General features: G+C 71.7%; 50 protein-coding genes and 2 pseudogenes (2 of these 52 cut by a window edge). 28 read left to right on the top strand and 24 right to left on the bottom strand.

Annotated features, from left to right (window positions below; all coding sequences use genetic code 11):
- The 9 genes from AB0I66_RS04380 to AB0I66_RS04340 form a co-directional block, all read left to right on the top strand.
- Positions 1–50, top strand: the 3' portion of a protein-coding gene (locus AB0I66_RS04380; protein WP_363206159.1) for a substrate-binding domain-containing protein. It extends 1045 nt beyond the left edge of the window; only the last 50 of its 1095 coding nucleotides appear in the window; its start codon lies off the left edge, out of view; it ends in the stop codon at positions 48–50.
- Between the two features lie 91 nt (positions 51–141).
- A complete protein-coding gene (locus AB0I66_RS04375; protein WP_363206158.1) occupies positions 142–1473 on the top strand; it encodes an extracellular solute-binding protein in 1332 nt (443 codons plus the stop codon).
- A gap of 82 nt (positions 1474–1555) precedes the next feature.
- Positions 1556–2527 carry a sugar ABC transporter permease gene (locus AB0I66_RS04370; protein WP_363206157.1) on the top strand — a complete coding sequence of 324 codons (972 nt, stop codon included), beginning with the start codon at positions 1556–1558 and terminating at the stop codon, positions 2525–2527.
- Positions 2524–3387 carry a carbohydrate ABC transporter permease gene (locus AB0I66_RS04365; RefSeq protein WP_363206156.1) on the top strand — a complete coding sequence of 288 codons (864 nt, stop codon included), beginning with the start codon at positions 2524–2526 and terminating at the stop codon, positions 3385–3387. Before AB0I66_RS04370 ends, AB0I66_RS04365 begins: the two co-directional genes overlap by 4 nt.
- A 77-nt stretch (positions 3388–3464) precedes the next feature.
- A complete protein-coding gene (locus AB0I66_RS04360) occupies positions 3465–4445 on the top strand; it encodes a hydroxyacid dehydrogenase (protein ID WP_363206679.1) in 981 nt (326 codons plus the stop codon).
- Positions 4442–6325: a DUF2264 domain-containing protein gene (locus AB0I66_RS04355; RefSeq protein WP_363206155.1), complete on the top strand. Its 1884-nt coding sequence runs from the start codon at positions 4442–4444 to the stop codon at positions 6323–6325. Before AB0I66_RS04360 ends, AB0I66_RS04355 begins: the two co-directional genes overlap by 4 nt.
- 55 nt (positions 6326–6380) lie before the next feature.
- Positions 6381–7169 carry a MerR family transcriptional regulator gene (locus AB0I66_RS04350; protein ID WP_363206154.1) on the top strand — a complete coding sequence of 263 codons (789 nt, stop codon included), beginning with the start codon at positions 6381–6383 and terminating at the stop codon, positions 7167–7169.
- Positions 7166–8368: a glycosyltransferase gene (locus AB0I66_RS04345; protein WP_363206153.1), complete on the top strand. Its 1203-nt coding sequence runs from the start codon at positions 7166–7168 to the stop codon at positions 8366–8368. The genes AB0I66_RS04350 and AB0I66_RS04345 overlap by 4 nt, the downstream gene beginning before the upstream one ends.
- Before the next feature lie 65 nt (positions 8369–8433).
- Positions 8434–8712, top strand: a complete 279-nt coding sequence (locus tag AB0I66_RS04340) for a hypothetical protein (RefSeq protein WP_363206152.1) — start codon at positions 8434–8436, stop codon at positions 8710–8712.
- A 15-nt stretch (positions 8713–8727) separates the two neighbouring features.
- Here AB0I66_RS04340 and AB0I66_RS04335 read toward each other — a convergent pair whose 3' ends face one another.
- Both AB0I66_RS04335 and AB0I66_RS04330 read right to left on the bottom strand, forming a co-directional pair.
- On the bottom strand, positions 8728–8997 hold the full coding sequence (locus AB0I66_RS04335; protein WP_363206151.1) for a hypothetical protein: 270 nt from the start codon (positions 8995–8997) through the stop codon (positions 8728–8730).
- Between the two features lie 89 nt (positions 8998–9086).
- Positions 9087–10562: a cytochrome P450 gene (locus tag AB0I66_RS04330; RefSeq protein WP_363206150.1), complete on the bottom strand. Its 1476-nt coding sequence runs from the start codon at positions 10560–10562 to the stop codon at positions 9087–9089.
- A 109-nt stretch (positions 10563–10671) separates the two neighbouring features.
- Between AB0I66_RS04330 and AB0I66_RS04325 the strand changes: the two genes are divergently transcribed.
- Positions 10672–11283 carry a helix-turn-helix domain-containing protein gene (locus tag AB0I66_RS04325; RefSeq protein ID WP_363206149.1) on the top strand — a complete coding sequence of 204 codons (612 nt, stop codon included), beginning with the start codon at positions 10672–10674 and terminating at the stop codon, positions 11281–11283.
- A 12-nt stretch (positions 11284–11295) separates the two neighbouring features.
- Here the strand turns inward: AB0I66_RS04325 and AB0I66_RS04320 are convergent, their stop codons facing one another.
- The 5 genes from AB0I66_RS04320 to AB0I66_RS04300 form a co-directional block, all read right to left on the bottom strand.
- Positions 11296–11487: a DUF5999 family protein gene (locus AB0I66_RS04320; protein ID WP_363206148.1), complete on the bottom strand. Its 192-nt coding sequence runs from the start codon at positions 11485–11487 to the stop codon at positions 11296–11298.
- A 123-nt stretch (positions 11488–11610) separates the two neighbouring features.
- Positions 11611–12063, bottom strand: coding sequence for a hypothetical protein (locus AB0I66_RS04315; RefSeq protein ID WP_363206147.1), 453 nt, complete (start codon positions 12061–12063; stop codon positions 11611–11613).
- Between the two features lie 13 nt (positions 12064–12076).
- Positions 12077–12715, bottom strand: coding sequence for a hypothetical protein (locus tag AB0I66_RS04310; protein WP_363206146.1), 639 nt, complete (start codon positions 12713–12715; stop codon positions 12077–12079).
- A gap of 134 nt (positions 12716–12849) precedes the next feature.
- On the bottom strand, positions 12850–14127 hold the full coding sequence (locus tag AB0I66_RS04305) for a helix-turn-helix domain-containing protein (RefSeq protein WP_363206145.1): 1278 nt from the start codon (positions 14125–14127) through the stop codon (positions 12850–12852).
- Positions 14128–14266: 139 nt separating this feature from the next.
- Positions 14267–15580 carry a lipase family protein gene (locus tag AB0I66_RS04300; protein WP_363206144.1) on the bottom strand — a complete coding sequence of 438 codons (1314 nt, stop codon included), beginning with the start codon at positions 15578–15580 and terminating at the stop codon, positions 14267–14269.
- 176 nt (positions 15581–15756) lie between these two features.
- On the opposite strand from AB0I66_RS04300, the gene AB0I66_RS04295 reads away from it, so the two are divergent.
- A complete protein-coding gene (locus AB0I66_RS04295) occupies positions 15757–17082 on the top strand; it encodes an AMP-binding protein (protein ID WP_363206143.1) in 1326 nt (441 codons plus the stop codon).
- Here the strand turns inward: AB0I66_RS04295 and AB0I66_RS04290 are convergent.
- Together AB0I66_RS04290 and AB0I66_RS04285 are read right to left on the bottom strand one after the other, a co-directional pair.
- Positions 17053–17301, bottom strand: a pseudogene (locus AB0I66_RS04290) (excinuclease ABC subunit UvrA); the annotation flags it as partial. The gene AB0I66_RS04295 and the pseudogene AB0I66_RS04290 sit on opposite strands and share 30 nt — an antisense overlap.
- Before the next feature lie 110 nt (positions 17302–17411).
- The gene (locus AB0I66_RS04285) at positions 17412–18860 is read right to left on the bottom strand and encodes an MFS transporter (protein WP_363206142.1); all 1449 of its coding nucleotides are present in this window, start codon (positions 18858–18860) and stop codon (positions 17412–17414) included.
- Between the two features lie 268 nt (positions 18861–19128).
- On the opposite strand from AB0I66_RS04285, the gene AB0I66_RS04280 reads away from it, so the two are divergent.
- From AB0I66_RS04280 to AB0I66_RS04270, 3 genes are read left to right on the top strand one after another with little or no spacing between them, the layout of a single operon-like run.
- Entirely contained in the window at positions 19129–20931 is a 1803-nt protein-coding gene (locus AB0I66_RS04280; RefSeq protein WP_363206141.1) for a fatty acyl-AMP ligase, read from the top strand.
- Entirely contained in the window at positions 20928–25010 is a 4083-nt protein-coding gene (locus tag AB0I66_RS04275) for a beta-ketoacyl synthase N-terminal-like domain-containing protein (RefSeq protein WP_363206140.1), read from the top strand. The genes AB0I66_RS04280 and AB0I66_RS04275 overlap by 4 nt, the downstream gene beginning before the upstream one ends.
- Before the next feature lie 56 nt (positions 25011–25066).
- Positions 25067–26089 (top strand): alpha/beta hydrolase family protein, encoded by a 1023-nt coding sequence (locus AB0I66_RS04270; RefSeq protein WP_363206139.1) that lies wholly within the window; start codon positions 25067–25069, stop codon positions 26087–26089.
- Here the strand turns inward: AB0I66_RS04270 and AB0I66_RS04265 are convergent.
- Positions 26031–27014 (bottom strand): fatty acid desaturase, encoded by a 984-nt coding sequence (locus AB0I66_RS04265; protein ID WP_363206138.1) that lies wholly within the window; start codon positions 27012–27014, stop codon positions 26031–26033. The two genes, AB0I66_RS04270 and AB0I66_RS04265, sit on opposite strands and share 59 nt — an antisense overlap.
- A 208-nt stretch (positions 27015–27222) precedes the next feature.
- Here AB0I66_RS04265 and ccrA point away from each other — a divergent pair, with 208 nt between their 5' ends.
- Positions 27223–28503, top strand: a complete 1281-nt coding sequence (ccrA, locus tag AB0I66_RS04260; RefSeq protein WP_363206137.1) for a crotonyl-CoA carboxylase/reductase — start codon at positions 27223–27225, stop codon at positions 28501–28503.
- A 54-nt stretch (positions 28504–28557) separates the two neighbouring features.
- Here ccrA and AB0I66_RS04255 read toward each other — a convergent pair whose 3' ends face one another.
- The gene (locus tag AB0I66_RS04255; protein WP_363206136.1) at positions 28558–28992 is read right to left on the bottom strand and encodes a hypothetical protein; all 435 of its coding nucleotides are present in this window, start codon (positions 28990–28992) and stop codon (positions 28558–28560) included.
- 143 nt (positions 28993–29135) lie between these two features.
- Positions 29136–31520 carry a hypothetical protein gene (locus tag AB0I66_RS04250; RefSeq protein ID WP_363206135.1) on the bottom strand — a complete coding sequence of 795 codons (2385 nt, stop codon included), beginning with the start codon at positions 31518–31520 and terminating at the stop codon, positions 29136–29138.
- Between the two features lie 251 nt (positions 31521–31771).
- On the opposite strand from AB0I66_RS04250, the gene AB0I66_RS04245 reads away from it, so the two are divergent.
- The 3 genes from AB0I66_RS04245 (at position 31772) to AB0I66_RS04235 (ending at position 34863) form a co-directional block, all read left to right on the top strand.
- A complete protein-coding gene (locus AB0I66_RS04245) occupies positions 31772–33532 on the top strand; it encodes an ABC transporter ATP-binding protein (protein ID WP_363206134.1) in 1761 nt (586 codons plus the stop codon).
- 102 nt (positions 33533–33634) lie between these two features.
- Positions 33635–34186 carry a DinB family protein gene (locus AB0I66_RS04240; protein ID WP_363206133.1) on the top strand — a complete coding sequence of 184 codons (552 nt, stop codon included), beginning with the start codon at positions 33635–33637 and terminating at the stop codon, positions 34184–34186.
- Between the two features lie 20 nt (positions 34187–34206).
- Positions 34207–34863, top strand: coding sequence for a M15 family metallopeptidase (locus AB0I66_RS04235; protein ID WP_363206678.1), 657 nt, complete (start codon positions 34207–34209; stop codon positions 34861–34863).
- On the opposite strand, the gene AB0I66_RS04230 is transcribed toward AB0I66_RS04235, so the two are convergent.
- The gene (locus tag AB0I66_RS04230; RefSeq protein WP_363206132.1) at positions 34852–35517 is read right to left on the bottom strand and encodes a TetR/AcrR family transcriptional regulator; all 666 of its coding nucleotides are present in this window, start codon (positions 35515–35517) and stop codon (positions 34852–34854) included. The genes AB0I66_RS04235 and AB0I66_RS04230 overlap by 12 nt on opposite strands.
- A gap of 134 nt (positions 35518–35651) precedes the next feature.
- On the opposite strand from AB0I66_RS04230, the gene AB0I66_RS04225 reads away from it, so the two are divergent.
- On the top strand, positions 35652–36212 hold the full coding sequence (locus tag AB0I66_RS04225) for an NAD(P)H-dependent oxidoreductase (protein ID WP_363206131.1): 561 nt from the start codon (positions 35652–35654) through the stop codon (positions 36210–36212).
- A 52-nt stretch (positions 36213–36264) separates the two neighbouring features.
- Here AB0I66_RS04225 and AB0I66_RS04220 read toward each other — a convergent pair whose 3' ends face one another.
- Positions 36265–37089 (bottom strand): DUF1963 domain-containing protein, encoded by an 825-nt coding sequence (locus tag AB0I66_RS04220; RefSeq protein WP_363206130.1) that lies wholly within the window; start codon positions 37087–37089, stop codon positions 36265–36267.
- Positions 37090–37297: 208 nt separating this feature from the next.
- Between AB0I66_RS04220 and AB0I66_RS04215 the strand changes: the two genes are divergently transcribed.
- Together AB0I66_RS04215 and AB0I66_RS04210 are read left to right on the top strand one after the other, a co-directional pair.
- Positions 37298–38620 carry an MFS transporter gene (locus tag AB0I66_RS04215; RefSeq protein ID WP_363206129.1) on the top strand — a complete coding sequence of 441 codons (1323 nt, stop codon included), beginning with the start codon at positions 37298–37300 and terminating at the stop codon, positions 38618–38620.
- Between the two features lie 10 nt (positions 38621–38630).
- Positions 38631–39095, top strand: a complete 465-nt coding sequence (locus AB0I66_RS04210) for an SRPBCC domain-containing protein (RefSeq protein ID WP_363206128.1) — start codon at positions 38631–38633, stop codon at positions 39093–39095.
- A 4-nt stretch (positions 39096–39099) separates the two neighbouring features.
- On the opposite strand, the gene AB0I66_RS04205 is transcribed toward AB0I66_RS04210, so the two are convergent.
- From AB0I66_RS04205 to AB0I66_RS04195, 3 genes and pseudogenes are all read right to left on the bottom strand, one after another.
- A complete protein-coding gene (locus tag AB0I66_RS04205; RefSeq protein ID WP_363206127.1) occupies positions 39100–39789 on the bottom strand; it encodes a YoaK family protein in 690 nt (229 codons plus the stop codon).
- Positions 39790–39841: 52 nt separating this feature from the next.
- Positions 39842–40267 (bottom strand): annotated as a pseudogene (locus AB0I66_RS04200) (carboxylesterase family protein); the annotation flags it as partial.
- A 93-nt stretch (positions 40268–40360) separates the two neighbouring features.
- The gene (locus tag AB0I66_RS04195; protein ID WP_363206126.1) at positions 40361–41665 is read right to left on the bottom strand and encodes an ROK family transcriptional regulator; all 1305 of its coding nucleotides are present in this window, start codon (positions 41663–41665) and stop codon (positions 40361–40363) included.
- Positions 41666–41853: 188 nt separating this feature from the next.
- Here AB0I66_RS04195 and AB0I66_RS04190 point away from each other — a divergent pair, with 188 nt between their 5' ends.
- From AB0I66_RS04190 to AB0I66_RS04175, 4 genes are read left to right on the top strand one after another with little or no spacing between them, the layout of a single operon-like run.
- Positions 41854–43176 carry a sugar ABC transporter substrate-binding protein gene (locus AB0I66_RS04190; protein ID WP_363206125.1) on the top strand — a complete coding sequence of 441 codons (1323 nt, stop codon included), beginning with the start codon at positions 41854–41856 and terminating at the stop codon, positions 43174–43176.
- A 32-nt stretch (positions 43177–43208) separates the two neighbouring features.
- On the top strand, positions 43209–44189 hold the full coding sequence (locus tag AB0I66_RS04185; protein WP_363206677.1) for a sugar ABC transporter permease: 981 nt from the start codon (positions 43209–43211) through the stop codon (positions 44187–44189).
- Positions 44182–45081 carry a carbohydrate ABC transporter permease gene (locus AB0I66_RS04180; protein ID WP_363206123.1) on the top strand — a complete coding sequence of 300 codons (900 nt, stop codon included), beginning with the start codon at positions 44182–44184 and terminating at the stop codon, positions 45079–45081. The genes AB0I66_RS04185 and AB0I66_RS04180 overlap by 8 nt, the downstream gene beginning before the upstream one ends.
- Positions 45082–45125: 44 nt before the next feature.
- Entirely contained in the window at positions 45126–46490 is a 1365-nt protein-coding gene (locus AB0I66_RS04175) for a GH1 family beta-glucosidase (protein WP_363206122.1), read from the top strand.
- Between the two features lie 79 nt (positions 46491–46569).
- On the opposite strand, the gene AB0I66_RS04170 is transcribed toward AB0I66_RS04175, so the two are convergent.
- Positions 46570–47016 carry an SPW repeat protein gene (locus AB0I66_RS04170; RefSeq protein WP_363206121.1) on the bottom strand — a complete coding sequence of 149 codons (447 nt, stop codon included), beginning with the start codon at positions 47014–47016 and terminating at the stop codon, positions 46570–46572.
- Positions 47017–47197: 181 nt separating this feature from the next.
- Here AB0I66_RS04170 and AB0I66_RS04165 point away from each other — a divergent pair, with 181 nt between their 5' ends.
- From AB0I66_RS04165 to AB0I66_RS04155, 3 genes are read left to right on the top strand one after another with little or no spacing between them, the layout of a single operon-like run.
- Positions 47198–47878: an ABC transporter permease gene (locus tag AB0I66_RS04165; RefSeq protein ID WP_363206120.1), complete on the top strand. Its 681-nt coding sequence runs from the start codon at positions 47198–47200 to the stop codon at positions 47876–47878.
- Positions 47875–48555, top strand: a complete 681-nt coding sequence (locus AB0I66_RS04160; protein WP_363206119.1) for an ABC transporter permease — start codon at positions 47875–47877, stop codon at positions 48553–48555. The genes AB0I66_RS04165 and AB0I66_RS04160 overlap by 4 nt, the downstream gene beginning before the upstream one ends.
- A complete protein-coding gene (locus tag AB0I66_RS04155; protein ID WP_363206118.1) occupies positions 48552–49499 on the top strand; it encodes an ABC transporter substrate-binding protein in 948 nt (315 codons plus the stop codon). Before AB0I66_RS04160 ends, AB0I66_RS04155 begins: the two co-directional genes overlap by 4 nt.
- A 37-nt stretch (positions 49500–49536) precedes the next feature.
- On the opposite strand, the gene AB0I66_RS04150 is transcribed toward AB0I66_RS04155, so the two are convergent.
- The 6 genes from AB0I66_RS04150 to AB0I66_RS04125 form a co-directional block, all read right to left on the bottom strand.
- Positions 49537–50700 carry a betaine/proline/choline family ABC transporter ATP-binding protein gene (locus tag AB0I66_RS04150; protein WP_363206117.1) on the bottom strand — a complete coding sequence of 388 codons (1164 nt, stop codon included), beginning with the start codon at positions 50698–50700 and terminating at the stop codon, positions 49537–49539.
- A 4-nt stretch (positions 50701–50704) separates the two neighbouring features.
- Positions 50705–51361 carry a lactate utilization protein C gene (locus tag AB0I66_RS04145; protein ID WP_363206116.1) on the bottom strand — a complete coding sequence of 219 codons (657 nt, stop codon included), beginning with the start codon at positions 51359–51361 and terminating at the stop codon, positions 50705–50707.
- Positions 51358–52854: a LutB/LldF family L-lactate oxidation iron-sulfur protein gene (locus tag AB0I66_RS04140; protein WP_363206115.1), complete on the bottom strand. Its 1497-nt coding sequence runs from the start codon at positions 52852–52854 to the stop codon at positions 51358–51360. The genes AB0I66_RS04145 and AB0I66_RS04140 overlap by 4 nt, the downstream gene beginning before the upstream one ends.
- The gene (locus AB0I66_RS04135) at positions 52851–53612 is read right to left on the bottom strand and encodes a (Fe-S)-binding protein (protein WP_363206114.1); all 762 of its coding nucleotides are present in this window, start codon (positions 53610–53612) and stop codon (positions 52851–52853) included. Before AB0I66_RS04135 ends, AB0I66_RS04140 begins: the two co-directional genes overlap by 4 nt.
- Positions 53613–53695: 83 nt before the next feature.
- Positions 53696–55222 carry a rhamnulokinase family protein gene (locus AB0I66_RS04130; RefSeq protein ID WP_363206113.1) on the bottom strand — a complete coding sequence of 509 codons (1527 nt, stop codon included), beginning with the start codon at positions 55220–55222 and terminating at the stop codon, positions 53696–53698.
- Positions 55223–55444: 222 nt separating this feature from the next.
- Positions 55445–56393: the end of a bifunctional aldolase/short-chain dehydrogenase gene (locus AB0I66_RS04125; RefSeq protein ID WP_363206676.1), read on the bottom strand. The gene runs 1091 nt beyond the window's last position; 949 of the gene's 2040 nt are visible here — the last part of the coding sequence; the start codon falls outside the window, past its right edge; its stop codon occupies positions 55445–55447.

The raw sequence follows: 56393 nt of genomic DNA, 5'->3' as shown, positions 1-56393 counted from the left end.
TGCCGGAGCTCAAGGTCCGCGGTTCCACCACCGACATCTGGATCGTTTGACCGCTTCAGTTTCTTTTGATCGGTCTATTGACCGGCACCGTTCACGCGATCAGGATTCCCGTGTCCCGAACAAGAGCCGCGGGAGGCACCCATGCCTGGTCGACCGAGCCGCCGGTCCCTGCTCGCCGTGACAGCCTCAGTTCCCATGGCAGGTGCGCTCAGCGCCTGTTCGGGCAGCACCGGCAGTTCACCGAACAGCAAGGGCGGCACCACACGCATCACGTTCTGGTCCGCACTGCGCGGAAGCCAGGAAGTGGTCGACGCGTACAACAAGACCCACGACCGCATCCAGGTCGAGTTCCAGCAGATCCCGTCCGGCGCCATGGGCGGATACGCCAAGCTCAGCAACGCCGCCCGGGCCGGCAACGCCCCGGACGTCGCCACCCTCGAATACCCCCAGGTCCCCGGCTTCGCCATCGACGGCGTAGCCCGGGACATCACCTCACTCGTCAGCGACCGGCTGCGCGCCAAACTGCTGCCACAGGCCCTCGGCCTCACCACCTTCGAGAAGCGGATCTTCTCCGTGCCGCTCGACGTGGAACCGATGGTGCTGCACTACCGCTCCGACCTGTTCGACCGGTACGGCATCGAAGTCCCGCGCACCTGGGACGAGTTCACCGAGGCCGCCCGCGCCGTACGGGACAAGGCGCGCGACCGGCGCATCGCGCTCTTCCCAACCGACGGCGGCACCCAGTTCGCCGCGTGGGCCTGGCAGGCGGGCGCCCAGTGGTTCGACACCCGTGAGGGCGCCTGGAACGTCTCCCTGACGGACCGCCCCACCCGGAAGGTCGCGGCGTACTGGCAGCGGCTCATCGACGAGGAGCTGCTCTTCGTCAACGCCAGCGAAAGCAGGCACTACGACTCCCAGCTCGGTGAGGGCCTGGTCCTCGCGAGGCTCAGCGGCGCCTGGGACGCGGGCTCGCAGATGAACGCGAGGCCCGGCCAGAAGGGTCAGTGGGCTGTCGCGCCGCTCCCGCAGTGGGACCCCGGCCAGCCCGTCGTCGGCACCCACGGCGGCTCCACCTTCGCCGTCACCAAGGACTGCCGGCACCCCGAGGCCGCCATGGAGTTCATCGAATGGCAGGTCTCGCACCCCGATGCCCTGCGCGCCCGGCTCTCCAGCGGCACCAGCAGCCAGTACCCGGCCGTCCCCGATCTGGTCCCCGTGGGCCGCAAGGCCTTCGACCGCTCCTACTACTCGGGCCAGGACATCTACCGCCTCTTCGAGGAGCAGGCGGAGACGATCCGCGACGGCTGGGTCTGGGGGCCGCGGATGACCGCCACCCAGAAGGTGATGCAGGACGGCTTCGCCCGCGCGGGCGGCGGCAAGGGCTCCCTGCTCGACGCGGTGCGCGCGGCGCACGACGGCACCATGCCGGACCTCAGGGCCCTCGGCCTCGCCACCACCGAGCACAGCACATGACCGGCCCGGACGCCCCGGCGGCCCACGTATTTCGTCGAGCGCCAGAGCACCAGAGCACCAGCAGAAAGGCAGGTGACCCCCGATGACCACGACCGCGCCCCCGGCCCGCGCCCCCCGCACCGCCGACACCCCCGTCGCCGACCGCCGCGCCCCCGGGCGTGCGCGACGCCGCGAACACATGGCGGCCGGCGTCCTGATGACCCCCTTCCTGATCCTGCTCCTGACGGTCTTCCTGATACCGGTCGGCACCGCGGTCTGGCTGAGCTTCTTCAGCGACGACCAGCCGGGCCTCGGCTTCGGCCCGGAACGCACGGTCTTCGTGGGCCTGCGCAGCTACACGGCCGTCCTGACCGACCCGACCTTCCTCGGCAGCCTCGGCCTGGTCGCGCTCTACTGCCTGATCTACATCCCGCTGATGGTGGCCGGCGCCCTCGGTCTGGCCCTGCTGCTCGACTCGGGCGTCGTACGACTGCGCGCCTGGGCCCAGTTGGGGCTCTTCCTGCCGCACGCGGTACCGGGCATCATCGCGGCGCTCATCTGGCTCTACCTCTACACGCCCGGTCTCAGCCCGGTCGTCGACGTGCTCGCCCAGGGCGACATCCACATCGACTTCCTCGGCGTGAACACCGTGCTCCCGTCGATCGTGAACATCGCCCTGTGGAGCAACCTCGGCTACAACATGGTCATCTTCTACGCCGCCCTGCAGGCCGTGCCCCGGGAAGTGATCGAGGCGGCCGTGGTCGACGGCGCGGGACCGGTGCGCACCGCACTGCAGGTCAAGGCGCCCCTGGTGCGCTCCTCGATCGTCATGGTCGCCATGTTCACCCTGATCTGGGCGATGCAGCTGTTCACCGAACCGATGCTGCTCAGCCAGTCGTCCCCGATGGTCAACTCGCGCTTCTCGCCCAGCATGTACATCTACGACGCGGCCTTCACCCGCAACAACTACGGTCTTGCGGCCGCCGCCTCGGTGATCCTGCTCCTGTGCACGGTCGCCCTCTCCTACGGCGTCACCCGCTGGACCAACCGCTCCCAGAAGGAGGCCGCACGATGAGCGCCGACACCCTCAGCGCGCACCGCCCCCGCCTCCTGGGCCGCACCGTCGTGAACACCGTGGTCGGCATCGCGGTGCTCTACACGCTGCTGCCCGTCCTGTGGCTGGTGCTCGCCGCGTCCAAGAACCGCGACGCGCTGTTCAGCAGCAACTTCTTCTCGCTGACGGACTTCTCCTTCGTGCAGAACCTGCGTGACCTCTTCGCCATGGACGGCGGGCTCTACGGCCGCTGGTACACCAACAGCCTCCTCTACGCCGTCCTGGGCGCCGCGATCAGCGCCCTGGTGAGCGTCGCCTGCGGGTACGCCTTCGACAAGTACCGCTTCGCGCACAAGGAGAAGGTCTTCGGTCTGGTGCTCGCCGCGGTGATGGTGCCGCAGACGGTGCTCGCGCTGCCGCTCTACCTGATGGCCTCGGCCACGGGCGTCGTCGACACCTTCTGGGCGGTGTTCATCCCGGTCCTCTTCAACCCGTTCGGCGTCTACCTGGGGCGGATCTTCAGCCAGGGATATGTGCCCGACGAGGTGCTCGAAGCGGCCAGGGTGGACGGCGCGGGGGAGCTCACCACGTATGTGCGCGTCTCCCTGCGCATGCTGGGCCCCGGTCTGGTCACGGTGTTCCTCTTCCAGCTCACGGCCATCTGGAACAACTTCTTCCTGCCGATGGTGATGCTCTCGGACGAGAAGCTTTACCCGGTCAGCCTCGGCCTCTACACCTGGAACAGCTCGGCCACCGTCTCACCCGAGTACTACCCCGTGGTGATCATCGGTTCGCTCCTCGCGGTGCTGCCGCTGATCCTCGCCTTCATCCTGCTGCAACGCTTCTGGAAGTCCGGTCTGACCGCGGGCTCGGTCAAGTGAGGCAGGCGAACCATGTGCACCATGTGAAAGGGAATGCGTTGAAGAACGGCAGCCACCGTCCGCGAACCGCGCTCGCCATGGCCCCGGACGCGGCCAAGGCCGTGCTCGGCCCCGATGCCCTGGCCGCACTCGGCAGCGTCTGCGATCTGGTGCCGGACACCGTCCTGGACGACTTCACCACGGAACGCGCACGCGCCGTGCTCCGGGACGTGGAGGTCCTGGTCACCGGCTGGGGCTGCCCGCCGCTGGACGCCGCCGCGCTCGCGGCGGCGCCCCGGCTGCGGGCCGTCGTCCACACCGCGGGGTCGGTACGCGGCCACATCACCCCGGAGTGCTGGGACCGCGGCATCGAGGTGTCATCGGCGGCCGCGGCCAACGCGCTGCCCGTCGCCGAGTACACCGTCGCCATGATCCTGCTCAGCGGCAAGCGCGTCCTGGAGCGGGCCCGGGAGTTCAAGGCCACCCGGCGCCGCGACGAATGGCTCGGCCTGTCGCACGGCGTGGGCAACTACCGCCGTACGGTCGGCGTTCTCTCCGCCTCGATGATCGGCCGCCGCGTCATCGAACTACTTGGCCCCTACGACCTCCAGGTGCTGCTGCACGACCCGTATGTGTCCGACGAGGAAGCCGTGGCGCTCGGCGTACGGCCCGTCGGCATCCGGGAGTTGTTCGCGAGCAGCGATGTCGTCAGCGTCCACACCCCGCTGCTGCCCGCCACCCGCGCCCTCGTCGGCCGTGAGCTGATCGCCGCGATGCGCCACGAGGCCGTGCTCATCAACACGGCCCGCGGCGCCGTCCTGGACCAGGACGCCCTCACCGAGGCCGCGCTGGCCGGCCGTGTCCGCGCCGTCCTCGATGTCACCGACCCCGAAGTCCTGCCCCACGACCACCCGTTGTGGGAGTGCGACCACGTCACGATCACCCCCCACCTCGCGGGTTCCCAGGGCAACGAGTGGGCGCGGCTCGCCGATCTCGCCGTCGCCGAGGTCAGCCGCTGGGCCGCGGGCGACGGTCTCGCCCATGCCGTACGACGCGAAAGGCTGGCCTACCTCGCATGAGCATCCCCGGACTGCCCGAAGAAAACCGGGAGTTGAGCCCCCATACCGGCTACACGCGCGAGCACTGGGAGGCTGCCGCCGACGGTCTCCTGGGCGCCGCCTGGAAGTGGGCGACCCCGCGCGGCGCCCTGCTCGACCTGCCCGGACGCCCCTCCGCGTCCGGCGTACGGTCCGACGGCCTCGAAGGGTACGCCCGCACCCTCCTCGCCGCCGCGTTCCGCGTGGCGGGCGCCGAGGGCAAGGACCCGCACGGCTGGCTCGACCGGTACGCGGAAGGCCTCGCGGCAGGTACCCGCACGCCCGGCCGCGACGACGCCGAGTCGTGGCCGGTGATCCTCGACCACCACGTCCAGGGCCAGCCGATGGTGGAGTCCGCGTCCGTGGCCCTCGGCCTGCGGCTGACCCGCCCCTGGCTGTGGGACCGGCTCGACACCGACGTACAGGACCGGGCGGAGCAGTGGCTGCGCGGCGCGATCCGCCACGTCCCCGCGCCCAACAACTGGTACCTCTTCCCCTACACGGTGGCCGGGTTCCTGGAGTCGGTGGGCCGCGGCGACGCGGAGACGGCCAGGGCGCGCGAGCGAGCACTCGACCTCCTGGAGACCTGGTACCGGGGCCAGGGCTGGTACGCCGACGGCGACGGCCGGGCCTTCGACCACTACAACGGCTGGGCGCTGCACCTGTACCCGACGCTGGACGCACAACTGTCCGCTGACCCGGTTGAGTTGGGGCGGCACGGCGCTCGCCTGCACGAGCACCTGGAGAGCTTCGGACTTCTCTTCGGCGCCGACGGCGCGCCGATCCACTTCGGCCGCTCCCTGACCTACCGGTTCGCCGCGGGCGCGTCCGTGGCTCTCGGCGCGCTCACCGGCCACACCCCCTTGAGTCCCGGCACCTCGCGCAGGCTCCTCAGTGGATCACTGCGCTACTTCCTTGACCGCGGCTCCGTGGGCGCCGACGGACTGCTCAGCCTCGGCTGGCACGGCCCGCACGACGCGAGCCTCCAGACCTACTCGGGACCCGCGTCGCCGTACTGGGCGTCGAAGGCGTTCGTCGGCCTCCTGGCACCGGCCGCCCATCCGCTGTGGACCGCCACGGAGGAACCGGCCCCCAGCGAGCGCCGCGACACGGTCCGCGCGCTGCCCGCTCCCGGCCTCCTCATACAGAGCACCCGCGCCGACGGGATCGTCCGGCTGCACAACCACGGCAGCGACCACGCCCGCCCGCACGAGGCCGAGGTCGCCGCCCACGAGGACCCGCTCTACGCCCGCCACGCCTACTCCACACGGACCGGCCCCACGGCACGCGGCAACATCCCGGACAACCATGTCGCGGTGGAGGTGGCGGGAGTACGCAGTGCCCGCACCCGCATCCACCCGCTGGGCGCCGGTCAGGGCGACGGCTGGGGCTGGGCCGCGTCCCGGCACACCCCCGCCTTCGTGAGCGGCGCGCCCATGGTGCCGGGGCTGCGCGTGGAGAGCGTCACGGTGGCCAAGGGGCGGCACGAGCTGCGCATACATCGCGTGGTCGGCGCGCCGCACGGCGCGCGCGTCACCCACACGGGCTGGGCGACGGGCCCCGAAGAGCCCCTGCACTCGGCGCTCCACCCCTTGCACGGCTGGACCGGCCACGACGAACAGCGCGCCCCCCAGGGCACGGCCTTCACCCGCTGGGCCCGCCTCCCGCGCCTCACGGCCGAAGCGGAGGGCACGGCGGTGTACGCGGCCCTGGCCACACTCACCGCGAAACCTGAGCCCACGTCCTTGGCGGACACGGCCACCCTGGTGAGGGCGACGGAGGACACCATCGAGGTGCGGTGGACCGACGACGACTCCGTGACCCGGGTCGCCTTCGCGCCGCTGTCGGTGGAGCACGGCTGACTTGACCCTCCCCTCGCGTCAGGCTGCAGGCTGTGCATGACGAAAGGCGAGGTCCATGAGTTACACGGTGGGGCAGGTCTCCGGGTTCGCGGGGGTCACCGTCCGCACGCTGCATCACTACGACCGGTCCGGGCTGCTCGTGCCCAGCGAGCGCAGCCCGGGCGGGTACCGCCTGTACGGCGAGGCCGACCTGGCCCGCCTGCAGCAGATCCTCTTCTACCGCGAACTCGGCTTCGCCCTGGAAGAGATCGCGGAGATCCTCGCGGGGCCGCAGGCCGACGCGCTCGATCTGCTGCGGGCCCGGCACAAGGCGCTGGTGGAGCAGATCGGCAAGTTGGGCCGCCTGGTGGAGGTCGCCGAGCGGGCCATGGAGGTGCAGCAGACCGGCGTGCGGCTCGACCCGCAGGAGCGGTTCGAGGTGTTCGGCGAGATCACCTTCGACCTGAGCTACGCCACCGAGGCCGGCCTCAAGTGGGAGAACACGCCCGGCCACCAGGAGGCGATGAGCCGCGCGGGCTCCCACTCCAAGGAGGACTGGGCCCGGATCATGGGTGAGGCGGCGGCCTGGCGCACCGAACTCGTCAAGGCGTTCGACGAGGGCGAGCCCGCCGAGGGGAAGCGCGCCACGGCCCTCGCCGAGGAACACCGGCAGCACCTCATCCGCTGGTTCACGCCCTGCCCGCCGGCCATGCACCTCCGGATCGCCGACGACTTCGCCGACGACCCCCGCGCCTTCGCCCTCGTCGTCCCGGCCTCGGAGCAGCGGCCAGGCCTCGCGGCATTCCTGCACGCCGCGGTGCGGGCCAACGTGGAACAGGCCGCGAGCGACGGGGGAGACCGATGAAGATCTTGATGGCAGCTGCCGGGTCGTACGGAGATGTCGCCCCGTACACCGGCCTCGGAGCCCGGTTGCGGGAGGCCGGGCATGACGTGGCCCTCGCCACGCAGGAGACCTTCGCGCCGCTCGTGCGGGAGGCTGGGCTCGACTTTCGTCCGTTGCCCGCCGATACGGGCGCCGGCGGCGGAAATCGTCAGCTGATGCGCACCGCCGCCGCGTTCGTGCGGAAGCTGGGCGCCGGGCTGGTCGAGGCCGCGGAACTCGGCGCCGATGTGCTGCTGCTCTCGACGACCACGGCGCCCCTCGGCTGGCAGCTGGCCGAGGCCATGGGCATCCCGTCCATCGGCGTCTACCTGCAACCCACGCACCCCACACGGGAGTTCGCCCCTGTGGTGTCCGGCGGCAGGTCGCTCGGCGGTCCCGGCAACCGGGCGCTCGGCCGTTTCTCCTTGCGGATGGCCGACCGTGTCTACGCCGAAGCGGTCGCGGACCTGCGGGCGCGCCTCTCACTGCCGCGCTCCACACCGGGTGCCGTCCGGCGGCGCCAGGAGGAGGCCCGGTGGCCGGTCCTGCACGGTTTCAGCACCGCCGTGGTGTCCCGGCCCGCGGATTGGCGCGACGGACTCGACGTCGTCGGCAACTGGTGGCCGCACCATGACCCGGGCATCCCGCTGCCCGCCCTCTTCGAGGACTTCCTGCGGGCCGGGCCGCCGCCCGTGTTCATCGGGTTCGGGAGCATGGCCGCGGACGACGGCGCGCCGCTCGGCGAGTTGGCGGTCGCCGCGCTGCGCCGGGCCGGGCTGCGCGGTGTCCTTCAGGAGGGGCGGGCGGGGCTGATGGCGCACGGCGACGACATCCTGACCGTCGGCGAGGTGCCCCACGCGTCCCTGTTCCCGCGGATGGCTGCCGTGGTCCATCACGCGGGCGCGGGCACCACGGCGGCGGGGCTGCGGGCCGGGGTGCCCGCGGTCCCCGTGCCCGTCATGGCGGACCAGCCCTTCTGGGCGGCGCGGCTCGCCGGTCTCGGCGCGGGCACCGCGCCCATCCCGTTCAAGGAGCTCACGGCGGATCGCCTCGCCGAGCAGATGAGGCGCGCGGTGGGTGAGTCCGCGTACAAGGAAGCCGCCGGTGCGGTTGCCCGCCGGATGGGGGTGGAGGACGGCGCCGGTCAGGTCCTCAAGGCCGTCGAGGCGACCGGTCCGTAGCCCGAGCGGCCGAACGCGCAGGTCGTGATGGTCATGAGGGAGCCGGAGCGTGGAAGCCTCCACACATGACCGAAAGCGCATACCTCTACATGGCGAACCCTCGGATCACGGTCCTTGGTGTCAACCCCGGCCGGCCGCCCTTTCGCATCGTCGAGCTCGACGGCGAGGTGGTCGGTGAGGCCAGGGAACTTGTCGACGTCCTGGAGGTGGCCGCTCAGGCGGGTCACGTCGTGCACGACGTGGACGACCCGGATCAGGTGCGCTGGGTGGGCGGCGACAAGTTCACCTGGAAACCGAAGGAAACGACGGAGCCCGGAGAGTCCGAGGAGGCCCGGAGAGCCTGACTCGGCCCGCGGGGCCTAGGGAATCGACGAGGCCGGACTTGCCGAAGCGGGGCAGGCCCGGGGATCGGGGCGGTCGGGCTCCAGGTCGTAGATCCTGTTCAGGAGCTCGGCCTCGTTGCCCGTCAGGCCCGCGCGGCGCAGCGCTTCGTCCGCCTCCGCCATGGGCCCGGCGAGCAGCGAGGCCGCCGCTGCCGGTGAGGGGCCGGACAGGGCTGCCCGTGCGGTGTGCAGCAGCCGCAAGCAGGCCTGGGCGGCGGCCAGTTCCGGGTTCGGCGTGCTGGTCATGTCGGGAGCTCCTCTGCGCGGGGTCACAAGGACCGATGGCTCGCACCGGTGGACCCTCCACTCTTGCGCACGGGTCTGACAATCGGGCTCTAGGCGGTCGCGGCGCGGCGGGTGAGCCGCAGCGTGAGGCCCTCCGGCATGAGCGTGAGGCGCTCGACGACCCGCAGCCGGTAGGCGGGGTCGGCGTGCAGGTCGTAGCGGCGCAGGAGAAGGCCGAGGACCAACGTCGCCTCGTGCAGCGCGAACTGACGGCCGATGCAGGCCCGCGCGCCCGTGCCGAACGGCTTGAAGACATGGGCGGGCCGCGCCCGTACCGCCGAAGGGGCGAACCGGTCGGGATCGAACTCCTCGGGCCGCTCGCCCCATGCCTCCGGGTCGCGGTGCAGCAGCGTGGCGAGGACGAGCGCCCATGCCCCCTCGCGCATCGGGTGCACACCGCCGAGCGTCGTGTCGTGGAGGGCCTGGCGGGAGAAGCCCGGCGCCGTCGGCCACAGCCGCAGCGACTCGTCGAGGACGCGCCGCAGGTAGCGGAGCTTGGCGACCTGCTCGTACGCGGGCTCCTCCGCGTCACCCCAGACCGCGTCGACCTCCGCCTGGGCGCGGGCCAGGACTTCGGGGGAGCGCGAGAGGTAGTGCAGGGCGAAGGACAGTGCGCCCGATGTCGTCTCGTGGCCCGCGACCAGGAAGGTGATGACCTGGCGGCGGATGTTCTCGGCGGAGAGCCGCTCGCCGGTCTCGGGATGGGCGACCTCCAGCATCCGGTCGAGCAGGTCCCCGTCGCCGGGGCCCGAGGCGGCGCGGCGGGCCGCGACCACGTCGTCGACGGTGCGGTTGAGATAGGCCATGTCGGCGGCGTTGCGCCGGGTGGCGCCGCGCAGCAGGAGCGGGGCGAGCGCGGGCGGCACGACGTTGCGGCGCTGGGCGTAGGAGAGCGTGCCGACCATGGCCGACACGAAGGGGTGCGGCCGGGACCGCTCGAAGGAACCGAAGTCGTGCCCGAAACCGGTGCGGGAGATCGTCTCCAGGGTCAGTTTCGTCATGTCGCCGGGCACGTCCACTGACCTGCCGGTCTCCTCGCGCTCGTCCCAGCGGGCGGTCAGCTGCCGGGCGACGTCCAGCATCAGCGGGTGGTAGCCGGCCATCGCGTCGCGGCTGAAGCCCGGCGCGAGGATGTCGTGCGCCAGCTGCCAGTTGGGCTCGTGGTTGTACGCGGTGAACAGGCCGTCGCCGGCCACCGGCCGCAGATTGGCCACGCCCAGGCCGACATGCTTGGCGAACCGCGACTCGTCGGCCAGTTCCGCCGCGAGCCCGGCACCCCAGACGAAGACGATCTCCTTGCCGAACGCCTTGCGGCGGAAGATGGGCCCGAGGCCGCCGCCGATGCGCATCGAATCCTGCACCGGCGTCCGGACATGGGCGCCGAGGACGTCGCCGATCAGGGGCAGGCGGCGGGGCGGGTGCGGTATGAGGTCGAGCCGCGGCCATCCGTGCTCGGCACTGCGGAACCCCTTGGGGGGAGTCCCGGGACCCTTCGCGACCTGCGATGTCTGCGACACCTGCGCCATGTGTGCCATCTCCCTTGAGCCGCAGACCCGTTGAGCCTGTTGTACGCGGATTCAATAAGGGTCATCAGTCTGGTGCCGCTGTTGAATCCACGTCAAGTAAGGTGCTCCCATGGTCGCGAACCCGCAGGAGCGCACGCGCCGCAGGCTCAGCACCGAGGAGCGCAGGGAGCAGCTTCTCTCGGCCGGGGCGCGGCTCTTCGCGCAGAATCCGTACGACGACGTCTGGGTCGAGCGGGTGGCGGAGATCGCCGGAGTGTCGCGTGGCTTGCTGTACCACTATTTCCCGACCAAGAGCGATTTCTTCGCCGCCGTGGTGCAGCGTGAGAGCAGGCGCATGCTGCGCCTGACCGCGGCCGTGCCCGGAGTCCCCGTCCGCGATCAGATCTGCACGGGCCTCGACACCTTCCTCGCGTACGTCGAGTCGCACGCCGAGGGCTTCCGCGCCTTCCACCGGGCGGAGGAGACGGGCGACGCCACGGTCCGCAGGATCTACCGCGAAGGTCTGGCGGCCCACGAGGACCAGATCCTGCAGGCCCTCGCCGCGGACCCCGAGGCGGCGTCCACCCCGCACGAACTGCCCGCACTGCGCCTGGCCGTGCGCGGCTGGCTCGCCTTCATGGTGACGGTCTGCCTGGAGTGGCTCGAAGAGCCGGCACAGCTGCCTCGCGCACAGGTACGGGACCTGTGCGCGAGGGCGCTGATGGGCGCGATCGCACCCTGAGGGTGATCGCGGTCAGGCGGCCATGGCCAGGGGCCGCGCCGCGGCCACCACGCGTCCGTCGGGCAGCAGTTCACCGGTGTCGTCGAAGACGATCGTGCCGTTGCACAGCAGGCTCCAGCCCTGTTCGGGGTGGGCGGAGAGAATCCTGGCCGCGAGGTGGTCGGGGCTGTCGGCGGGCGGGCACTGGGGCTGGTGGGCGCACATGGCGTACCTCCGGGTGGGGGTCGCGGCCCTTGCGCGCGGCCCGGTCTTTCGCGGTTTTTCCTTGTGTGGGTTAAGACCCCGTGGGCTGTCTCAACTCATCGCTCCGCGAGGCTACTTGTCTTCTCAGGTGGGGACGAACCCGGCCCGGAAGTGCGCCAGGAGTGTGGTACGCGCCGACGTGTCCGCGTCCGCGTCGCTCAGACGGCCCGCGGCCCAGAGGAAGAAGTCGTCGGCCTCCGCGTCCATCCAGTCGTACGTCGGGTCGAAGGGGCCGGGGTCCGGTGCGGGGTAGCGGAGTGCGAGGGCTGTGCCCCGCGCGTCCTCGACCGTGAAGCGGCGGGTGGCGTCGGGGCCCGTGGACTGCCGGACGGTCACCGCGTCGCAGTCCCAGCGGCGCCGGCCGATCTGGAGCCAGAGGGTCGCCGCCTCGTCGGAAGGGTCCGCGTACAGCGCCGCCGTCCCTGCCTCGCCGAGGTGGACGAAGCCGTGGCAGCGGCCGGACGCGGGGGCCAGGAGCCCCGTGCGGGGGTCGAGGGCCCACGTCCGGCCGTGGTGGTCGTAGTCCTGGAGCAGCATGGACGTCAGGTGATCACGAGCGCGGTGGAATGCCGAGTTCCCGGTCGACGGCTGCGCTGGTGCGGGTCGCCGCCTTGATGACCGCGGCCCAGCTGCCGTACTTGGCGAACTGCTGGTCGGCCGTCGGGCCCAGGGGGTTGCCGTACTTCTTCATGTTCCGCTGCTCCAGGGCCTCGACCGCCTCGGGGGTCATCCCGGCGCGGGTGATGTCCTTGGCGTCGTTGCGCATGTCGACGAGGACGCGGGCGATCTCCTCGTCGGAGCGGCCTTCCTCGTGCATACGGTCCGCCACGCGCTCCATGGTGTCCAGGAGGTGGTGGTAGCGCAGCCGCACCTCACGGGCCCGCTCCCGCTCCTCCGGGCTCATCTGCCGGATCAGGCAGACCGCCGGGTCCTTGCTGGCGCACGGTTCCTCGGACGCGGGGGGCGGGGCGAGCAGGCTGGTGGCGGAGGGGGTGTGCCGCACCAGGGCGTCCGTGTGGGCGTGCGCCGGGGCGAGCAGGGTGCCGCTGAGGGTGGTGAGGAGGGGGAGGAGGAAGAGGACGACGAGGCGGGGGAGGAGCCGCGGGGGGATCCGCCGCACCAAGGGGGCCCGCTTCGGCAGGACGGTCACGTCGGGTACTTCGGGTACGGCCATGGGGTGGGCACGCACGTAAGAACTCTCCTTCGCCTGGGAGTTGGGGCGAAGGGGACATTACGGTGCGATAACGGCCGTGAGCGGCCACCCTCACGGCGCGTCCGGGTGACGTAGGAGATGACGCGCGCGGCACACCGCGGCGCGCCGGTTCAGCGCGCCGCGATCCCCTCACCCGCGGCCGGCCGCAGGCTCAGCGCGTGCAGCGCCAACTGCATCTCGAACTGGGCCGCCGGATCATGCAGCCGGTCGCCGAACACCTCGTCCAGCTGCCGCAGGCGGTAGCGGACCGTCTGCGGATGCACGGCCAGCCGCGTGGCGACCTCGCTCGCGTTGTGCCCGCACCGCAGCCAACACAGCAACGTCTCGGCGAGGCGCTCGCGCTGCGGTGAGCGCACCTCCTCCAGGGGCAGCAGATGCCGCTGCGCGAGTGCGTCGATCAGCGCCTCGTCGTGGAAGAGCAGCAGTGTCGCCAGGTGGTCGGCGCAGTGCAGCAGACCCGCGCGGGGCAAGATGCCGCGCCGTGAGAGGTCGAGGGCGTCGAGCGCCCAGCGCAGCGAGCGCGCGCCTTCGTGCAGCGCGACCGTGGGGCCGATCACCGCGCGCAGGCCCTGTAACGCGGCGGCGATCGAGCGGGCCCGCCCCGGCCCCTCCGGGTCGGGCACCACGATGCGGCCGGGCTGCTCGGAGAAGCGCGCGAGGAACTCCGGGGGCACGATGGGGCTGACGGTCTCCGGGGTCAGGGTGTGGTCGATGACGACCACCGCCACCTCGCGCGGGATGGGCCACTGGGCGGCCTGCGCGAGATCGGCGATGGCCTCCGCCGACGCGGGAGGGTCGGCGGTCAGCAGGTCGATGAGGCGGGCGCGTCGCTGCTGGAGTTCCCCCGCGGCGTGCAGCCTGGCCTCCGTGTAGCCCGCCGTCGTCGCCGCGGCCATCTCGTCCAGGTGCAGGAAGAGGGCCTCACCGAAGGCGGCGAGCACGTGCCGCGGCAGCAGGTCGGCGTCGACCAGGGCGTTGACCCGGCGCCAGGTGACGCGCGCGCCGAGGCGCAGTGCGGACTGGAAGGAGTCGAGACTGCGGCCCTCGTCGGCCTCGCCCCTGCCGATGTTCTGGTAGGTGGCCTTCACCGAGACCCAGTCGGTGTCCGGGTGGGCCATCCGGGCCAGGAACCCCTCCAGGGCCTGCTCCACGCCCCGGTTCACGACGTGCATGTACGTGTCGTCGGTCGGGCGCGCGTACTCCGGTATCTCCGTGCGGATCGCCCGCACCACCTCCGACGTGATGTCGTCGAGGAACGGCCGCACGTGATCGTGGAGACCCGAGGGAAAGGCCCTGAACGCGGCGTACGACTCCTCTGCCGGGGTGCCCGCGGGTGCGGGGGCGCCCGCCTGGGGTATGCCTGCGGGCAGTGCCGAACCGTTCACCATGGGGTGCTCCCTCTGCGCACGGGGGGACAAAGGTGTGGTGAAGACGCCGCCACGGGTCCGTGGCGGCCCGTCGGGGACGGACAGACATGATGCTGCCTCCCGTCACCCCCGTGACAAGAGGCAGCGCGTGCGAACTAGCTCACGTGAGGGGGCAGTTGCCGAACTCCGGTCTGCCCGCGAACCGGTCGCCGAGCCACTTGACGGTGTCGTCCTTCGCCAGTTGGTCGGTCGTCAGGTGCTCGCCCGGATAGACCTTCCACTGGGTGGTGATCCTTGCCTTGCAGTACGCCGCGCGCGTCGCGTCCTCCGTCTCGATCGGGACGACTTCCTCCAGCGCGCCGCGGTACTGCAGGACCGGGAAGTCGATCTCGTGCGTGGCTCCCGATCCGGGGCGGCCGATGCCGACGCCGAGCTTCTGCGCGTCGACGACCTGGCCCCACGTCCTGCCGTCCGTGCCCTTGAGCGCGTAGAGCTGCTCGAAGCTGAGGCCGCCCTTGGTGTTGTTCTCGAGCTTCTGGCCCGCGAGGGTCGAGATGGTCCCCGCCAGGCAGTGCGACCTGGCCTTCTTGACGGTCTCCTTGCCCTGGTCGTTCAGAAGTTCCTCGAACGGCATCCGGGGGTGCGCGGACGACAGACCGAGAACGGCGTCGACCAGGAAACCCGCGAACGGGCCGCCGTTGAGCGACTTGGCGACCACCTTCAGATCACCGGGCACACCGCCGGACGCGTCTCCCACGATGTCGAGTTCAGGGGCGTACGAAGCCGCGAGCTGCGTCGCCCACAGGCTGGCCGCACCGCCTTCGGAGTAACCCCACAGACCGATCTTCGTCTTCGGGTCGAGGCCGCTGCCGGGGATCGCCGGGGCGGTGCGCGCCATGTCGAGCAGCGCATGCCCGGCGTCGGTCCCGGAGACGTACGGGTGGGTCTGGCCGTCCAGGTAGCCGGCACCGTCCGTCGCGGCGACGGCGTAGCCGGCCTTCAGGAGCGCCGCGATGTTCTCGCCCTCGTACTCGTCCTGGAAGGCGCCCGCGAGCTGCTTGGAGAAGGCGCACTGCGAACCGAGCCCCAGCGTGCCGGGGTTGAAGGCCACGACGGGCCGGCTGCCCCGCCCCTCCCACTCCGCTGTCGGTACGGCGACGGTCCCGGAGACCGCGACCGGCTTGCCCGTGTTGTCCTTCGAGCTGTACTGGACCTTCCAGGCGCGCATCGGGACGTTGCCCGGCACGTGCGGGAGCGCGGTCGAACGGCAGGCGATGACGCTGCCGGGATTGCTCGGGACGGCCCCCGGCACCTGATAGATCCGCTCGTCCGTGGCGTCACACGCCGCCGACGCGTCCGGGGCCGTGGCGGCGCCCGCCGTCAGGGTGGGCACGCCGAGGCCGAGGCCCGCCAGGGCGACGGCCGAGGTCAGCGCCAGCAGTCTCTTCCTACGTTTCGCTCTTGGCCTGCGCACGGGTGCTCCTTCGTCTCGAGTTCGTCCGAGGGGGGTGGATGGGGGGACAGCTGTGCACGCCGTGAAGTTACGGAGCGGTAATCCGGCGCAGATAGTCAGCGGAGCCACAGCCCGCCGGGCCGGAACTGTGCGCCGGGGACAAGTGGCGGCACGCCCTCCTGCGCGACGATCAGGGCATGACCGAGCCCCAGGTGACGGCCCAGGACCCACGACCGTGGCTGCGCTTCTACGCCGCCGGGGTACCGCACCGCCTGCACGTCCCCGATGTCACGCTTCCCGAGCTGCTCGACGCTGCGGCCCGGCGCCACGGCGGCCGGTCCGGCTTCCGGGGGCTGCACCGCGCCGTGGGCGAATGCGCCGACACGCTGCGGACACTCGGCATCCGGCACGGCGACCGGGTGGCGCTGGTGCTGCCCAACTGCCCCTGGTTCGCCGTGGCGTGGCATGCGGTGCTGCGGCTCGGGGCGGTCGTGGTGGCGATCGACCCGGCGGCGCCCCGCGAAGTGCTGCGGCACCAACTGGGCGACTCAGGAGCGGTGCTGGTCGTCGCCGGCGCGGCGGTGAGGGAGCGGCTCGACGCCGCCCGCGTCGACACGTTCGTACGGGAGGTCATCACCGTCCCGATCGACGGGGAGTGGCCGGGGCGGGGTCACATACGCATGGCGCCCCGGCCGAAGACGGGAGGCGAGGGGCCGCGGCCCGGCGACCTCGCCGTCCTCGCCCACGTCACCGCCGACGGGCCCGCGGCGATGCTCACGCACGCCAACCTGGTCGCTGCCGCCCATCAACAGGCGTTGTGGCAAACGCGGTTGCGCGGCGGGCGCGAGACCGCCCTGGCCGTCACACCCCTCTGGCGTCCGCACGGCCTGCTGTTCGGCCTCATCACGCCGTTGCTGACCGGAGCGCGTACGGTCCTCCTGCCGGACCCCGGCCCAGAGGTACTGCTGCGTACGGCGCGCCGCCGGAAAGTGACCCTCCTGGCGGCCGAACCCGCCGACTGCCGACGTCTTCTCCGCCGCCCCGCCCACGAGTTGGAGGCCCTCGCCACGGTGCGGACCTGGCTGACCGGGCCCCTGGACGCCGAGGCAGCCGACCGCGTCCGGGCCTCGGTCGACGCGGTGCTCGTGGAGGGCTACGGCCTCCCGGAGGCCGCGGGCGCCCTCCTCGCCAACCCGCGCGGAGCCAACGCCCGCCCCGGCACCGCCGGCCTGCCCCTGCCCGGCACGGAGGTCCGCATCGGCCAGGAGGGCGCCCCCGGCGTGGAGTTGCCCCCGGGGCGGGCGGGTGAACTCCTGGTCCGGGGGCCGCAGGTGTGCGCGGGCTACTGGGGCGACCCGGCGGAGAGCGCGCGGCGCCTGCTGCCGGGCGGGTGGCTGCGTACGGGCGACATCGCGGTCCTGAGTCCGGACGGCTATGTGACCGTCCTCGGCAACCCGGGCGCCGGGGGCTTCGAGGATGCCCCGGCCCCCGCGTCACCTCTCCAGGAACGCCCCCGTCCGTGAGCCGCTCGCCCGCACGATTTCCTTCGGCGTCCCCTCGGCCACCATCTCGCCGCCCGCCTCACCGCCTTCCGGTCCCAGGTCGATGACCCGGTCGGCGGCGCGGATGACGTCCAGGTCGTGCTCGATGGTGATGACGGTGTTGCCCGCGTCGACGAGGCGTTGCAGGACGCCGAGCAGACGTGCGGTGCCGGCGGCGTACAGACCGGTCGTGGGCTCGTCCCCCGGGCGCATCGCGGGCGTCGCCACGCGCTCGACCGCCATGCTCGCCGCATCGGGCCTTCTGCATCGGTACGTCACCGACGAGCGGCCCCCGACTGCCGATCAGCCCCTCACTGACGCACCGGACGGCGGTCCCGCCTGGCGCCGGAAGGCGCTCCCGGCCGCCGGTGCCGGGCGGGGCGCCGCAGGGTGACCGCAGTGACGACGGCCCCCAACAGGACGCACAGGGCCGCCAGTTGAAGCCCGGTGTCGTAGCCGTCCAGGAAGGCGCTGCGCGGATCGGCGCCGTCCCGCAACGCCGTGCGCTCCGTCCGGGTCAGGACCACGCCGACCAGGACGACCCCGAAGACCCCGGAGATCTCACGGGCCGCGCTCACCAGGCCCGAAGCCATGCCGGTGCGCGTCGCGGGGACATCGGCGACGGAACGTACCGTCAGCGGAGTGGTCAGGGCCGACCCCGCGCCGATCAGGAGCAGCCCCGGCTGCAGATCCCAGTACTGCGCGTGCAGCCCCGTCCCCGACACCCACACCAGGCCGCCCGCGACCAGGACGAGCCCCCCGGCGATCGACCAGTGCGCCCCCACCGCCTTCGCCGCCCGCTCGGCGAACGGCGTCGTCACGAGCAGCGCGCCCGCCAGCGGCAGGAAGGCCAGCCCCGCCTTGGTGGGGGAGAAGCCGAGCACCCGCTGGAGGTAGAGCGCGGTGAAGAAGAACACGCCGTTGACGCCGATGCCCCACAGCACTTGGGCCGCCGCGCCTCCGCTGAGCGATCGGCTGCGCAGCAGACGCAGATCCACCAGCGGCAGGAACGTGCGCGACTCGACGACGAGAAACGCGATCCCGGTGGCCGCCGACAGCCACAGGCAGAGCGGCACGGGCGGCGTGCTGAAACTGTGCTCCCCGCCCCTGACCAGGCCGTACGTGAGAAGGAAGAGCGAGGTCGTGGACAGTGCGACGCCCGGCAGATCGAGGAGCGGCAGCAGGCCGCGGCGCACGCGCGTGACGGTCCGGGGCACCGCGGGCACCAGCAGCAGGGCAAGGACACCGAAGGGGACGTTGAGCAGGAACACCCAGCTCCAGTCCCACCGTTCGGTGACGAAGCCGCCCACCACCGGCCCGAGCGCGAGCGCGACAGCGAGCGCCGCCGTCCACAGGCCGACAGCCATGGCGCGCCTTCGGGCGGGCAGATCGGCGGCGACCACTGCGAGCGAGGCCGGGATGACGAGCGCCGCGCCCACACCCTGCACGGTGCGTGCCGCGATGAGTGTCCCGCCGCTGTCCGCGAGTGCGGCCGCCAGCGAGGCCACGGTGAACACGACGATCCCCGCCGCGAGGACCGCCCGGCGGCCGAGCAGATCCGTGAGCCTGCCACCGGCCGGCAGGAGCGAGCCGAAGCTCAGCACGTAACTGGTGGCCACCCACTCCAAGTCCGTGACGCTCAGGCCGAGTTTGCGCTGCACGGTGGGCAGCGCGACGTTGATGACGGTGTTGTCGAGCGTCGTGATGAAACCCGCGAGGGCGAGCATCGCAAGGAGAGCGGTCAGCCTGCCACGGCCCACGTGCGGCTCCCCTCGGTCGCGATGCCGTCCCGCCGGTGGATTCTCCGGTCCCGCGGCGGGCGTCGCTGCTGCCCGTGACGCCGAATCGGGTGCGGCGGCTTGTCAGTGAAGTGACAGAGGTTGTCAGACGATCTGTCAGCAGCCCGTCTTACTCATGGGTCACATCCGGGCGGAACCTGGTGCACCGCTCGTCCCGGTCCCTCACGACGCTCGTCCCGGTCCCCGCGAGGCCCGTCCCCGGCCCCCGCGCCGTCCAGTTGGAGCCGCCATGTCCACCACGCAGACCCGCCGGCCGTCCGAAGGCCCGCTGCTGACCGACCACTTGGCGCACTGGGCCGCCGCCAGGCCGCACCAACGCGCTTTCACCTACGTGGACTTCCCCGAACCGTCGTCCCCCGGTCTGCACCACACCCTCGGCTGGCAGGGGCTCGACGTGCGGGCCCGCGCGATCGCCGGGCGCATAGCGGCGACAGCGGGCCCCGGTGAGCGGGCGGCCCTGCTGCTTCCGCAGGGCCTCGACTACGCGGCGGCGTTCCTGGGCTGTCTCTACGCGGGGGTGATCGCGGTACCGCTGTTCAGCCCGGAACTGCCCGGCCACGAGGGCAGGTTGGCGGCCGTTCTCGCGGACTGCGAGCCCGCGTGCGTGCTGGCCGAGGCGGCGACGGCTCCCGGGGTGGAGCGGTTCATGGCCGGGCAAGGGCTGCCGCCGGTTCCCGTGGTCCAGGTGGACAGGCCGGGCGAGGCGTCTCAGGCCACCCTGCCCGAGCGGCCCGAACCGGACGACATCGCCTACCTCCAGTACACCTCAGGCTCCACGCGCAGCCCGGCGGGCGTCGTGATCAGCCACGCCAACGTGGTGGCCAACGCCCGCCAGGCCATCGACGCCTTCGCGGCCGAAGCGGCGGCCAACACGACGGTCGGCTGGCTGCCCCTCTTCCACGACATGGGCCTCGTCCTGAGCGTGGCCGCACCCGTCGTCGGCGGCTTCCCCTCGGTCCTCATGGACCCGGTCGCCTTCCTGGAGCACCCGGTGCGCTGGCTGCGGCTGCTCGCCGCGTACCCGGGGACGATCAGCGCGGCCCCCAACTTCGCGTACGACTACTGCGCCAGCAGGGTCGACCGGGACGAGGCCGCCGAGCTGCGCCTCGACCGGGTCAAGGTCCTCATCAACGGCAGCGAACCCGTGCGCCCCGGCACCGTCGAGCGCTTCCGCGACGCGTTCGCCGACGCGGGACTCGCGCCCGAGGCGCACTGCCCGGCGTACGGCCTCGCCGAGGCCACCGTGTTCGTGACGACCGACACGTTCGCCGCGCCGCCCACTGTCGTGGCCTGCGATCCGCTCGCCCTGTCCGAAGGGCGCCTGGAGGCAGTGGAGTCGACGGATTCGGAGGCGACACGCCTGGTCGCCTGCGGCACTCCGGCAGGGCAGGAGCTGCGCATCGCGGACCCGGCGACCGGCGCCGCACTCCAGCCGGGCGAGGTCGGCGAGATCATGCTGCGCGGCCCCAACGTCGGCCTCTGCTACTGGAAGCGGAACGGCCTCTCGGAGGAGGTCTTCGGCTTCCGCCCACCCGGCGCGACCGGCCAGGACGGTGAGGACGGCGAAGCCGGCGAGGCGGGATGGCTGCGCACAGGCGATCTCGGCGCGCTCCACGACGGGCGGCTCCACGTCACCGGCCGGCTCAAGGACCTGATCATCGTGGACGGCCGCAACCACTACCCGCAGGACATCGAGGAGACCGTGCAGTCGGCCGTCGACCTCGTGCGCAGGGACCGGCTCGCCGCGTTCAGCGCCCCCTGGACGGGCACCGAGACCGATGTCCTGATCGTCGTAGCCGAGCACCGGCGCGGCGCCGGACCCACCGAACAGGAGGCGCTCGCCGCCCTGCGCACCGCCACGGCCGCCGTCTCGGCCCGGCACGGACTGCGCCTCGCCGAACTCCTCCTCATCCCGCCGGGCTCACTGCCGAGGACCAGCAGCGGCAAGGTCGCCAGAGCCGCGACCCGGGCACGCCATCTGCTCGGCGCCTTCGGCGAGGGCGGCAGGAGCGGCGCGGAGGACACGCGATGAGGGAGGTGGGCCTCGCGGAGATCCGGGCCGTGGTCGTCGAGAGCCTGAGCGCCTGGTACGGGCTCGCGGCCGAGGAGATCGCGGACGACCGCCCGCTGGCTGAGCTGGGTCTCACCTCACGTGACGCGGTCGTCCTGACGGCACGGCTGAGCGACGTGGCCGGCACCAGGCTGCCCGCGACGCTGCTCTGGGAGGCGCCCACCATCGGCGCGCTCACCGAGCGGGTGGTGCGCGGCGAACCGGAGCACGGTGGTGCGCCGTCGAAGCAGACGGGCGCGGGGAGGGCAGCGTCTCCCGCGCAGGGCGACACCCCGGTGGCGGTCATCGGCATCGGCTGCCGGCTGCCCGGCGCGGTCACCTCGCCCGCCGCCTTCTGGCGGCTTCTGGGCGAGGGCCGTGATGCCGTGGGCACGGTCGGCGAGGACCGCTGGGCGCCCTTCGTCCGGGCGGGGAGGAGCCTGCCGGACGACCTCAGCAGGCACGGCGGTGTCCTGGGGGACGGGAGCGTCGAGGGCGTGGGGGGCTTCGACGCCGAGTTCTTCGGTATCGGTGCGGACGAGGCCACCGCCATGGACCCGCAGCAGCGCATGCTCCTTGAGGTCACCCGGGAGGCCGTCGACCACGCGGCCCTGCCCGTGCCGTCCCTCGCGGGCACCCGTACCGGGGTCTTCGTGGGCATCAGCGGCAACGAATACGCCCATCTCACCACCGCGGACCCGGAGTCGGTCGGGGCCTGGACCCCGCCGGGCGCGGCCCTGAGCGTGGCCGCCAACCGTCTCTCCTACGTCTTGGACCTGCGCGGTCCGAGCATGGCCGTCGACACGGCGTGCTCCTCCTCGCTCGTCGCCGTGCACCACGCGGTACGCAGCCTCGGCGCGGGGGAGAGCGACATGGCGCTCGCCGCCGGGGTGAACCTGCTGCTTTCCCCCGCGGTGACGCTCGGGTTCCAGCGCGCGGGGGCGCTGGCCGCCGACGGCCGGTGCAAGGCGTTCGACGCGTCGGCCGACGGCATGGTGCGCGGCGAGGGGTGCGGAGTCGTAGTCCTCAAGCGTCTCGCCGACGCCGAACGCGACGGGGACCGCGTCCTCGCGGTCATCGAGTCCACCGCGGTCAACTCCGACGGCCGTTCCAACGGACTCACGGCCCCCAGCGCCGACGCCCAGCGCACGCTCCTGGAGCAGTGCCATGCCGCCGGTTCGCCCGCCTCGGTGGACTACGTCGAGGCACACGGCACCGGCACGGCGCTGGGCGACCCGATCGAGGCGTCCGCCCTTTCGGCCGCGCTCGGCGCGGGGCAGGGGAGGGCCGCCGACCAGCCGCTGCTCATCGGCTCGGTGAAGACGAACATCGGCCACCTGGAGGCGGCGGCGGGCATCGCCGGGCTCATCAAGACGGTGCTCGCCCTGCACCACGACGAGATACCGCCCCACCTGCACTTCACCGCCCCAAGCCCGCACGCCGACCTCGACGCGCTCGGCCTGCGCGTCGTCACGGGGCCCGAGCCGTGGCCCCGCTACTCGGGCACCGCACGCGCGGGAGTCTCGGCGTTCGGCTTCGGCGGCACGAACGCGCATGTCGTCCTCGCCGAACACCGTGGGCCGCGCGGCCCACGGACAGCGGCCACCGGAGCGGCCGTGGCCCTGCTCGACGGCGTCACCGAGGACCGCGTCCGCGCGTACGCGGGCGAGCTCGCCCAGTGGCTCGCGGGGCCGGACAGTCGCTCCGTGCGCCCCGCGGACCTGGCCCGCACCCTGTCCGGCCGGGTGGGGAGGGGCCGCCACAAGGCGGCGGTCGTCGCCCGCGACCGGGAGGAGCTGAGCACGGCACTGGCCCATCTGGCCGGGCGGGAGCCCGACGCGCGGGTGGTCCTGGGACTGCCCGGGGCAGGAGCGCAGGCGACCGGTGCCGATCCCGGGGCCGTGTGGGTGTTCTCCGGGTACGGGTCGCAGTGGCCCGGCATGGGCAGCGAACTGCTCGCCACGGAAACGGAGTTCGCGGCCGCCGTCGACCGTCTGGAGCCGCTGCTGCGAGACCAGGCGGGCATCTCGCTGCGGGAGTGCATGGACCCCGGCGCCGATCTGTCCTCACCCGCAGTCGTCATGCCCGCGCTCTACGGGATGCAGGTCGCCCTCGCCGAGCTGTGGAGGTCCCACGGCTTCGAACCCGCCGCAGTGATCGGCCACTCGATGGGGGAGATCGCCGCGGCCGTCACCTGCGGCGCCCTCGACGAGGCCACCGGCGCGCGCGTCGTGGCGATCCGCTCACGGCTCCTCGCCGGGCTCACGGGCGGCGCGATGGCGGTGGTGGACCGGCCCGGCGAGCACATCGAAGCCCTGGCCGCCGACTTCCGCACGCTCCAGGTCGCCGTGCACGCCTCCCCGGCGCAGAGCGTGGTCACCGGCTCCGCGGACGACGTGCGCGGACTCATCGACCATGTCACCGGGGAAGGCGGTTTCGCCCGCTCCCTGCGCGTCACCGGGGCGGGACACTCGCCCCACGTCGACCCGCTGCTCGGCGAGTTCGCCAGGGAACTCGGCACCGTGCGCCACGCGCGGCCCGGCTGCCGTCGCTACTCCACCGTCCTCGCCGACCCGCGCGACCCGGCACCCTGCGACGCCGGTTACTGGGTCGCCAACCTGCGCCGTCCCGTCCGCTTCACCCAGGCGGTGCGTGCCGCCGCCGACGACGGTCACCGCCTGTTCGTCGAAGTGGCCCCGCATCCCACGCAGTTGCACCCGCTGACCGAGACGCTGCGCGAAGCGGGCGCCAAAGACCCGCTGATCCTGCCGACCCTGCGCCGCGGCACCGACGACCCGGTCACCTTCCGCACCTCGCTGGCCACGCTGCTCGTACGAGGTGCCGGCGGGCCCGCGCCCCTGCGGGCCCTGCATCCCGGCGCACGCGTCGTCGACGTCCCCACACCGCGCTGGCGGCACCGCCGCTTCTGGGCGGGGGAGGCACCCGGCCCGCACGAGACGCCACGCCATACACCGGCTCCCGCCCGCCTCACGGGCCCGCTCGACCGTCTCCGCGGCTGTGTGGCCGACGTCATGGGCTACACCCCGGACCGCATCGACGCCGACACCCCCCTCACCGACCTGGGGCTCGACTCGCTCAGCGCGGCACGCATCCGGACCGCGGTGGAGCGGGAGTTCGGGGTGGAGCTGGAGCCCGGCGTGCTGCTGCGGCAGGCGACGCTGAGAGGGGTCGCGGAACTGCTGCCGGAGAACCACGGCATCGGGGAAGTTCGGGCGGAACCCAGGCCGGGGCGCAGGGAGGGCCCGCTCCGGGTGCTGGCCGACACGGGACCCGGCACCCCCCTCTTCCTGGCGCACGCCGCGGGCGGCACCTCCGAGGTGTACGCACGCCTCGCCGACCGCCTGTCCCACTCCCGCCCCGTGTACGGCTTCGACCGGCTGACGACCCCGGAGCACGTCGGGCCCCGAGCGGCGGAGTTCGCGGCGCGTATCCGTGCCGTGAGCCCCAACGGGCCCTGGCTGATGGGCGGTTGGTCCTACGGCGGACTGCTGGCCCAAGAGGCGGCGAGGCTCCTCGCGCCGCACGGCGCCGTCCGCGCCCTGGTGCTCCTCGACTCCGTACTGCCCCTGCCCGTTCCCCCGGGCCTGACCCCGGTGGAGGAAGCGCACCGCCGCTACGCCGACTTCGCCGCGTACATCGAGCGCATCTATCGCGCCCAACTCGCCCTGCCCTACGAAGAGCTGGCGCGGCGAGACGACGCCGAGCAGATCGCCCTCGTGATGAAACTCCTGGAACAGGCCGTCGACCTCCCCCAGGCGGTCCTCGACCATCAGCGCACCTCCGCCCTCGACCTCCGCAGCGGCGAACGCCACAGGCCCGGCCCCTACGCGGGCCGGACCCTCCTCTACCGGGCGACCGAACCGGCCCCGCACACCGTGCGCGACATCCGCTACGAGCGGGACGACGAAAGCCTCGGGTGGGACGCCCACTGCACCGACCTCGCGGTGACCCCGCTGCCGGGACACCACCTCGCCCTGCTCGACCCGCCGGTCGTGGACACCCTCGCGGAGTTCCTGGCCCGCGACCTGCGCGACACCTGACCGTTCGCACCTCCCACCGTCCGCCCGTCCGCCCGTCCGAGAAGAGGACCGCGCCCATGCCGCACAAACACCGGAGACCACGCAGGAAGCTGGCCGCCATCGCCGCGGCCACCGCGCTCCTCGCCACCGGCGGTGCCCTGGGCACCTCCACCGCCCTGGGCACGCCGACCGCGGCCCCGGCGGCGGTCCGCGCCGCCGACGGCCCGCGCGTCGTCGGCGAGAAGTGGATCGACTCCCGCACCGTCGACCTCACCGTGGACTCACCCGCCGTGGGCAAGCAGCTGCCCGTACGCGTCATCCTGCCGGCCCGCTTCAAGGAGCAGCCGGACCGCACCTGGCCCGTGCTCTACCTCCTCCAGGGCGCCCACGACGACTACACGTCCTGGACCCGGGAGACGGACGTCGAGGAGTTCCTGGCCGACAAGGACGTCATCGCCGTGATCCCGGCGTCCGGCCCCACCGGCATCCCCACCGACTGGTGGAACCACGGCAGCCCCACCGCCCCGGACTACGAGACCTTCCAGGTCGAGGAGTTGACGGGACTTCTGCGCGACACCTACCGAGCCAACGGCACCCGCGCCGTCGCCGGAGTCTCCACCGGTGGCTACGGCGCCATGGCGTTCGCCGCCCGGCACCCCGGCACCTTCGGTGCGGCGGCCTCGTACAGCGGCGTCCTGGACACCACGGCCCTCGGCATGCCGACGGTGATGAACGCCATCGTCGCCCGGGAGCTCCAGCTGCCCTCTGCCCTCTGGGGCAGCCCCTTCCTGCACCGCGAGAACTGGAACCGCCACAACCCCGCCGCGCTCGCCAAGCACTTGGCGGGCACCCGGCTCTATGTCTCGCAGGGCAGCGGTGTCCCCAGCAGCGACTTCGGCAACCTGGAGGGCGCGATCCTGGAGGGCACGCTGTGGAGCCAGGCGCACGCGTTCGCACGGCAGTTGGACCGCGCCGGCGTCCCGGCGACGGTCAACTTCTACCGTGGCGGCTCGCACGCCTGGCCGTCCTGGCAGCGGGAGTTCAAGGCTTCCTGGCCGACGCTGGCGGCGGGCCTTGGGCTTCCCGCGCCGGCGTCCTGACGTCGGCGGAGATGCGGGCCAGGCGCCGCTCGTCGGGCCAGCGCACCGCGCTCGCCCATGAGGCCAGCTCGAAGAGGCGGATCAGCCGGGCGCTGGAGTCGAGCTGTCCGCGCAGCACTCCGTGGCGGGCGGACGTCGGGTCGGCGTGATGGAGGTTGTGCCAGGACTCGCCGCCGGAGAACGGCGCGAGCCACCAGACGTTCCCCGAGCGGTCCCGGACCCGGAAGGGGCGGTCCCCGCTGATGTGGCAGATCGAGTTGATCGACCAGGTGACGTGATGGAGCAGGCCGATGCGGACGAGACCCGCCCAGAAGAAGGCGGACCAGGCGGCGCCGGAGTCCCAGGCACCCTCACCCCACAGACCTCCCACCACCGCGGGCGCGCCGAACGAGAAGAGCACGATCAGCGGCTGCCAGCGCGCCACCATGACCAGGTCACGGTCGGCGAGGAGGTCGGGGACGTACTTGCGCTGGTCCGTCTTGTCGTTGTTGAAGGTCCAGCCGACGTGCGCCCAGACCATGCCCTTGAGCAGGGCGCGTACGGAGGTCCCGAACCGCCAGGGGGAGTGCGGGTCGCCCGGCTGGTCCGCGAACCGGTGGTGGCGGCGGTGATCGGCGCACCACGTGATCGCGTCACCCTCGACGGCCATCGTCCCGGCCACCGCGAGGGCGATCTTCAGGGGACGGGCGGCCTTGAACGCCTTGTGCGTGAACAGGCGGTGGTAGCCGATGGTGATGCCGTGCACGGCGACGGCGTACATCACCGCGCCGATCACCAGGTCGTGCCAGGTGACCCCCCACCCCCACAGCACGACGACCGACGCGATCACCGCGACAAAGGGAATTCCGACGAACACCCCCACGACGATCCGGTCCGCTGTGCCCATGCCTTCGCCCCGAGCGGCGTTCACGCTCTCTTGTTCCATGAGATTTGCTCACCTTTCAGTGCGGGCTTTCAGTGCGGGTGAGCCGGACATTAGCGACGGAATTACGGAGGCCTCTACTCGGAAAGTGATGACAGGGCCCGGGTCGGACTAGCGATCCCGGTGAATTGCGGCCGATCTGCTTGTGGAGAGCAGGTGTTCCGCCGCACTGTATGGACCCATTGGACAACTGTGCCGAAGGAGGAACCTCATGGATGTGCTCGCAGAAGCGGTCGTCGCGGGAGCCGGGGCGGACGAGCTGCGCCGACTTCCCGTACCCGCCGAATTCACCGCCGCGCATCTGCGGAGGGAGGACGTGGAGAGTTTCACGGGGGTCGCGGACAAGGATGTCCGAAAGACGCTCCATGTCGGCCCGGTGCCGATGCCGGAACTCGCCCCGGACGAAGTCCTGGTGGCCGTCATGGCGAGCGGGATAAACTACAACACCGTGTGGTCGGCGATGTTCGAGCCGTTATCCACTTTCTCCTTCCTGCGGCATTTCGGTGCGAAAGGAGGATGGGCGGAGCGGCACGACCAGCCCTACCACGTGGTGGGTTCGGACGCGGCCGGTGTCGTCGTCCGTACGGGGGCCGGGGTGCGGCGCTGGAACATCGGCGACGAGGTCGTGGTCAGCCCCGCCTACGTGGACGACGAGGAACCGGCGACCCACGCCGACGGCATGCTGGGCGACGCACAGCTCGCCTGGGGCTTCGAGACCAACTTCGGCGGCCTCGCCCACTACTGCGTGGCCCGCGCCAGTCAACTCCTGCGCAAGTCGGACCGGTTGACCTGGGAGGAGGCGGCCGCGAGTCCGCTGTGCGCGGGCACCGCCTACCGCATGCTGGTCAGTGACCGCGGCGCGCGGATGACCCAGGGCGACGTCGTGCTGATCTGGGGCGCGGCGGGCGGCCTCGGCGCGTACGCGGCGCAGCTCGTCCGCAACGGCGGCGGCATCGCGGTGGGCGTGGTCGGCAGCGAGGACAAGGCGGAGCGCGCCCGTGCCTTCGGCTGCCATGCGGTGATCAACCGCGCCGAGATCGGGCTGACCGGCACGGCTCCGGCCGATCCGGCGGCGGTCGGCAAGAAGCTCGGCAAGCGGATCCGCGCCGAGGTGGGGGAGGACCCGCACATCGTGTTCGAGCACGTCGGCCGTGCGACCTTCGGGGTGTCGGTCTTCGTGGTCCGCCGGGGCGGCGCCGTCGTCACCTGCGGATCGAGCACCGGCTATCTGCACGAGTTCGACAACCGCTACCTCTGGATGCGCCTCAAGCGCGTCATCGGCAGCCACGGCGCGAATCTCCAGGAACAGGCCGCGGTGGCCCGCCTCCTCGACCTCGGACACATCCGGCCTGCCCTGTCGGTGACGTACGACCTCCAGGACACCGCCGAGGCCGCCCGCCTCGTCCAGACGAACCGCCACACGGGAAAGGTCGGCGTGCTCGCGCTCGCGCCGGGAACCGGTCTGGGAAGGCGGGGTGCGGCCCTGACATGAGCCGGGACGGGCCCTCCCCATCCGTGGGAGGGCCCGTCTCGCGCGTGTCCGCGCTCAGCGCACCGTCACGAAGACGACGGGGGAGATGGCGCGGCCGCCCACGATGCGCAGGGCGTTGCGGCCCTTGAGGCCGAGCTTGACCCGCATCTTGTAGTTCCCCTTGCGCGCGGTGTAGACCGACGCGGGCAGGGACACCCAGCGCTTGCCCTGCTTCTGCTGCAGCGTGACGCGCGTACCGGCCTTCATGTTGCGGCCGACTCCGTAGATGTAGAAGTTCTGCCACGCGCGCACCTTGGCCGTGGTCGACTTCGCCGTCAGTGTCGGGCGCGGGGCCGCGGTGGCGGCGGCGTCGGACACGGGGGAGATGTGCGGGCTCACGGCGCCGGCACCGGCCGCCGCGGGGCCCGCCAGGACGGCCAGGGCCGCGATGCCCGCCACTGACATGTACTTCACCGACGCGTACGTCGGCTTCAACCGGTTAACGGTCAACTTCTCGTCTCCATCTGTCCGTTGAAATCCCGCTCGGACCCGGCTGCGCGGGGGCTCGCTTCCTGGTCGAACCATGTGTAGACCGCGGCAAGATGAACGAATCAGATGAAGAGGCGTCTTTTGTGTAATTTGACCCAAGTGCCTCACGCGCCCGGCGGATCCCACCCGCACGGCGGCGTCCACTCGACCGCGCCCGGCGCGGGGCCCTGCTCGATCGCGGTGATCAGCTGATGGACCGATGCGGCACCGAGCGGCCCGGCCACGGAGACGACTCCGGCCAGTGCCTTGTGCGCCCGGCGCCAGGCCCTGCTGGGCCGGCCGCGCAGATGCTCGACGAGGGCGTGGGCGTACTGCGTCATGGAGCGCGCCCATATGTCGTGCCGCGTCTGCGTGCCGGCCGACGCGCGGCGGACGCTGTGCAGGGCGTCGGCCGGGCGGACGCGCGCCTGCGCCACGGCAAGGCCGGCCCAGCTGACCGCGGCGGGCGGGCCGTGGTCGGCGTGGACGGGGACGGTGTGGGCGGCCTCCCGCAAGTGCTCGATGGCGCGTTCCGTCCGGCCGTCGCGCAACGCGATGACGCCCTGTACGTGGGCGACCCGGCCGATGGTCGCGTCGTCCCCGGAGAGCATGGCGGCCCGCCAGGCCTGGCCGAGAAGTTCCTCGGCCTCCGGCGCGCCCGTGCAGGCCGCGAGCCAGCCGGCCAGCCACAGGGCCTGGCCGCGGGCCGTGTCCGATGGCCCGTCCACGGTGTCCGCGCGCCCGAGCGGCAGCAGCCGCCGCAGATGCTCGCGGCCCTCGGCGGCGTGTCCGCAGACCGCCCACCAGAACCACAGGTCCACGACCATGCCGAGGGCGGTCGCACACCGGTCGGCGCTGTCCGGACCCCGCTCAAGGGCGGTGCGGAGGTTCGGCTCCTCGTCGCGCAGCAGCAAGGTCGCCTGCTCGTGCCGTCCGGTGCTCCACAACTGGTGGGCGGTGGCGGCGACGGTGCGGTACCAGTCGAGATGGCGGGCTGCCGCGGCGGCGGACTCGCCCGCGGACTCCAGGCGTTCGGCGCCGAAGCCGCGGGCCGCCGCGGGCAGCCGGTAGCGGGGCTGCAGCACGCCACCGGGGTCACGCACCGGTTCCAGGACCGAGGCCAGGGCGAGGCGGGCCAGGCAGGACGGCACCCGCGCCGGGTCCAGTCCGCCGCCCGCGCACACGTGGACGGCGGCGTCCTCGTCGAACTCGCCCGGGAACACGCTGAGCCGCGCCCAGACGCTGCGCTCGTCCTGCCCGCACAGGGCGTAACTCGCGCCCACGGCGGCCCGCAGGGACCGGTGGCGCCGTACGGGAGCCTGGGGTCGGCCGAGCCAGCCCTGGGTGAGCCGCAGCATGGGCGCGAGCCGCGCCGGCGAATGCAGGGCGGTCTGCGCGGCGGCGAGCTCCACGGCGAGCGGTACGCCTTCGAGCCGTGCGCAGATGTCGCGCACGGCGCGCAGTTCGGCTTCGTCGGGTGCGGCGGCCGAGGGCCGGGCGTGGGGGTCGGTGCCCGGGTCCGCCCGCCGCCGGGCTCCACGCGCACGCTCCAAGAAAAGCTCCACCGCGGGCCCGGGACCTTCCTCCGTGCCGGGCGCGCCTACACCTACGGGGAGCGGCCTGAGGTGCAGCACCAACTCCTGCCCGAGGCCCAGCGGCTGCCGCCCCGTGGCAAGAACGCGCACGCCGGGCGCACCCAACAGCAACGTCTGCACGAGCCGTACGCACTCCTCCCGTACGGGATCGAGATCATCCAACACAAGAAGCACCCGCCGCCCCCGAACCCGCGCAAGAAGCTCCGCTTCACCGACCGTGGCCCGTGCCGCCCCGACCCTCGGCCCGCCACCGCCAGGGACCACACCGAACACATGCCCAGCGAAGCCCGGCCCTCCGCCCGGCACTTCGTCCGACGCTCCGTCCGGTTTCCCGTGCCGCTTCCCGCCGGGCGTCGGGCTCGGCTCGCTGTCCGGCACTTCGCCCGGTTTCCCGTCCGGTTTCCCGTCGGGCTTCCGGTTCGGCTCGCTGTCCGGCTCTCCGTCCGGCACTCTGCTCGGCTTCCGGATCGGCTCTCCGTCTCGCACCTCGTCGCGCCCTCTGCCCGGCTTCGAGCCTGGTCTCCCGTCCGGCTTCCCACCAGGTTCTTGGATCGGCTCTTCGTCCGGCACTTCGCCCGGCTTCCCGTCCGGCACTTCGCGCGCCGCCCCAGCCGGCGCCCCGCCCTGCTCTTCATCCGGCGCCCCGCCCGACTCCCCGCCCGGCTCCCCGTCCATCGCATCGAGCACCGCTCGTGCCACCGACTGCCCCCGCGCGGGCCCGCCGTCCCACCAGCGCACGATGATCACGCCGTCCGTCAGTTGGCTGTTCACCGCCGCCGCGGCGTGTGCGGCGAGCATGCTTTTGCCGACACCCGGGCCGCCCGTCACCGTCACCAGCCTGCTCCGGGCCAGCAGGCGGCGCAGTCCCGACAGCTCGTCGGCCCGGCCGAGCAGGCCACCCCCTCGCACACGCACTCGCCCTGCCGTCCTCGTCATGCCCGGGCCCTTCCCTGCCGCGAGCCATGCCGCCCGCCCCACGCCACACTGCCCTGCAGAATCGTCTCTGCAATGAATTCGCCAGATCCTCTAACTCCGGGCCCCGATCTGGGTTACGGGGCGGATTGCGGGGCGAAGGTCCGGGTGCACGCTCAGGTAGATCAGCTGTCATCGGCGTCCTGTCCCATGTGACAGTGAACGAGCCGGAGCAGTCGGCCCAAAAGAAGTCGGTGTCAGAGAGACCTGGGCAGGAGCGGCTTTCCGCGGGGGAGACCTGGCGGGCGCTGTACCGCTACTTCCGCCCGCACCGCTGGGTCGTCGCGCTCGGCGCCCTGTGCACGCTGATCGGCGCCGCGACCGGCCTCGCCCAGCCGCTCGCCGCGAAAGCCCTGGTGGACCGGCTCGGCAGCGACGACTCGATCACCGGGATCATCGTCCTGCTCACCGCGCTCGTGGTGCTCGGCACCGCCATCGAGTCGATCGGCGCGTACGTCCTTGAACGCACCGCCGAATCCGTGGTGCTCGCCGCCCGGCGCACCCTGATCGGACGGCTCCTGCGCCTGCGCCTGCCGGAGGTGGAGCGCACCCAGCCCGGCGATCTGATGTCCCGGATCACCTCGGACACGACGCTGCTGCGCGCGGTGACCACCCAGTCCGTGGTGTCCGCCGTCGCGGGTGGACTCACCTTCATCGCGACGGTCGTGATGATGGGCCTCATGGACGTCGTCCTGCTCGGCGTCACCCTCGGAGTGATCGTGCTCATCGGCGGCGCGGTGGCCCTGGTGATGCCGAAGATCGCGCGGGCGACCGAGCGGGCGCAGGAAGCGGTCGGCACGATCTCGACCGCGTTGGAGCGGGCGTTCGGCGCGTTCCGCACGCTCAAGGCGTCGGGCGCCGAGGAGCGCGAGACCGCAGCCGTGCAGGACGCCGCCGAAGAGGCCTGGCGGCACGGGGTACGTTCCGCCAAGTGGCAGGCCGTGGCGTGGAGTTCGGTCGGTTTCGCCGTGCAGGTCTCCTTCCTCGCCGTCCTGGGCATCGGCGGCGCCCGCGTCGCGTCCGGCGCCATCTCGGTCTCGACGCTCGTGGCCTTCCTGCTCTTCCTCTTCTACCTGATCGACCCGGTCTCCCGGCTCGTCGAGGGCGTCTCGCAGTACCAGGTCGGCTCCGCTGCCATCGCGCGGATCGTGCGGGCCGAACGCCTGGAGACGGAGGACGTCACCGAGCCCGCCGCGGACGCGGGTCGGCGCGGTCCCGCCGCCGTGGCCTTCGAGGACGTGACCTTCCGCTACCGGGAGACGCTTCCGTACGTCCATCACGGCGTGAGCTTCGACATCCCGGGCCCCGGCATGACCGCCTTCGTCGGCCCCTCGGGCGCGGGCAAGACCACCGTCTTCGGCCTGCTCGAGCGGTTCTACGACGTCACGGGCGGCCGCGTACTGGTCGACGGCCGCGACGTGCGGGAGTGGCCGCTCGCCGAACTGCGCTCCGTCATCGGCTATGTGGAGCAGGACGCGCCCGTCCTCGCGGGCACCCTGCGCGAGAACCTCCTCTTCGGGGCGCCCGGCGCGACCGACGACGAGATACGGGAGGTTCTCGTGCGGGCGCGGCTCGACGCCCTCGTCGACCGGCTGCCGGACGGCCTTGAGACGCTGGTCGGACACCGCGGCTCCCAGCTGTCCGGCGGCGAACGCCAACGCGTGGCCATCGCGAGGGCGCTCCTGCGCAAGCCCCGTCTCCTGCTCCTCGACGAGGCGACCTCGCAGCTCGACGCGGTGAACGAACTGGCGCTGCGTGACGTGGTCGCCGAGGTGTCGCGTGAGGTGACGGTCCTCGTCGTGGCGCACCGCCTTTCGACGGTGACGCTGGCCGACCGGATCGTGGTGATGGACGCGGGGCGGGTCCGCGCGTCCGGCACCCACGCGGAGTTGGTGGCGGCCGATCCGCTGTACGGGGAACTGGCGGCGACCCAGTTCCTCGCCACGTCGGCATGACCGCACGACCGGACAACCGCATGCCCGCACGACCGCACGGACGACCGCACGGCCGCCGAAAAGGGCTGGCCCCGGACATGACACCGGGATTGGATGGCGGGCATGACCACCGGACGCAGACGTGCGGAACTGTTCGTGGACGAAGAGCGGGACGGCAGGCTGGCCGGACCCACCACCGGCGACGAGCGGCGCATGCTCGTCGAGGTCCTCGCGGCCCAGCGCACGACGCTGGAGCTGAAGTGCGCGGGCCTGGCAGCCGAGTTGGCCCTGCGGTCCGTGGAACCCTCCACGCTCTCGCTGCTCGGTCTCGTCCGGCACCTCGCCGATGTGGAGCGCCGCTGGTTCCGGCGCGTGCTCGCGGGACGGGAAGCGCCCCTCCTCTTCGGCTCCGAGGAGAACCCCGACCAGGACTTCGACGGCGCCGTCCCCGACCCGGCCGTCATCGCCGCCGCGTGGGATGCCTGGCGTGCCGAAGTGGCGTTCGCCGACCGCCTGGTGGCCGAAGCGCCCGACCTCGACATCGAGGGCGACGACGGGTGGCGCGGCAAGGTGTCACTGCGCTGGGTGCTCATCCACATGATCGAGGAGTACGCCCGGCACAACGGCCACGCCGACCTGCTCCGCGAGCGGATCGACGGCGCGATCGGCGTGTAGACGATGATCACTTCATGAATCTGAGCGAGATCACGTTGATGTCCGACCCGAAGGTGGCCGCCGTACCGGTCAGGGAATGCGGCGAGCGCCTTGTGGACGTACGCCACGAGGGCACGCTCTTGGTCGACACCCGCGCCCAGGACCCCGAGGACGCCTTCGCCCGGCTGCGCGAAGGCGTCCTGGCCCGCCTCCTGCACGCCCAGACGCTGCTGCCCGACGGGCTGCGCCTGCTGTTCGTCGAGGGTTACCGGCCGCCGTGGCTGCAACGCGGCTACTTCGAGGAGTACGAGGGCCAACTCCGGGCCCTGCATCCCGCGTGGCCCGCCGAACGCCTCCGCGCGGCGGCGAGCCGCTATGTCTCCCCGCCCGAGATCGCACCGCACAGCGCGGGTTCCGCCGTGGACCTCACCCTCGCCGGGACCGACGGACACGAACTCGACCTCGGCACCCGGATGAACGCGGACCCCGAGGAGAGCGAGGGCGCCTGCTACACCGAGGCCGACAACATCACCGCCGCGGCCCGTCGCCACCGCGACATCCTCGGAGCGGCCCTGCGAGAGGCGGGCCTGGTCAACTACCCCACCGAGTGGTGGCACTGGTCGTACGGAGACCGCTACTGGGCCTTGGCCACGGGCGCGCCGCACGCCCTCTACGGGGCGGCGGAATCAGGCGGATGAGGCCGGTGACGTCACCAGCCGGGTGACGAGGTCGTGCCACCCGGCGTCCAGGCGGTCGAGCGGCATGCCGCGCTCGACGGTGAGGTGGTGCACGAGTACGCCGTCGACCGATCCGAGCAGGGTGTGCGCGAGGAGTTCGGCGTCACCCGCGACGCCTGCCTGGCGCAGCAGCATCGTGACGTGCGTGAGCCGCAGCCGGTTCGCGGGGACGGCGTAGGTGCGCAGCGGGTCGGTCCGTGAGGACAGCAGCAGTTCGTGGTGGTCGCGCTCGTGACGGATCAGCGCGGGCCCGAACGCGTGCAGGCGCTCCAGGGGCGGGGCGTCGGGGCCCAGCGGGGCGGGTCCGGAGAGGAAGGCGGCCTGGAGCTGCTGCTCGCGGTGGTCGAGCAGGGCGACCAGGAGCCCTGTGCGGTCACCGAAGCGGCGGAAGACGGTCCCCTTGCCGACCCCTGCCGCCGTGGCCACCGCGTCCATGGTCAGCTGCGCGGCGCCGCACCCCGCCATCAGCTGTGAGGCGGCCTCGAGGAGCCGCGTGCGGTTACGTGCCGCGTCGGCCCTGAGCGACGGTGGCTCGCCCACCGCGGTGAGGGCGAGCTCGGTCGACCCGCCCGGTCTGTCGGGCGAGGGGAGGGGCGGGAGAACGGAGCCGGTCATGAATCCAGCGTAGCGCCCCCAGGCGCTAAGTGGACCGTGGTCCGGATTGGTGGTACAACTTTAAACGGACCCCGGTCCGCTTGATTCGTTATCCGTATCCGAGAGTCCCGCCCCCACTTTTCAGGAGTTCCGCCATGTCTGTACGCATCGTCGCCCTCGTCGGCAGCCTCCGCGCCGGCTCGCACAACCGCCAGCTCGCCGAGGCCGCCGCCAAGCACGCGCCCGCAGGCGTGGACGTCGAGCTGTTCGCGGGTCTCGCGGACGTGCCCTTCTACAACGAGGACGTCGACGTCGAGGGCGGCGTCCCGGCCGCCGCGGCCCGCCTGCGCGAGGTCGCGGGCAGCGCCGACGCCTTCCTCCTCTTCTCGCCGGAGTACAACGGCACCATGCCCGCCGTGCTCAAGAACGCGATCGACTGGCTGTCCCGCCCGTACGGCGCCGGTGCGCTCTCCGGCAAGCCGGTCGCCGTCGTCGGCACCGCCTTCGGCCAGTACGGCGGCGTGTGGGCGCAGGACGACGCACGCAAGGCCGCGGGCATCGCGGGCGGTGTGGTCGTGGAGGACGTCAAGCTGTCCATCCCCGCCTCCCTGACCCGCTTCGCCGAGATCCACCCGGCCGACGACACCGAGGTGGTCACGGCCCTCACCGAGGTCGTCACCCACCTCACCCAGCAGGCCACGACTGTCGCTGCCTGACATCTCCGGCCCGACCGCGCACAGCCCCGACCGGGTCCGCCCCCGGTCGGGGCTACGCGCAGTCGACGCGGTGCGTGTGCGGCCGGTCCGGGCAGGTGAGGCACTCGAAGAGGTAGACCCCGCCCATGTCGCCGAACATCATCCCCGCGTGTTCGACGCGCACCTCGCGGTCCTCGACAGGAGTCCAGGCCCGCGACGACTCGGCGTCGCCCTCGGCGCTCTCGAACGTCAGCAGGTGCTCCATCGGCCGGCCGCACCGCGTGCAGACCGCGGGCTGCGGGTCCTGGCCCCAGCCGGGATATCCGCCCAGCTTCGTGCCCGGCGCGGTGGACAGGTGGTACTGGTAGTCCCAGCCGCTCTCCTTCTCCACCTGCGCGAACCGCCCCTCCAGCGCATCCCAGAGCGTGTCCGCGAGGTCCCAGCTCGGGTACTCCGTCACCCGCTCCGGATGTACGGCACAGGGGCGCGGCACGTAGTGCTCGTGCCGCTGCGCGGGAACCGGCGGAGCGTCGAGCACCTGGCGCACGTCGGCCGCCGCCCGCCAGTGGATGCGGGGGACGACCCACGGGCCGCCGTCGCTGTGCCGCCGTGGGCACCAAAGGACCTGGAGCACATCGCACCCCTGCGGGAAGGCGACGACGTCCGGGACGTCGGCCCGGTAGATCTGCGCGACGGCCACCATCGGCGCCCCGCCGTGCTCGTCGCACACCGGCCATGGCTCCCGCGCGGGCCAGAGCAAGGGACCGCCGACAGAGCTCTCGCGGTACGTCGGGTCGCCCGCGCGCGGATGGAGCCGCACCGCCTCCTTCTTGAAGCGCACGACCTCGGGGAAGAGTTGCTCCACGTCCAAGGGACGCGGCGGCGTGCGGCGGGTCATGCGCCGAGGGTACGCGGAGCCCCGGGAAAAGCGTTTCCGTGGCGGAGTGCCCGACGGGTAGCCTGCCGAACACCGCCTGCCCCTTGGGGAGTTGAGATGCCCGGTCGCCGAAGCGCGCGTTGACGTCGTGGGTCGTCATCGACCCGTCATCGCGTGCTGCCCGTGAGCTGCGGCACTGCGTCACCTTCTCTGCCTCAAGGGGCTCTCTGTGCCGTCCGCTTCTCGTGCCGTTTCCGCGCGCCCCCCATCCGGCCTGTGGCGTGACGCCGACTTCCGCAGACTCTGGTCGGGGCAGACCGCCTCGCAGCTGGGGGCGCAGGCCGGTCAAGTGACGCTGCCGCTCGTCGCCGTGCTGGCGCTCGACGTAGGAGCCGGTCAGCTCGGCGCCCTCCGCGCGGTGGAACAGGCGCCGATCCTGCTCTTCTCGCTCATCGCCGGGGCGTGGGTGGACCGGCGCCGTGCCCGCGACGTCATGGTCGTCGCCGACCTCGGGCGTGCCGTCGCGCTTGCCGCCATCCCCCTCGCGTACCTGCTCGGAGTGCTCGGGATGCCGGCGCTCCTGGTGGTCGCCTTCCTCGTCGGCGTCCTCAGCGTGTTCTTCGACGTGGCCTATCAGGCATCGCTGGTACGGCTGTTGAGGCGCGACCAGTTGCTGCGCGGCAACAGCGCGCTCGAAGGCAGCAGGTCCGCCGCGCAGATCGGGGGGCCTGCGCTCGGCGGCGCCCTGGTGTCGCTGTTCTCCGCACCGGTCGCCACCTTGGCCGCCGCCTTCGCCTTCGCGGTGTCCTTCGTGTCGATCCGCCGCATCCGCCACCAGGAGGTGCTGCCTCCGCGGACTCCGTCCGACGCGCCCCCGTCCGACAGGCCCGCGGGTGTCCGGCGACAGATCCAGGAAGGTCTCCGCTTCGTCGTCGGCAATCCGTCGCTGCGGTCCGTGGGGCTCGCGTCGGCCCTCTTCCAGTTCTCGTTCGCGGCCGTGATGACCGTCTACCTGCTCTTCCTGCCGCGCGAACTGCACCTGTCGGGCCTCGCGGTCGGCCTGGCGCTCGCCGCCATGGGGCCGGGAGCGGTGGTGGGTTCGCTGCTCGCGGCGAGGCTTCCGGAGAGGTTCGGCTACGGCAGGGTCGTGGTGGCCTCGGCGGTGCTCGCCGACGGCGTGATGCTCTGCGTGCCGGCCCTGCACGGTTCCACGGCCGTCACCATCGCCTCGCTCATGGCGATCAACTTCGTCTTCGGTGTCTTCGGCCAGTTGGTCAACGTCACGCTCATGGCCGTACGACAGGCGGTCACGCCCGTGCCGATGCAGGGACGCGTCGTCGCGACCATCAACTTCGTCGGCATGGGCCTGACGCCCGTCGGATCACTCCTCGGCGGATTCCTGGCCGGTGTGTGGGGCCTGCGCACGAGTCTGATCCTGACGGCCGTCTGTCTGGCACTGTCCCCGCTGTTCATGGCCCTGTCCCCGCTGGCACGCCTGGGGCGCGGGCTGCCGGCGGAGGACGACCTCCCGTGCGAGCGGCCGGCGTCCTAGATTGGCCCTCATGTACTCGACCCAGGTGTCCGGACATGTGAACGCCCCGCGTGCGGCCGTCTACCGGGCGCTCCTCGACGCGGACGCCGTCGCGCGCTGGCGCGTCCCGGACGGCATGAGCAGTCACGTGCACGCCTTCGACGCCCGCGAAGGCGGGCGCTTCCGCGTCTCGCTCACCTACGACGGGCAGTCGGGCACCGGCAAATCGGCCTCGCACACCGACACGTACCACGGCCACTTCGCGAAGCTCGTACCGGACGAGCAGGTGGTCGAGGTGCTCGCGTTCGAGACCGACGACCCCGGCATGGGCGGCACGATGACGATGACGACCACGCTCACCGACGCGGTCGGCGGCGGTACCGATGTCCTGGTCCTGCACGAGGGGATCCCCGACAGCGTCCCCGCCGTGGACAACGAGACGGGGACGCGCATGGCGCTGGCGAACCTCGCCCGGATCGTCGAGAAGGCGCGGTAACGGCTCAGCCCGCACGCGGAGCGGTCGCGCCGGGCAGGGCCGCCGCCAGGGTCACGGCGGCGAGCAGCGCGAGTGCGGGCGCAAGCGCGGCGACCGTGCCGTGGTGGATCTGCAGCAGCCCGCCCACGAGGGCGCCCGCGAACATCGCCGCGACCGATACGGACCTTCGTACGGACGCCGGGCCGAGCCGGTCCGAGGCCAGGCCGGTCAGGGTGCGCGTGAGGACGGTGGTGGTCAGGTCGGGTACGGCGAGCTTGCCCACCACGGCGTTCTGCAGCCCCATGCCGAGCGCGAGCAGCACGATCAGGGCGTGCCGCGCGTCGGCCGCGAGGTCCAGCAGCAGAGCCGCCGCCACCAGCACGGCGTGCGCGCCGACCAGGAGCGCGAACAGCCCCAGCGGCCGAGCGACCCGCGGCGCGATCCGGCCGCCCGCCCATGCCCCCGCCACGAACGCGCCGACCGCGAGGAGTGACGCGGTCGCCGAGAGCTGCACGTCACCGGCGAGCGCGAAGCCCAGGAAGACCACGTTGCCGGTCATGTTGGCGACGAAGACACGGTCGAGGCCCAGATAACTGACGGCGTCGACCAGGCCCGTGACGAAGGTCAGCACGACGAGGAGCGGAGGCAGCACGCCGTGGTGACCCTCGGTGTCGGGGAAGAGGAGGACGGCGGCCCGGTCGAGCAATGAGTTCATACCGTCTCTTCGGCAGACACGGGCCGCCGCCCGACCCGCGTGCGGCTCCCGCTCACCGCCTCCAGACCCGGCGGATGCCACCGCGGGGATCTTCCTGAACCGTCCAGCGGCGGTCGATGACCCTCGTGATCCGGCGACGGGTGTCGTACGGAGCCCAGCCGGGGTTGCCGTCGCGCGCGAAGCGGATCCAGGCGGCGTGCATGCGGGGAGCCAGGTCGGCAGGTGGGCTGCCGGGGCCGAAGAGGGCGTCAGGGCCTCGTAGTTGGGTCAGTCGGGCCGGGTCGAGGCCGAAGACGAAGGGGAGTTCCATCGTGTGGGTGGCCCCGAGCAATCCGCCGAAGGCACCGGAGCGCCAGTCGAACCGGTAGCTGTACGTGGCGCCGGACGACCGCTCGGCGTGGGCGTCGGCCAGGGCCCAGCTCCCCTTGCCGAACAGCGCGTCGCCCATGACGGCCGAGCGCAACTGTCCGGGGGAGGCCAGCCGTGACCCTCCTCGGGCAGGGCGTGGGAGCCGAGGATGCCCCGTGTGCCTCCCACGTCCTTGGAGGGCAGTCCTAGGGGGAGGGCAGTCCTAGGAGGGGGTGCGCCCCTCCAACGCCGTCTGCCAGCCCGGCAGTTCGGCCTCCCGGGCCGGTGCGGCGCGGCGTCCGCCCCGGGCGAAGAAGTCGGCAAGCGGCAGCGTCGCGGCGCCGACCGTCACCGCGTCCGGGCCGAGGCGGCCCAGGTCGATGGCGACGCGCCCCGCCGGGTAGGACAGGGCGTAGGTCGGGATGTACCGCTTCACCGCGCTCAGGAAGCGCTGCCCGAGCTGGAGTCCGGCCCAGCCGCCGACGAGGATCCGCTCCGGCTGGAAGAGGTTGATCAGGTCGGCGAGGCCCGCGCCCAGGTATTCGGCGGTCTCTTCGAGCACCGCGAGCGCCGTCGGATCGGCCGCCCCGCCGCCCTCGGGATAGGCGGCGTCGAGCATGGCGGTGAGCGCGCTCTCCTCGTCGGTGCCCCCGGGCGGCCGCCCGCCCGCCTCCTGCCACCGTTCGAGCAGCGCCTCCGCGCCCGCGTACGCCTCCAGGCACCCCAGGCCCCCGCACCGGCACCGTCTGCCCTGCACCCGTACCGTGAGGTGCCCCCACTCAAGGGCGCGGCCCTGCTCCACGTCCTCGGTGACGACGCACGCGCCGACACCGGAACCGAACAGGACCACCACGGCGTTGCGCGTCCCTCGGCCCGCGCCGAACCACATCTCCGCCTGGCCGAGGGTCTTGGCGCCGTTGTCGATGAAGTACGGCACGGAGTCGGGGAGTTGGGCCACGCCTGAGCCGGTCTCCCGCAGCAGGGATTCCAGCGGGACGGCGTTCCATCCGATGGTCTGGCCGTGCACGACGGCGCCGAGTTCGCTGTCGCGCGCGACGATCCCGGGGACGCCGATCCCGACGCCAAGGAGGCCTTCCTCGGTGACGCCGCCGGCGCCGAGCACTTCTCCTATCCCGTCGCGGATGAGTTCCGTGATGCCGCCGACGTCGTGGCCCTTCAGGGTCAACGGCCGCTCGGCGCGGGCGAGTTCGGACAGGGAGAGGTCGAAGAGCTCGACACGTACGCGGGTCTCGCCGACGTCCACGCCGATCAGCTGACCACGGCCGGGCGCGACCCGCAGCAGCGTACGCGGGCGACCGCCGTCGGACTCCACGCTGCCCGCCTCCTCCACCCACCCCTCCGCCACCAGTTCGGCGACGACATTGCTGATGGAACCTGAACTCAGTCCGGTGGCGGGGCCGAGCGTGAAGCGGCTCATCGGCCCCTCGAAGTACAACCGCTGCAGTACGGCGGCGCGGTTCTCCCGCCGCAGGTCGTGCACCGTGCGCCCGTTGCGCTGCCCAGCCATGTGGTTCCTTCCGGCCTGTCCTGCCTCGAAGTTGGTTCTGTGTGACCCCTTGACGGTATCTTCCCTGCCGGTTTAACTCACGTCCTAAATTAAGTCATGAGGTCATTCAAGAGTTGAACACAGCGCCGGTTCGGTCCGGTGTTGGGCCATCCGCCCCATGACTCCCTCCGGAAGGGACACCTGGAGCCATGCGCAGATTCCGAGCCGCCGCCTCCGTCGGCGCCGCCACCCTCTCGCTCGCCCTCACCGCGACCGCCTGCGGAGGCGGTTCGACGACGGGCGGCGAGGGGTCCAACGACTCGCCGAAGACGCTGACCTACTGGGCGTCGAACCAAGGGCCCAACATCGAGGCGGACAAGAAGATCCTCAGGCCCGAACTCGACAAGTTCGAGAAGAAGACGGGCATCAAGGTCAAGCTCGAGGTCATCCCCTGGTCGGAGCTGCTCAACAAGATCCTGACCGCGACGACATCGGGTCAGGGGCCGGACGTCCTGAACATCGGCAACACCTGGAGCGCGTCACTGCAGGCCAGCGGAGCCCTGCTGCCCTGGGACGAGAAGAACTTCGACAAGATCGGCGGCAAGGACCGCTTCGTGGAGTCCGCGCTCGGCTCGACGGGGGCGGCGGACAAGGACCCGGCCGCCGTACCGCTGTACTCCATGGCCTACGCCCTCTACTACAACAAAAAGATGTTCAAGGAGGCCGGCATAGACAAGCCGCCCGCCACCTGGGACGAGCTGGTCGAGGACGGCAAGAAGATCTCCAAGGGCGGCAAGTGGGCCCTGGGCGCGGAGGGGGCGAACCTCTCCAACAACATCCACCAGGCCTTCGCGCTCGGCAAGCAGCACGGCGCCGACTTCTTCACCGAGGACGGCAAGCCCGACTTCACCTCCGACGGCGCCGTCGCGGCCGTGAAGCAGTACGTCGACATGATGGGCAAGGACAAGATCATCGCGCCCGGCAACGCCGAGTACGCGCAGAACCAGTCCCTGAGCGACTTCGCCAAGGACAAGACGGCGATGGTGCTGTGGCAGGCCGCGGCCACCACCTTCAAGTCGCAGGGCATGAGCGACGACGAGTGGGGCGTGGCGCCCGTGCCCGTCGAGTCCGGCGCGCCGGGCCAGGGCAAGGCCACCAACTCCATGGTCGCCGGCATCAACATGGCCGTCTTCAAGAACACCAAGAACATCGACGGCTCGCTGAAGTTCGTGAAGTTCATGACGAGCGACGCCGAGCAGAAGATCCTCTGCGAGTCCTACGGCTCCGTGCCGCCCGTCAAGGCGGCCCAGGAGGATCCCGCCTTCGACCGTCCCGAGCTGCAGGTCCTGCGCGACACCCTCGCCAAGAGCGCCGCGCCCCTGCCCCAGGTGGCCAACGAGTCGCAGTTCGAGACCGCGGTCGGCACCGCCGTCAAGAACCTCTTCGCGAACGCAGCCGCCGGCCGTGAGGTGACCACCGCGTCGGTGAAGGCCGAACTGGTCAAGGCTCAGCAGCAGATGTCCCAGCAGTGAGCGACACGTCCGTGACCACCACGAGCACGACCATCGTGCAGGGCGCCAAGGAGCCGTCCGCGACCGCCCCCGAGAAGGAGGGCGGCCCGCGCCGCCGTCCCGGACGGCTCCGCCGCATCGGCCTGCCCTACCTGCTGCTGCTCCCGGCCCTCCTGCTCGAACTCCTCGTCCATCTGCTGCCGATCGTCGTCGGCATCACGATGAGCTTCAAGGAGCTCACCCAGTTCTTCATCCGCGACTGGGGCGCCGCGCCCTGGTCGGGCCTGGACAACTACGAGATCGCGGTGGACTTCGACGCGCCGGTGGGCGAGGCGCTGCTGCACTCGTTCCTCGTCACCTGCGCGTTCACGGTGCTCTCGGTCGGCCTGTGCTGGCTGATCGGGACCACCGCCGCGATCTATCTGCAGGAGACGTTCAAGGGGCGGGGCTTCCTCAGGGCGCTCTTCCTGATCCCGTACGCACTGCCCGTGTACGCCGCGGTGATCACCTGGGGCTTCATGTTCCAGCGTGACAACGGCCTCATCAACCACGTGCTCCACGATCAGCTGGGCCTCACCGACAGCGCGCCGTTCTGGCTCATCGGCGACAACAGCTTCGTCGCGCTGCTCACCGTCTCGGTGTGGAAGGGCTGGCCGTTCGCCTTCCTCATCCTGATGGCGGGACTGCAGAACATCCCCAAGGACATGTACGAGGCGGCGGCACTCGACGGCGCCGGCATGTGGCAGCAGATCCGCCGCATCACGCTGCCGTCCCTGCGCCCCGTCAACCAGGTCCTCGTGCTCGTCCTGTTCCTGTGGACGTTCAACGACTTCAACACGCCGTACGTCCTGTTCGGCAGGTCGGCGCCCGAGGCCGCGGACCTGGTCTCGATCCACATCTACCAGTCCTCGTTCGTCACCTGGAACTTCGGCACCGGCTCCGCCATGTCCGTCCTGCTGCTCCTGTTCCTGCTCGTGGTGACGGGCGTCTATCTGTGGGTCACATCGCGCGAGAGGAAGTCCGCTCATGTCTAGCGCCCGCATGGCCGTGCGGCCCCGCGGGGCCGTCAAGCAGCCCCGGTCGCCGATGGCGGCGCCCCGCTCGTTCCTCTGGTCGCGGCGGATCTTCCTGACGCTGCTCACGGGCTTCGTGCTCCTTCCGGTGTTCGTGATGGTGTCCAGTTCGCTCAAGCCCCTCGAAGACGTGTCGGGCGAGTTCCGCTGGATGCCGAGCGGGCTCACCATCCGTCCGTACATCGACATCTGGAACACCGTCCCGCTGGCCGAGTACTTCATGAACTCGCTGATCGTGGCGGGGGCGGCCACCGTCTGCTCGGTGGTGATCGCCGTCTTCGCCGCCTATGCCGTCAGCCGCTACCAGTTCCGCGGCAAGCGCGTCTTCACGGTGACGGTCCTGTCCACCCAGATGTTCCCCGGCATCCTGTTCCTGCTCCCGCTGTTCCTGATGTACGTCAACATCGGCAACGCCACGGGGATCGCCCTGTTCGGCTCGCGGGCCGGGCTCATCCTCACCTATCTGACCTTCTCGCTGCCCTTCTCGATCTGGATGCTGATCGGGTACTTCGACTCGGTGCCGCGCGACCTGGACGAGGCGGCACTCGTCGACGGCTGCGGGCCGATCGGCGCCCTCTTCCGGGTCGTCGTGCCCGCCGCGATCCCCGGCATCGTCGCGGTCGCCGTCTACGCGTTCATGACCGCGTGGGGAGAAGTGCTCTTCGCCTCCGTCATGACGAACGAGGCCACCCGCACCCTCGCCATCGGCCTGCAGGGCTACTCCACCCAGAACGACGTCTACTGGAACCAGATCATGGCCGCGTCGCTGGTCGTGAGCGTGCCGGTGGTCGCGGGCTTCCTCCTGCTCCAGCGCTATCTGGTCGCCGGCCTCACCGCCGGAGCCGTCAAGTGACCTCTGCCCTCACACCTGATCCCCTTACGTCTGAGAGGACGTCCGTGTCCGAGCTCATCGACCTTGCCGCACTTCCGCACGACTTCGCGTGGGGCACGGCCACATCGGCGTACCAGATCGAGGGAGCCGTCACCCAGGACGGCCGTTCCCCCTCGATCTGGGACACCTTCTCGCACACCCCCGGAAAGATCGACAACGACGACCACGGCGACGTGGCCTGCGACCACTACCACCGCTGGCGCGAGGACATCGCGCTGATGAAGCAACTGGGCACCAATGCCTACCGGTTGTCCCTCGCCTGGCCGCGCGTCGTGCCCGGCGGCGACGGGCCGGCCAACGCCAAGGGCCTGGACTTCTACGACCAGGTGATCGACGGTCTGCTCGAAGCAGGCATCACCCCGTCGGTGACCCTCTACCACTGGGACCTGCCGCAGGTGCTCCAGGACCGCGGCGGCTGGCCCGAGCGGGAGACCGCCGAGCACTTCGCGGCGTACGCGTCCATCGCCGCCGAGCGCTTCGGCGACCGCGTCACCCAGTGGGCCACGCTCAACGAACCCCTCTGCTCGGCCTGGATCGGTCACCTCGAAGGGCGGATGGCACCGGGCCTGACCGACCTGACCGCCGCCGTGCGTGCCTCGTACCACCTGCTGCTCGGGCACGGCCTGGCCACCCAGGCCATCCGCGCCGCGGCGCCCGGCGCGCAGATCGGCATCGTCAACAACCTCTCCACGGTCGAGCCCGCGAGCGACCGCCCCGAGGATGTCGCCGCCGCCCGCCGGGTGGACGGCCACACCAACCGCTGGTGGCTCGACCCGGTCCACGGCCGCGGTTTCCCCGCCGACATGCAGGAGGTCTACGGGGTCGAACTGCCGGAGCGGGCGGGTGACTTGGCGACCATCGCGCAGCCGCTCGACTGGCTGGGCCTGAACTACTACTTCCCGGCCGTGGTCTCCGACGACCCCGCGGGCCCCGCGCCCTACGCCCACGAGGTACGCCGCGAGGGAGTGCCCCGCACCGGCATGGACTGGGAGATCGACGCGAACGGCATCGAGACGCTGCTGCTGCGCCTGACGAACGAGTACGGGGCGCGCAAGCTGTACGTCACCGAGAACGGCTCGTCCTACCCCGACGTCGTACGCCCCGACGGAACGGTCGACGACCCGGAGCGCACCGACTACCTGGTCCGGCATCTCGCCGCCTGCGCGAGCGCGGCCCGCAAGGGAGCACCCCTGGCCGGGTACTACGCGTGGTCGCTGCTCGACAACTTCGAGTGGGCCTACGGCTACGACAAGCGGTTCGGTCTCGTCCACGTCGACTACGAGACGCAGCGCCGCACCGTCAAGGGCAGCGGGCTGCGCTACGCCGACATCATCCGCGGCCACCAGGGGCAGGTGAGCCGCGCGGCCTGACCCGCACGCGGCTGACGGCGGCTCCCGGCTCTCCGCCGATCCGGGGGCCGCCGCGCTTGTGTGGCTCCGCCCTCCCGTGTCAGGTCGTGTTCACCTTGCGGCCCTCCTTCGCCGCCGCGCCGGTGCACACGAGGCCGAGCAGGAGGGTGAGTCCGCCGATGATGATGTTGGTGAGGATGACGCCCATGTCAGGGCTCGTGCCGACGACCCACGGCGACACGATCATCCATACGCCCATGGCGCACATGGCCCAGCTCAGGCCGTACATCCTGGCGGGCGCGACGGTGAATCCGAGGCCCAGCAGGCCGATCGCGATGCCCATGATGAGGTTGTGCGTCGTGAGGACTGGCTGGCTGGTGGTGAAGTGGACCACCCAGGGGGAGATGGCGCAGAAAAGACCCGTGAGGAACACGGGTCCGTCCACGAGCGCCACATCTTTCCCACCGAGCACGCGGGCGTATCGATCCCGCATCTCGGATACGTCAGGGTGAGCGGCTATGTCTCCCCTGTGTGAGACGTCGGCCATGAGACTCGTCTCCTCTGCTCGGTGCAGGCCTGATGACCTCGCGCGGCGGGATGTCGCACACATCCATTCTGCGCTTATTTTTTCTTTATGCGTAGTCGTGGGCGAATGGTGAGCTTCCGGTCACCGCCCGTACGGGGGACCAGAACGCGCCGTCGCACGCCCCGCCCGCTGGAATGGACGAGTGACCGCGCCCCCGGACGACTGCCTCGCGCGCAACGAGTGGATCTGCGGCGAGTATCTGAGCACCCGCCGCCAGATCATCGTCGACGCGGTCCTCCAGCACCTGGAGCTGACCGCCGTCTCCATCCTCATCGCGCTCGTCATCGCCGTGCCGCTGGCCGTCGTCGCCCGCCGCTGGGCCCTTGCGGCCGGTCCCGTCCTCGCGCTGACGACGGTCCTCTACACGATCCCCTCGCTCGCGATGTTCTCGCTGCTGCTTCCCGTGTACGGCCTCTCCGCGTCCCTGGTGGTCGCGGGACTCGTCCTGTACTCACTGACGCTGCTCGTCCGCAACATCCTGGCGGGCCTGCGCGCCGTCCCGGAGGACACCCGGCAGGCCGCCCGCGGCATGGGCTACGGACCGATCCGGCTCCTTCTCACCGTCGAACTGCCGCTCGCGCTGCCCGCCGCCATGGCCGGACTGCGCATCGCCACCGTCTCCGCGGTCTCCCTCGTCACCGTCGGCGCGATCGTCGGCTTCGGTGGGCTCGGCAACCTGATCTACGCGGGCATGAACACCTACTTCAAGGCGCAGGTCCTCACCGCGTCCGTGCTGTGCGTCGTCATCGCCGTACTGGCCGATCTGCTGCTCCTGGGCGTGCAGCGGATCCTCACCCCGTGGACGAGGGCGGTCCGCTCATGAACACCATCAGCGATGCCTGGCAGTGGCTCACCGACTCGGCGCACTGGGCGGGCGACGACGGCATCTGGCACCGCCTCACCCAGCACCTGGTGCTCACCGTGGTGTGCCTGATCCTGAGCTGCCTGATCGCGCTGCCGGTCGCCCTCGTCCTCGGCCATCTCGGCAAGGGCGGCGCGCTCGCGGTCAACATCTCCAACGTGGGGCGCGCGGTGCCGACCTTCGCGGTCCTCGTCCTGCTGCTCCTCACCCCCGTCGGACAGTGGGGCGAGGGGCCCACGGTGGTGGCGCTCGTCCTGTTCGCGGTGCCGCCGCTGCTCACCAACGCCTACGTCGGGATGCGCGGGGTCGACCGCAGCGTCGTCCAGGCCGCGCGCGGCATGGGGATGACGGGGCGGCAGATGCTGTGGCGGGTCGAACTGCCGCTCGCGATGCCGCTGGTCCTCAGCGGGGTGCGGATCGCGGCCGTGCAGCTCGTGGCCACCGCCACCATCGCGGCCCTCGCGGGAGGCGGGGGGCTCGGCCGGATCATCACGGCCGGCTTCAACCTGGCGAGCACCCCGCAGGTGGTGGCGGGTGCGGTGCTTGTCGCCGTCTTCGCCCTGATCGTCGAGGGACTCTTCGAGATCGGCGAACGGCTCGCTCCCGGCTGGGCGCGGGGGAGAGGGCGGACGGGATGAGGCGGGGCGCGGTGCGTGGTGCGGCTGCTGCCGGGGTCGCCCTGTTGCTGGCCGGGTGCTCTTCGGGGCCGTCCCTGGAAACCCAGGGCGAGGTGACCGCGCCACCCGGCGACAGCCACCACCTGGTCGTCGGCTCCGCGGGCTTCACCGAGAGCGATCTGCTCGCCCAGATGTACTCCCTGCTCCTGCAGAAGGCCGGATACGGCGCCGAGATCCTCTCCGTGGCCAACCGCGAGCTGTATGAACCCGCCCTCGAGTCCGGCCAGATCGACGTCGTCCCCGAGTACGCGGCCACCTTCGCCGACTGGCTGAACGCCAAGAAGAACGGCGCGGACGCGAAGCCGGTCGGCTCGCCCGACCTGGATGCCACGATGAAGGCCCTGCGCGGCCTCGCCACCCCGCGCGGCCTCACCGTCCTCGATCCCGGGAAAGCCGTCGACCAGAACGCGTTCGCCGTCACCGCGTCCTTCGCGAAGAAGCACCACCTCAAGACCCTGAGCGACCTCGGCAAGTCCGGCCTGAAGGTCCGCCTCGCCGCGGGCGACGAATGCGTGCAACGCCCGTACTGCGAGCCCGGTCTGAAGAAGGTCTACGGCATCGACATCACCTCCGTCGACCCCAAGGGCGTGGGCACGACCCAGGCCAAGAAGGCCGTGCAGAGCGGGCAGGACCAGATGGTCCTGACCACGTCCACGGACGCCACGCTCGACAACTTCGGCCTCGTCCTGCTGAAGGACGACAAGAAGCTCCAGAACGCCGACTACATCGTCCCGGTCGTCAACCGCTCCCGTGCGGGCAGCGAGGGCGTCGCGAAAGCGCTCGGCCGCCTCAACTCCGTGCTGACGACGGCGGACCTGGCCTCCATGAACGAACAGGTGGACAGCTGGCGCAGGCTGCCGCAAGACGTGGCGCGGACGTTCCTGGAGGACAAGGGGCTGCTGTGACGCGGGCCGTGCGGTGCTAGCTGCGGGCCGTGCGCTCTCAGGCGTCGGCCACCGAGTCGAACTCCACCTGATCCCGGGGCACGCCCTGCGCGTCCGCGTCCACCGAGCGGCGCAGGGCCTCGTGCAGCTTCGCCGGGGTCAGCACCCCCAGGAAGCGGGCCCCGTCGAGGACAGCGACCCAGCCCGCATCGTGCTGCAGCATCACACCGAACGCCTGCTTGAGCGGGGCGCCCACCGGCACCCACGCCTTCATGCGATGGGCCAGATCGCCGACCCTGCCGCCCTCGCCGGCCAGCGCCACCTCGTCGATGCCGACCCAGCCGTGCAGATCGCCGCCCGCGTCCAGGACCACGCCCCAGCGGGCGTCCTCCTCGCGCAACCGTGCCGCGGCGTGCGCGGCGGCCTCGTCGAGCCGGACCACCGTCGGCTGCTCCAGGTCGTCCGGCTGGATCTCGGTGACCGACAGCCGCTTCAGGCCCCGGTCGGCACCCACGAACCCGGCGACGTACGGCGTCGCCGGGGTGCCGAGCACCGCACCCGGAGTGTCGTACTGCTCGATGCGCCCCTGCCCGTACACCGCGATCCGGTCACCGAGCCTGACCGCTTCCTCGATGTCGTGCGTGACCAGGAGAACCGTCTTGCGGACCGACGCCTGCATCCGCAGGAACTCGTCCTGCAACTGCTCGCGCACCACCGGGTCGACGGCCCCGAACGGTTCGTCCATGAGGAGTACGGGCGGATCCGCGGCCAGGGCGCGTGCCACGCCGACCCGCTGCCGCTGGCCGCCGGACAGCTGCTCGGGATAGCGGGAGCCGTACGTCTTCGGGTCGAGGCCCACCAGGTCGAGCAGCTCGGCCGCCCGCGCCCGCGCCTTCGCCTTCTTCCAGCCGACCAGTGCGGGCACGGTCGCCGTGTTGTCGAGGATCGTCCGGTGCGGGAAGAGTCCCACCTGCTGGATGACATAGCCGATGCGGCGGCGCAGCCGGACCGGGTCGACGTCCGCGATGTTCTCGCCGTTCACGAAGATGCGGCCCGCGGTCGGCTCGATGAGCCGGTTCACCATCATCATCGTGGTCGTCTTGCCGCAGCCGGACGGTCCGACGAGGGTGACCAGTTCCCCCTCGGCGACCTCGAAGGACAGATCGTCCACAGCCATCGTGCCGTCCGGATAGCGCTTGCTCACCTGCTCGAACCGGATCATGCACTCACGCTAACCGCGGCCCTCGGACTCCGCTCACCAGCACCACCTCAAGGGTGCGCGGGCCGTGCACGCCCTCCACCCGGTCCAGTTCGATGTCGCTGGTGGCGGACGGTCCCGAGATCCAGGTCAGCGGGCGGGCGGGGTCGAGCCGTTCGAGTGCCTGCGGTACGGAGGAGACCACCTGGTCAGGGACCCGAACGACACAGATGTGGTGGTCGGGGACGAGCGTGATGCGGCGGCGGCCCTGGTCGGGGCCGCCGTCCAGGACGATCGTGCCCGTCTCCGCGACGGCGACCGCGCAGCCGGTGACGACGCTGTCGACCGCGTCGAGCTCGTGCGCAGTGCTCGCGGCACGGTCCTCGACACGGGTCGCGTCGGAGGCCTGCAGCCAGCCCGGCGGGAGGCCCGGCGGCACGAGCACGGTCCGCGCACCGCGATCCGCGAGCAGCCGCCCGAGCAGCTCCGGAAGCTCCTCGGATGCGCAGCGGTGCACGAGCGCGCGATAGTCGGCGAGGTTCTCCGCGAGCAGCCCGACGGTCCGCTCGGTGCCGCGGTGGCCGTGTTCGCGCAGGTAGTCGCGGGGGACAGGTGCGTTGTCGGCATCGCGTACGTCGGCCAGTGCCCGCCGTACGCGGCCCAGGATCTGGTCCCTGCTGCTCACTTCTCGCCGCCCTTCTGCGTCCGGTCGCCGGACGTACGCCGCCACCAGTCGCGGAACGGCTCCGCGGGCACCTTCGGCAGATCCCGTGTCCCGCTCCACGCCCGCCCGGGTCCGGGAAGCGTGCGCGGATGGACGCGCCGGGTCCCGGACGCAAGACGCTGTCCGGCCCGCAGCGCCCCGGGACGGCCGAACGCCCAGCCCGCCGCGCGCATCGCCGCCCGCTCGGCGGCGTGCCCCTTCGCGGGCCGGAGCGTCACCTTCGAACCGTGCCGGGTCACCTCGCCGCCCTGGACCACCCGCTCCCGCAGATGGACGAGGACTTCGGGGATGTCGATGGCCACCGGGCACACCTCGTAGCAGGCCCCGCAGAGGGACGACGCGTACGGCAGAGAGGCGTCGATCTCGCTCTGGGTGCCGCGCAGTTGGGGGCTGAGGATCGCTCCGATGGGGCCGGGGTAGACCGAGCCGTACGCGTGGCCCCCCGCGCGTTCGTACACCGGGCAGACGTTGAGGCAGGCGGAGCAGCGGATACAGCGCAGCGCCTGGCGGCCCACCTCGTCGGCGAGCGTGTCGCTGCGGCCGTTGTCGAGGAGCACGAGGTGGAAGGTGCTCGGGCCGTCCTCCTCGGAGGTGCCGGTCCACATCGACGTGTACGGATTCATCCGCTCGGCCGTCGAGGAGCGGGGGAGGGTCTGCAGGAAGACCTCCAGGTCCTGCCAGCTCGGCACGATCTTCTCGATGCCGACGACCGAGATCAGCGTCTCGGGGAGCGTGAGGCACATGCGGCCGTTGCCCTCCGACTCGACGACGACCAGGGTGCCCGTCTCGGCGACCATGAAGTTCGCCCCGGAGACGCCGACCTTGGCGCGCAGGAACTTCTCCCGGAGGTGCAGACGGGCGGCCTCGGCGAGTTCGGCGGGGGTGTCGGTGAGGCCGTCCGGGGCGGGGCGGCCCCACTCGCTCATCTCGCGCGCGAAGATCTCGCGGATCTCACCGCGGTTGCGGTGGATGGCCGGCACCAGGATGTGCGAGGGGCGGTCCTTGCCCAGCTGGACGATGAGTTCGGCGAGGTCGGTCTCGTACGCGTGGATGCCCGCCTCTTCGAGCGCTTCGTTGAGGCCGATCTCCTGCGTGGCCATCGACTTGACCTTGACGACCTCCGTCTCGCCGGTCTCCTGGACGAGGCGGGTCACGATGCGGTTGGCCTCGTCGGCATCGGCGGCCCAGTGCACGATGCCGCCCGCCGCCGTGACCGACTCCTCCAACTGGACCAGATAGTGGTCGAGACGGGATAGGGTGCGGTCCTTGATCTGCTTTCCGGCCTCGCGCAGCTGCGCCCAGTCGTCCAACTCCGCGACGGCGCGCGCCCGTTTGTCGCGGATGGTGTGCGTGGCGTGCCGCAGATTGGCGCGCAGGGTCTTGTCGCCCACGGCCTCGCGGGCCGCGACGGGAAAGGCGGGCATGCCCACGAAGGTGCCGCTCGTGCCGCTCATGACAGGGGCTCCTCTTCCGTGCTCGCCAGGATCTCCGCGATGTGGACCGGGCGCAGACCGCTCTTGAGGCGGGTCATCGTGCCCCCGATGTGCATCAGGCAGGAGTTGTCCGCCGCGCACAGGGCGTCGGCGCCCGTCGACTCGGCGTTGCGCACCTTGTCCGTGCCCATCGCCGAGGAGACATCGGAGTTCTTCATGGCGAAGGTGCCGCCGAATCCGCAGCACTCGTCCGCGCCCGGGAGCGCACGCAGCTCCAGGCCCTTGACCGCCTGGAGCAGTCGCGTGGGGCGATCGCCGAGGCCCAGACTGCGCAGGCCGTGGCAGGTCGGGTGGTACGTCACCGTGTGCGGGTAGTACGCCCCGACATCCGTCACACCAAGGACGTCCACCAGGAACTCGGTGAGTTCGTACGTCTTGGGCACGACGGGTGCCAGCGTCGCCGCCAGACCGCCACCACGGCCCTCCGAACGAGCTCGCTCTCCCATGCGCGGATACAGCTCGCGGACCATCGCCCCGCACGAACCCGACGGCGTCACGATCGCGTCGTACTCATCCGAGCCGAAGACATCGGAGAAATGACGGGCGAGTGGCTCTGCCTGGTGGCGGTAGCCCGTGTTGTAGTGCGCCTGCCCGCAGCAGGTCTGCGCCATCGGGAAGTCGACCTCAACTCCCAGCCTGGTCAGCAGTTTCACCACCGCTCGGCCCGTGTCCGGATAGAGCGTGTCGTTGACACAGGTCAGGAACAGAGCGACACGCATCGCGGGTTCCTCCTCGTCGATCATCGGATGGATGCAGCGTAAGCGCTACGCGCGCTGTGCGGGAGTCATGACGCCGGGACGTGTCATGAGGCCTGGACGCGTCGTGCCGCCGCGTCCCACGCCGCGCGGCTCGCCGGGTCACCGGTCGGCTCGTAGCGCGTCAGGTGCTGGGTGCGGGCAAGGAGGGCGCGCATCTTGTGGCGGTCGTCGCCCATCACGCCGTGCGCCCTGGCCTGAACGAGTACGTTGCCCAGCGCCGCCGCCTCCGCCGGGCCGGCGACGACGGGCAGCCCGCAGGCGTCCGCGGTCAGTTGACACAGGAGAGCGTTGCGCGCGCCCCCGCCGACTATGTGCACCACGTCCACGCAGCGGTCCGCGAGGCGTTGGGCGTCCTCGATGGCCCGGCGGTGCGCCAGGGCGAGGGAGTCGAGGATGCAGCGGGTCGTCTCGGCGGGGGTTCCGGGAGCGGGCTGTCCGGTGGCCCGGCAGGCGTCGGCTATACGGTGCGGCATGTTGCCGGGAGGCAGAAAGGCGGGGTCAGCCGCGTCGACGAGCGAGCGCAGGGCGGGAACGGCGGCCGCTTCGAGCAGCAGCGCTTCCAGACCGGGGACGCTTGCGTCCGTGTTCCAGGTGCGCAGGCACTCCTGGAGCAGCCACAGGCCCATGATGTTGCGCAGATAGCGGACCGTGCCGTCTATGCCGAGCTCGTTGGTGAAGTTGGCCTTGCGGCTCTCCTCGGTTCGGACGGGCGCGGTCAACTCCAGGCCCGCCAGAGACCATGTGCCGGTGCAGATATAGGCGAAGTCATCGGTCGTGGCAGGGACGGCGGCGACGGCCGACGCGGTGTCGTGCGAGGCGACGGTCGTCACGGGGGTGGGTGCGGTCAGGCCGGTGTCGTCGAGAACCTGCGGGAGCAGGTGGCCCGCCGGGGCGCCTGGGCGCCGGACGGGGGCGAAGAGGCTGAGGTCGATGCCGAGCCGCGCCGCCACCTCGTGGGACCACTCGCCTGTGCCGGGGTCCATGAGCTGCGTGGTGGAGGCGTTGGTCAGCTCGGTGCCGAGCTCGCCCGTCAGCCAGTACGTGAACAGGTCGGGGATGAGCAAGAGGCGCTTGGCGGCAGCGAGTTGGGCCGATTCCTGGGCGGCCAGGAGCTGGTACAGGGTGTTGAAAGGTGCGTACTGGACTCCGGTGGCGGCGTAGAGCTCGGTGGCCGGGACCGTGTTCCACGCTTTGGCCGCGATGCCTTCGGTGCGGGTGTCGCGGTAGTGCACCGGGTTGCCGAGGAGGGCGCCGTCCGCGTCGAGGAGGCCGTAGTCGACTGCCCAGCCGTCGATGCCGATGGAGGTGAGAGGAGCGACGGAGCCCGCGGCGCGGAGGCCGCCCAGGACCCCGGCGTACAGGCACAGGACGTCCCAGTGCAGGGTGCCGGCGGTACGGACGGGGCGGTTGGGGAAGCGATGTGTTTCCTGGAGGGTGAGGGTGTCGGGGCCCGCCTCGGCCACCATGACGCGTCCGCTGGAGGCACCGAGATCGATGGCGGCGAAGCGGTGTTGTGCGCGGGGTGCGCGGGCGCGGGGCGTGTGGTGCGGGTCGGGGTTGAGGTTGGGCATGGGGGCTCGCAGGGGTTGAAGGGCGGGTGGCGCGGGGGTGGGTGCGGGCGCGCGTGGGGGTGCGTTTGCCTGTGCCGATGTTCGGTGGGCGCGTCGTGGCTCGTGGGTGCGGGGCCGTGCCGGTATGGCGTCCTCGCCATCGTCCGGTGGCCGCCGGGACGCTTTGGTCCCGGAGCGCCGCGAACCGTGCTCCGGGCCGGCATACCGGCAGGGGCTCGGTGGTTACCTGAGGAATGCCGCCGCGACGCCCGCGTCCACCGGTATGTGCAGGCCCGTCGTGTGGGTCAGGTCGCCTGCCGTCAGGGCGAAGACCGCGTTGGCCACATGTTCGGGGAGCACTTCGCGCTTGAGGAGGGTGCGCTGGGCGTAGAACTCGCCCAGGTTCTCCTCCTTGATCCCGTACGTCGCCGCGCGCTGAGCGCCCCAGCCGCCGGCGAAGATCCCCGAGCCGCGGACCACGCCGTCCGGATTGATGCCGTTCACACGGATGCCGTGCTCGCCCAATTCGGCGGCCAGGAGCCGCACTTGATGGGCTTGGTCCGCTTTGGTGGCGGAGTACGCGATGTTGTTCGGGCCCGCGAACACCGCGTTCTTCGACGTGATGTAGATGATGTCGCCGCCCAGCGCCTGGTCCCGCATGACGCGGGCCGCCTCGCGGGAGACGAGGAAGGAGCCGCGGGCCATGATGTCGTGCTGGAGGTCCCAGTCCCGGGCCGTGGTGTCGAGCAGGGGCTTGGAGATGGAGATGCCTGCGTTGTTCACCACCAGGTCGACTCCGCCGAAGGCCAGGGCCGCCAATTTGAAGGCGGCCTTGATCTGTTCCTCGGACGTGACGTCCATGGGGATGGCCACGGCCTTGTCCGGCCCGCCCAGCTCGTCCGCCACCGCGGTCGCGTTCTCCGCGTCGAGGTCCGCCACCGCGACGCAGGCGCCCTCCGCCACCAGGCGGTGCGCGATCGCCTTGCCGATGCCGCTGCCCGCCCCGGTCACCAGGGCGACGCGGGTGGCCAAAGGCTTGGGCTTCGGGAGGCGTTGCAGCTTGGCCTCCTCCAGCGGCCAGTACTCGATGCGGAACTTCTCCGACTCGTCGATCGGGGCGTACGTGGAGACCGCCTCGGCGCCACGCATGACGTTGATGGCGTTCACATAGAACTCGCCTGCCACCCGGGCC

Origin of the sequence: Streptomyces sp. NPDC050439 (genome assembly GCF_040655335.1) — a bacterium.
GTDB lineage: Bacteria > Actinomycetota > Actinomycetes > Streptomycetales > Streptomycetaceae > Streptomyces.
Note: the sequence above shows the minus strand (reverse complement) of the source record. Positions and strands in the feature narration are given on the sequence as shown.

What these genes read in the sequence shown, in the direction of transcription:
- AB0I66_RS04375 (WP_363206158.1), top strand. Translation starts at nt 142, where the DNA reads ATGCCTGGTCGACCGAGCCGCCGGTCCCTGCTCGCCGTGACAGCCTCA.
- AB0I66_RS04370 (WP_363206157.1), top strand. Translation starts at nt 1,556, where the DNA reads ATGACCACGACCGCGCCCCCGGCCCGCGCCCCCCGCACCGCCGACACC.
- AB0I66_RS04365 (WP_363206156.1), top strand. Translation starts at nt 2,524, where the DNA reads ATGAGCGCCGACACCCTCAGCGCGCACCGCCCCCGCCTCCTGGGCCGC.
- AB0I66_RS04360 (WP_363206679.1), top strand. Translation starts at nt 3,465, where the DNA reads ATGGCCCCGGACGCGGCCAAGGCCGTGCTCGGCCCCGATGCCCTGGCC.
- AB0I66_RS04355 (WP_363206155.1), top strand. Translation starts at nt 4,442, where the DNA reads ATGAGCATCCCCGGACTGCCCGAAGAAAACCGGGAGTTGAGCCCCCAT.
- AB0I66_RS04350 (WP_363206154.1), top strand. Translation starts at nt 6,381, where the DNA reads ATGAGTTACACGGTGGGGCAGGTCTCCGGGTTCGCGGGGGTCACCGTC.
- AB0I66_RS04345 (WP_363206153.1), top strand. Translation starts at nt 7,166, where the DNA reads ATGAAGATCTTGATGGCAGCTGCCGGGTCGTACGGAGATGTCGCCCCG.
- AB0I66_RS04340 (WP_363206152.1), top strand. Translation starts at nt 8,434, where the DNA reads ATGACCGAAAGCGCATACCTCTACATGGCGAACCCTCGGATCACGGTC.
- AB0I66_RS04335 (WP_363206151.1), bottom strand. Translation starts at nt 8,997, where the DNA reads ATGACCAGCACGCCGAACCCGGAACTGGCCGCCGCCCAGGCCTGCTTG.
- AB0I66_RS04330 (WP_363206150.1), bottom strand. Translation starts at nt 10,562, where the DNA reads ATGGCGCAGGTGTCGCAGACATCGCAGGTCGCGAAGGGTCCCGGGACT.
- AB0I66_RS04325 (WP_363206149.1), top strand. Translation starts at nt 10,672, where the DNA reads ATGGTCGCGAACCCGCAGGAGCGCACGCGCCGCAGGCTCAGCACCGAG.
- AB0I66_RS04320 (WP_363206148.1), bottom strand. Translation starts at nt 11,487, where the DNA reads ATGTGCGCCCACCAGCCCCAGTGCCCGCCCGCCGACAGCCCCGACCAC.
- AB0I66_RS04315 (WP_363206147.1), bottom strand. Translation starts at nt 12,063, where the DNA reads ATGCTGCTCCAGGACTACGACCACCACGGCCGGACGTGGGCCCTCGAC.
- AB0I66_RS04305 (WP_363206145.1), bottom strand. Translation starts at nt 14,127, where the DNA reads ATGGTGAACGGTTCGGCACTGCCCGCAGGCATACCCCAGGCGGGCGCC.
- AB0I66_RS04295 (WP_363206143.1), top strand. Translation starts at nt 15,757, where the DNA reads ATGACCGAGCCCCAGGTGACGGCCCAGGACCCACGACCGTGGCTGCGC.
- AB0I66_RS04280 (WP_363206141.1), top strand. Translation starts at nt 19,129, where the DNA reads ATGTCCACCACGCAGACCCGCCGGCCGTCCGAAGGCCCGCTGCTGACC.
- AB0I66_RS04275 (WP_363206140.1), top strand. Translation starts at nt 20,928, where the DNA reads ATGAGGGAGGTGGGCCTCGCGGAGATCCGGGCCGTGGTCGTCGAGAGC.
- AB0I66_RS04270 (WP_363206139.1), top strand. Translation starts at nt 25,067, where the DNA reads ATGCCGCACAAACACCGGAGACCACGCAGGAAGCTGGCCGCCATCGCC.
- AB0I66_RS04265 (WP_363206138.1), bottom strand. Translation starts at nt 27,014, where the DNA reads ATGGAACAAGAGAGCGTGAACGCCGCTCGGGGCGAAGGCATGGGCACA.
- ccrA (WP_363206137.1), top strand. Translation starts at nt 27,223, where the DNA reads ATGGATGTGCTCGCAGAAGCGGTCGTCGCGGGAGCCGGGGCGGACGAG.
- AB0I66_RS04240 (WP_363206133.1), top strand. Translation starts at nt 33,635, where the DNA reads ATGACCACCGGACGCAGACGTGCGGAACTGTTCGTGGACGAAGAGCGG.
- AB0I66_RS04230 (WP_363206132.1), bottom strand. Translation starts at nt 35,517, where the DNA reads ATGACCGGCTCCGTTCTCCCGCCCCTCCCCTCGCCCGACAGACCGGGC.
- AB0I66_RS04225 (WP_363206131.1), top strand. Translation starts at nt 35,652, where the DNA reads ATGTCTGTACGCATCGTCGCCCTCGTCGGCAGCCTCCGCGCCGGCTCG.
- AB0I66_RS04220 (WP_363206130.1), bottom strand. Translation starts at nt 37,089, where the DNA reads ATGACCCGCCGCACGCCGCCGCGTCCCTTGGACGTGGAGCAACTCTTC.
- AB0I66_RS04210 (WP_363206128.1), top strand. Translation starts at nt 38,631, where the DNA reads ATGTACTCGACCCAGGTGTCCGGACATGTGAACGCCCCGCGTGCGGCC.
- AB0I66_RS04205 (WP_363206127.1), bottom strand. Translation starts at nt 39,789, where the DNA reads ATGAACTCATTGCTCGACCGGGCCGCCGTCCTCCTCTTCCCCGACACC.
- AB0I66_RS04195 (WP_363206126.1), bottom strand. Translation starts at nt 41,665, where the DNA reads ATGGCTGGGCAGCGCAACGGGCGCACGGTGCACGACCTGCGGCGGGAG.
- AB0I66_RS04190 (WP_363206125.1), top strand. Translation starts at nt 41,854, where the DNA reads ATGCGCAGATTCCGAGCCGCCGCCTCCGTCGGCGCCGCCACCCTCTCG.
- AB0I66_RS04180 (WP_363206123.1), top strand. Translation starts at nt 44,182, where the DNA reads ATGTCTAGCGCCCGCATGGCCGTGCGGCCCCGCGGGGCCGTCAAGCAG.
- AB0I66_RS04170 (WP_363206121.1), bottom strand. Translation starts at nt 47,016, where the DNA reads ATGGCCGACGTCTCACACAGGGGAGACATAGCCGCTCACCCTGACGTA.
- AB0I66_RS04160 (WP_363206119.1), top strand. Translation starts at nt 47,875, where the DNA reads ATGAACACCATCAGCGATGCCTGGCAGTGGCTCACCGACTCGGCGCAC.
- AB0I66_RS04155 (WP_363206118.1), top strand. Translation starts at nt 48,552, where the DNA reads ATGAGGCGGGGCGCGGTGCGTGGTGCGGCTGCTGCCGGGGTCGCCCTG.
- AB0I66_RS04150 (WP_363206117.1), bottom strand. Translation starts at nt 50,700, where the DNA reads ATGATCCGGTTCGAGCAGGTGAGCAAGCGCTATCCGGACGGCACGATG.
- AB0I66_RS04140 (WP_363206115.1), bottom strand. Translation starts at nt 52,854, where the DNA reads ATGAGCGGCACGAGCGGCACCTTCGTGGGCATGCCCGCCTTTCCCGTC.
- AB0I66_RS04135 (WP_363206114.1), bottom strand. Translation starts at nt 53,612, where the DNA reads ATGCGTGTCGCTCTGTTCCTGACCTGTGTCAACGACACGCTCTATCCG.
- AB0I66_RS04130 (WP_363206113.1), bottom strand. Translation starts at nt 55,222, where the DNA reads ATGCCCAACCTCAACCCCGACCCGCACCACACGCCCCGCGCCCGCGCA.